37 protein-coding genes and 3 tRNA genes (1 of these 40 only partly in view) are annotated in these 43,122 nt (G+C 64.9%); 19 read left to right on the forward strand and 21 right to left on the reverse strand.

The window, feature by feature from the left end:
* The 6 genes from ACZ60G_RS05575 to ACZ60G_RS05600 all read right to left on the reverse strand — a co-directional run.
* A protein-coding gene (locus ACZ60G_RS05575) for an acyl-CoA thioesterase (RefSeq protein WP_465807554.1) crosses the window boundary here: on the reverse strand, window positions 1-202 show its beginning. It extends 266 nt beyond the left edge of the window; the window shows 202 of its 468 coding nt (coding positions 1-202); its start codon is at window positions 200-202; the stop codon falls past the left edge of the window.
* A complete protein-coding gene (locus ACZ60G_RS05580) occupies window positions 199-5,136 on the reverse strand; it encodes an NAD-glutamate dehydrogenase (RefSeq protein WP_465807556.1) in 4,938 nt (1,645 codons plus the stop codon). Before ACZ60G_RS05580 ends, ACZ60G_RS05575 begins: the two co-directional genes overlap by 4 nt.
* Window positions 5,137-5,744: 608 nt before the next feature.
* Window positions 5,745-7,421 (reverse strand): energy-dependent translational throttle protein EttA, encoded by a 1,677-nt coding sequence (gene ettA / locus ACZ60G_RS05585; RefSeq protein ID WP_465807558.1) that lies wholly within the window; start codon window positions 7,419-7,421, stop codon window positions 5,745-5,747.
* A gap of 77 nt (window positions 7,422-7,498) precedes the next feature.
* Window positions 7,499-8,026: a single-stranded DNA-binding protein gene (locus tag ACZ60G_RS05590; protein ID WP_465807560.1), complete on the reverse strand. Its 528-nt coding sequence runs from the start codon at window positions 8,024-8,026 to the stop codon at window positions 7,499-7,501.
* 157 nt (window positions 8,027-8,183) lie between these two features.
* A complete protein-coding gene (locus ACZ60G_RS05595; protein WP_465807562.1) occupies window positions 8,184-9,152 on the reverse strand; it encodes a threonine/serine dehydratase in 969 nt (322 codons plus the stop codon).
* 20 nt (window positions 9,153-9,172) lie between these two features.
* Window positions 9,173-11,212, reverse strand: coding sequence for a bifunctional copper resistance protein CopD/cytochrome c oxidase assembly protein (locus ACZ60G_RS05600; protein ID WP_465807564.1), 2,040 nt, complete (start codon window positions 11,210-11,212; stop codon window positions 9,173-9,175).
* Window positions 11,213-11,434: 222 nt separating this feature from the next.
* Between ACZ60G_RS05600 and ACZ60G_RS05605 the strand changes: the two genes are divergently transcribed.
* Window positions 11,435-11,508, forward strand: a tRNA-Arg gene (locus tag ACZ60G_RS05605).
* Between the two features lie 282 nt (window positions 11,509-11,790).
* On the opposite strand, the gene ACZ60G_RS05610 is transcribed toward ACZ60G_RS05605, so the two are convergent.
* Window positions 11,791-13,215, reverse strand: a complete 1,425-nt coding sequence (locus tag ACZ60G_RS05610) for an amino acid permease (protein WP_465807566.1) — start codon at window positions 13,213-13,215, stop codon at window positions 11,791-11,793.
* Between the two features lie 83 nt (window positions 13,216-13,298).
* Here ACZ60G_RS05610 and ACZ60G_RS05615 point away from each other — a divergent pair, with 83 nt between their 5' ends.
* Window positions 13,299-14,249 carry an FAD-dependent oxidoreductase gene (locus ACZ60G_RS05615; protein WP_465807568.1) on the forward strand — a complete coding sequence of 317 codons (951 nt, stop codon included), beginning with the start codon at window positions 13,299-13,301 and terminating at the stop codon, window positions 14,247-14,249.
* 88 nt (window positions 14,250-14,337) lie between these two features.
* The gene (locus tag ACZ60G_RS05620; RefSeq protein ID WP_465807569.1) at window positions 14,338-14,919 is read left to right on the forward strand and encodes a hypothetical protein; all 582 of its coding nucleotides are present in this window, start codon (window positions 14,338-14,340) and stop codon (window positions 14,917-14,919) included.
* Between the two features lie 12 nt (window positions 14,920-14,931).
* Here the strand turns inward: ACZ60G_RS05620 and ACZ60G_RS05625 are convergent, their stop codons facing one another.
* The 3 genes from ACZ60G_RS05625 to ACZ60G_RS05635 all read right to left on the reverse strand — a co-directional run bounded on the left by ACZ60G_RS05625 (window position 14,932) and on the right by ACZ60G_RS05635 (window position 16,698).
* Window positions 14,932-15,534, reverse strand: a complete 603-nt coding sequence (locus tag ACZ60G_RS05625) for an Rv1733c family protein (RefSeq protein WP_465807570.1) — start codon at window positions 15,532-15,534, stop codon at window positions 14,932-14,934.
* A 155-nt stretch (window positions 15,535-15,689) separates the two neighbouring features.
* On the reverse strand, window positions 15,690-16,169 hold the full coding sequence (locus ACZ60G_RS05630) for a DUF4383 domain-containing protein (protein ID WP_465807572.1): 480 nt from the start codon (window positions 16,167-16,169) through the stop codon (window positions 15,690-15,692).
* A gap of 154 nt (window positions 16,170-16,323) precedes the next feature.
* Entirely contained in the window at window positions 16,324-16,698 is a 375-nt protein-coding gene (locus tag ACZ60G_RS05635; protein ID WP_465807574.1) for a VOC family protein, read from the reverse strand.
* A gap of 118 nt (window positions 16,699-16,816) precedes the next feature.
* Here ACZ60G_RS05635 and ACZ60G_RS05640 point away from each other — a divergent pair, with 118 nt between their 5' ends.
* Complete coding sequence (locus tag ACZ60G_RS05640; protein WP_465807576.1) at window positions 16,817-17,476, forward strand: L,D-transpeptidase family protein; 660 nt, start codon at window positions 16,817-16,819, stop codon at window positions 17,474-17,476.
* Here the strand turns inward: ACZ60G_RS05640 and ectB are convergent, their stop codons facing one another.
* Window positions 17,477-18,769, reverse strand: a complete 1,293-nt coding sequence (gene ectB, locus ACZ60G_RS05645; RefSeq protein WP_465807578.1) for a diaminobutyrate--2-oxoglutarate transaminase — start codon at window positions 18,767-18,769, stop codon at window positions 17,477-17,479.
* Between the two features lie 151 nt (window positions 18,770-18,920).
* Between ectB and ACZ60G_RS05650 the strand changes: the two genes are divergently transcribed.
* The 3 genes from ACZ60G_RS05650 to ACZ60G_RS05660 all read left to right on the forward strand — a co-directional run bounded on the left by ACZ60G_RS05650 (window position 18,921) and on the right by ACZ60G_RS05660 (window position 21,593).
* Window positions 18,921-19,775 (forward strand): ABC transporter permease, encoded by an 855-nt coding sequence (locus tag ACZ60G_RS05650; RefSeq protein ID WP_465807580.1) that lies wholly within the window; start codon window positions 18,921-18,923, stop codon window positions 19,773-19,775.
* Window positions 19,768-20,601 (forward strand): ABC transporter permease, encoded by an 834-nt coding sequence (locus tag ACZ60G_RS05655; protein WP_465807582.1) that lies wholly within the window; start codon window positions 19,768-19,770, stop codon window positions 20,599-20,601. The genes ACZ60G_RS05650 and ACZ60G_RS05655 overlap by 8 nt, the downstream gene beginning before the upstream one ends.
* A 128-nt stretch (window positions 20,602-20,729) precedes the next feature.
* Window positions 20,730-21,593 (forward strand): ABC transporter ATP-binding protein, encoded by an 864-nt coding sequence (locus ACZ60G_RS05660; protein ID WP_465807637.1) that lies wholly within the window; start codon window positions 20,730-20,732, stop codon window positions 21,591-21,593.
* A 36-nt stretch (window positions 21,594-21,629) separates the two neighbouring features.
* Here the strand turns inward: ACZ60G_RS05660 and ACZ60G_RS05665 are convergent, their stop codons facing one another.
* Window positions 21,630-22,304 (reverse strand): DUF4389 domain-containing protein, encoded by a 675-nt coding sequence (locus ACZ60G_RS05665; protein ID WP_465807584.1) that lies wholly within the window; start codon window positions 22,302-22,304, stop codon window positions 21,630-21,632.
* A gap of 167 nt (window positions 22,305-22,471) precedes the next feature.
* The gene (locus tag ACZ60G_RS05670) at window positions 22,472-22,858 is read right to left on the reverse strand and encodes a hypothetical protein (protein WP_387291246.1); all 387 of its coding nucleotides are present in this window, start codon (window positions 22,856-22,858) and stop codon (window positions 22,472-22,474) included.
* 332 nt (window positions 22,859-23,190) lie between these two features.
* Here ACZ60G_RS05670 and ACZ60G_RS05675 point away from each other — a divergent pair, with 332 nt between their 5' ends.
* Complete coding sequence (locus ACZ60G_RS05675) at window positions 23,191-23,727, forward strand: DUF4254 domain-containing protein (protein WP_465807585.1); 537 nt, start codon at window positions 23,191-23,193, stop codon at window positions 23,725-23,727.
* Here the strand turns inward: ACZ60G_RS05675 and ACZ60G_RS05680 are convergent, their stop codons facing one another.
* From ACZ60G_RS05680 to ACZ60G_RS05690, 3 genes are read right to left on the reverse strand one after another with little or no spacing between them, the layout of a single operon-like run.
* Window positions 23,728-23,994, reverse strand: a complete 267-nt coding sequence (locus ACZ60G_RS05680) for a hypothetical protein (RefSeq protein WP_465807587.1) — start codon at window positions 23,992-23,994, stop codon at window positions 23,728-23,730.
* 42 nt (window positions 23,995-24,036) lie between these two features.
* Window positions 24,037-25,185: a fatty acid desaturase family protein gene (locus tag ACZ60G_RS05685; RefSeq protein ID WP_465807589.1), complete on the reverse strand. Its 1,149-nt coding sequence runs from the start codon at window positions 25,183-25,185 to the stop codon at window positions 24,037-24,039.
* Window positions 25,186-25,206: 21 nt separating this feature from the next.
* Window positions 25,207-26,265 (reverse strand): ferredoxin reductase, encoded by a 1,059-nt coding sequence (locus tag ACZ60G_RS05690; protein ID WP_465807591.1) that lies wholly within the window; start codon window positions 26,263-26,265, stop codon window positions 25,207-25,209.
* A gap of 183 nt (window positions 26,266-26,448) precedes the next feature.
* Here ACZ60G_RS05690 and ACZ60G_RS05695 point away from each other — a divergent pair, with 183 nt between their 5' ends.
* On the forward strand, window positions 26,449-27,069 hold the full coding sequence (locus ACZ60G_RS05695; RefSeq protein WP_465807593.1) for a TetR family transcriptional regulator: 621 nt from the start codon (window positions 26,449-26,451) through the stop codon (window positions 27,067-27,069).
* A gap of 15 nt (window positions 27,070-27,084) precedes the next feature.
* On the opposite strand, the gene ACZ60G_RS05700 is transcribed toward ACZ60G_RS05695, so the two are convergent.
* Window positions 27,085-28,476, reverse strand: a complete 1,392-nt coding sequence (locus tag ACZ60G_RS05700) for an MFS transporter (protein ID WP_465807594.1) — start codon at window positions 28,474-28,476, stop codon at window positions 27,085-27,087.
* A gap of 105 nt (window positions 28,477-28,581) precedes the next feature.
* On the opposite strand from ACZ60G_RS05700, the gene ACZ60G_RS05705 reads away from it, so the two are divergent.
* From ACZ60G_RS05705 to lysA, 4 genes are all read left to right on the forward strand, one after another.
* Complete coding sequence (locus tag ACZ60G_RS05705; protein WP_465807595.1) at window positions 28,582-29,163, forward strand: PadR family transcriptional regulator; 582 nt, start codon at window positions 28,582-28,584, stop codon at window positions 29,161-29,163.
* Entirely contained in the window at window positions 29,160-31,190 is a 2,031-nt protein-coding gene (locus ACZ60G_RS05710; protein ID WP_465807597.1) for an NADPH-dependent 2,4-dienoyl-CoA reductase, read from the forward strand. The genes ACZ60G_RS05705 and ACZ60G_RS05710 overlap by 4 nt, the downstream gene beginning before the upstream one ends.
* Window positions 31,191-31,339: 149 nt before the next feature.
* Window positions 31,340-32,143, forward strand: a complete 804-nt coding sequence (gene cmrA, locus ACZ60G_RS05715; protein WP_465807599.1) for a mycolate reductase — start codon at window positions 31,340-31,342, stop codon at window positions 32,141-32,143.
* A 195-nt stretch (window positions 32,144-32,338) separates the two neighbouring features.
* A complete protein-coding gene (lysA, locus tag ACZ60G_RS05720) occupies window positions 32,339-33,679 on the forward strand; it encodes a diaminopimelate decarboxylase (RefSeq protein ID WP_465807638.1) in 1,341 nt (446 codons plus the stop codon).
* Between the two features lie 10 nt (window positions 33,680-33,689).
* On the opposite strand, the gene ACZ60G_RS05725 is transcribed toward lysA, so the two are convergent.
* Window positions 33,690-34,133: a MarR family winged helix-turn-helix transcriptional regulator gene (locus ACZ60G_RS05725; RefSeq protein ID WP_465807600.1), complete on the reverse strand. Its 444-nt coding sequence runs from the start codon at window positions 34,131-34,133 to the stop codon at window positions 33,690-33,692.
* Window positions 34,134-34,184: 51 nt separating this feature from the next.
* Here ACZ60G_RS05725 and ACZ60G_RS05730 point away from each other — a divergent pair, with 51 nt between their 5' ends.
* On the forward strand, window positions 34,185-35,279 hold the full coding sequence (locus ACZ60G_RS05730; RefSeq protein ID WP_465807601.1) for an FAD-dependent oxidoreductase: 1,095 nt from the start codon (window positions 34,185-34,187) through the stop codon (window positions 35,277-35,279).
* A 13-nt stretch (window positions 35,280-35,292) separates the two neighbouring features.
* On the opposite strand, the gene ACZ60G_RS05735 is transcribed toward ACZ60G_RS05730, so the two are convergent.
* Window positions 35,293-37,092, reverse strand: a complete 1,800-nt coding sequence (locus ACZ60G_RS05735; RefSeq protein WP_465807603.1) for a helicase HerA-like domain-containing protein — start codon at window positions 37,090-37,092, stop codon at window positions 35,293-35,295.
* A gap of 325 nt (window positions 37,093-37,417) precedes the next feature.
* Between ACZ60G_RS05735 and orn the strand changes: the two genes are divergently transcribed.
* Window positions 37,418-38,059 carry an oligoribonuclease gene (gene orn / locus ACZ60G_RS05740; protein ID WP_465807605.1) on the forward strand — a complete coding sequence of 214 codons (642 nt, stop codon included), beginning with the start codon at window positions 37,418-37,420 and terminating at the stop codon, window positions 38,057-38,059.
* A 55-nt stretch (window positions 38,060-38,114) separates the two neighbouring features.
* Window positions 38,115-38,190: transfer RNA gene (locus ACZ60G_RS05745), tRNA-His, on the forward strand.
* Window positions 38,191-38,256: 66 nt separating this feature from the next.
* On the opposite strand, the gene menC is transcribed toward ACZ60G_RS05745, so the two are convergent.
* Window positions 38,257-39,363: an o-succinylbenzoate synthase gene (gene menC / locus ACZ60G_RS05750; RefSeq protein ID WP_465807606.1), complete on the reverse strand. Its 1,107-nt coding sequence runs from the start codon at window positions 39,361-39,363 to the stop codon at window positions 38,257-38,259.
* 151 nt (window positions 39,364-39,514) lie between these two features.
* Between menC and ACZ60G_RS05755 the strand changes: the two genes are divergently transcribed.
* Window positions 39,515-39,793, forward strand: a complete 279-nt coding sequence (locus tag ACZ60G_RS05755) for a hypothetical protein (protein ID WP_327096133.1) — start codon at window positions 39,515-39,517, stop codon at window positions 39,791-39,793.
* 8 nt (window positions 39,794-39,801) lie between these two features.
* Here ACZ60G_RS05755 and ACZ60G_RS05760 read toward each other — a convergent pair whose 3' ends face one another.
* The gene (locus ACZ60G_RS05760; protein ID WP_465807608.1) at window positions 39,802-41,016 is read right to left on the reverse strand and encodes a L,D-transpeptidase; all 1,215 of its coding nucleotides are present in this window, start codon (window positions 41,014-41,016) and stop codon (window positions 39,802-39,804) included.
* A gap of 315 nt (window positions 41,017-41,331) precedes the next feature.
* On the opposite strand from ACZ60G_RS05760, the gene ACZ60G_RS05765 reads away from it, so the two are divergent.
* Together ACZ60G_RS05765 and ACZ60G_RS05770 are read left to right on the forward strand one after the other, a co-directional pair.
* Window positions 41,332-41,404 (forward strand) — tRNA-Lys (locus ACZ60G_RS05765).
* Between the two features lie 534 nt (window positions 41,405-41,938).
* The gene (locus tag ACZ60G_RS05770; RefSeq protein ID WP_465807610.1) at window positions 41,939-42,958 is read left to right on the forward strand and encodes a zinc-dependent alcohol dehydrogenase family protein; all 1,020 of its coding nucleotides are present in this window, start codon (window positions 41,939-41,941) and stop codon (window positions 42,956-42,958) included.
* Window positions 42,959-43,122: the final 164 nt, after the last annotated feature.

A 43,122-nucleotide genomic window follows, 5' to 3' on the forward strand; every position in this document is an offset into this window, starting at 1 on the left:
CGCGCAACGGCGCGGTCGGGCGTCCGTCCTCGAACAGCCACGGAATCCGCGCCTCCTCCAGCAGGGTCACCATGCGGGCATGGTTGACGTGCTGGAACACGTCCATGTCCGACCACCTGACGTCTACCTTGGCGTGGAAGCGCTTGGGCAGCACCAGGCTGCCACCGAGCGCGCTCCCACTACCGTTTAACGAACTGGTCAACGCGGTACCTCCGATTGAGCGCCCACCCCGCTCACCATGCTTCGCACTTGCCGCGCTGCAACCGACAGCGTGGCGAGATCGTGGGTTCCGGACTCGAACAACTCCGACAGCGCGGCCCGAGCGCGCCCGAGCCGGGACTGGTTTTTCGACTCCCAGTATGCAATCTTCTCGTCCGCTGTCTCCTCCGGGTCGCCCCCGGAGAGCACGTCGAGAGTCAGTGAGCGCAGCGATCCGTACATATCGTCGCGCAGTGCGAGCCGGGCCAGCGCATGCCAGCGATCGCCGCGTTCCAGGTGGCTGACCGCCTGCAACAGCCAATCGATCTTGAGGTGATCGTTGAGCGCGTAGTACAGCGAGCCGACCTCCTCACCACTGCGATCGGTGATATCTGCGATATCCAACACATCGAGCAGCGGGAACAGATTCAGCAGCCCGAAGACCTCGGTGGCGAGGTCGGTCGGCGCGCCGCGGGCGATCACTTCGGCGGACTGATCGGTCAACGTCGAGACGTGATGTCCGCGCAGCCAGCCGGGCACCTTCGGCGCCAGTTCCCGCACGCCCCGGCTGTACCGGTTGATCTCCGCGCCGACCGCGATCGGCTGCGGACGGTTGCTGAGCAACCAGCGCGAGGCGCGGTCCAGCGTGCGCTTGGTCTCCAGTTCGAGTTCGTCGCGCACCGACACCGCGGCATCGGTGGCCCGGATCCGCGCCCACATATCGTGCAGATCGAAGATCTCGCTGGCCGCCGCGAATGCGCGCACGGCGTCGGACGAGCTCGCGCCGATCTCCTCGTTCAGCCGATGGGCATAGGAGATGCCGCCGTAGTCGACCATCTCGTTCACCACCATGGTGGTGGTGATCTCGCGACGCAGTCGGTGCCGCTTGATGGCGGTGCCGAAACGCTCGCGCAGCGGTGTCGGGAAGTACTCCGGCAGCCGGGTGGCGAAATACGCGATATCCGGCAGATCGGTTTCCAGCAGATCGGCCTTGAGCGAAAGCTTCACGTGCGCCATGAGATTGGACAATTCCGGCGACGCGAGACCAGTGCCCTCTTCGAGCCTGCGCTTGATCTCTACCTCCGAGGGCAGCGCCTCCAGCTCCCGATCCACCCCGCGACGCGCCTCCAGATCTTCGATGAGCCGCTGGTGCACATTCAGCATCCCGGCCGCCTCGGCCCGGGAGATGCCCATCAGGAAATTCTGAGAGACGTTGTCCTGCAACACCATCTGAGCGACCTCATCGGTCATCGAGGCGAGCAGCGGATTGCGTTCGGCCTCGGGCAGTACACCCGCGCTGACCACGCCGTCGAGCAGCACCTTGATATTGACCTCGTGGTCGGAGCAGTCGACACCGGCCGAGTTGTCCAGTGCGTCGGTGTTCATCTTGCCGCCGTTGCGGCAGAACTCGATCCGGCCGAGCGCGGTCGCACCGAGATTGCCGCCCTCGCCGATCACCTTGACCCGCAGCTTATTTCCATTGACGCGCACCGCGTCATTGGACTTGTCGCCGACCTCGGCATTGGTCTCGGTACTCGCCTTGATGTAGGTGCCGATGCCACCGTTCCACAGCAGCTGAACCGGCGCGAGCAGAATCGCCCGCACCAGTTCCGGCGGCGACAGCGCGACCACATCATCGGCCAGCCCCAACGCCTTGCGAGCCTGCGGGCTGATCGGCACCGACTTCACGGTGCGATCCCAGACGCCACCGCCGGTGCTGATCAGCGAGGTGTCGTAATCGGCCCAGGACGAGCGCGGCAGTGCGAACATCCGCTGCCGCTCCCGGAACGAGGTATCGGCAACGGGCTCCGGGTCCAGGAAGATGTGCCGGTGGTCGAAGGCCGCGACCAACCGGATGTGCTCGGACAACAGCATGCCGTTGCCGAAGACATCGCCGCTCATATCGCCGACCCCGACCACGGTGAAATCGGTTGTCTGCGTGTCGATATCCATCTCCTGGAAGTGGCGCTTCACACTCTCCCACGCACCCTTGGCAGTGATGCCCATCGCCTTGTGGTCGTAACCCGCCGAACCACCCGAGGCGAATGCGTCACCGAGCCAGAAGCCGTAGCGCTGGGCCACATCATTGGCGATATCGGAGAACGTCGCGGTCCCCTTATCGGCGGCCACCACCAGGTAGGTGTCATCGCCGTCGCGGCGGATGACCCGCTCGGGCGGCAGTACCGCACCGGTCGCACGGTCGACGTTATCGGTGACATCGAGCAGACCGGAGATGAAGGTCCGATAGCATTCGACGCCCTCCGCGCCGAGCGCCTGCCGATCCGCGGTCGGATCACCGGTGGCGGCGGGCGGCTGTTTCACCACGAATCCGCCCTTGGCACCCACCGGCACGATGACCGCGTTCTTCACCGCCTGCGCCTTCACCAGGCCCAGGATCTCGGTGCGGAAATCCTCCAGACGGTCCGACCAGCGCAACCCGCCACGCGCCACCGGACCGAACCGCAGATGCACACCCTCGACCCGAGGTGAGTACACGAAGATCTCGAATTGCGGTCGCGGCTTGGGCAATTCGGCGATCTCGCGCGGTTCCACCTTCACCGAGATGTATCCGCGCGAATTGCCCTGGGCATCGGTTACGTAGTAGTTCGTCCGCAGCGTCGCCTTGACCAGCGACAGGATCGCACGCAGGATCCGGTCGGCGTCCAAGCTGACAACCTCATCGATGCGGCCGCGGACCCGGGTCTCCAGTTCGGCGGCGTGCTCGGCCGATTCGATATCCGGATCGAACCGCGCCGCGAACAGATCGACGAACAGCCGCGCGATATCCGGGTAGGCGAGCAGCACCCTGGTGATATTCGCCTGGCTGTACGGGAAGTCCGCCTGCTGGAGGTACTTCGCGTACATCCGCAGGATCGATGCGGTCCGCCACGTCAGCCGGGCGCGCAACACGAGTTCATTGAGCCCGTCGGCTTCGCCACGTCCGAACCAGACCGCTTCGAAGGCCTCGGTGAACCGGTCGTGCAGCCCACGCTCCTCCGATTCCAGCGCTTCGGCTCTCGCCGAAGACTCCAACAGTTCCGCGTCCAGATCCCGGTCCAGTGAACTGCGCAGCAATTCCGGCCTGGCCAGCAAACCGAAGTCATAGATCCAGCGTTCCCCGCCGTCATCACCGAGTGCCGGATCCAAGAGAATCTGATACGGCCGCTCGTCGACCACCTCGACACCGAGGCTCTGCAGCACCGGCAGCACCTGACTCAGCGAGATGCCGCTGCCGCCGATATAGAGCGTGAACCGCCAGGAACCCGGCACCGAATCCGCACGGCGATACAGGTATTGGTCGATGGAACCCGACGCGAGGCCCTCCAGCCGGACCACATCGGCCAGTGCGCGCTCGGCGGCGAAATCCTGTTTGTACGCCTCCGGAAATGCCTCGGCGTAGCGCTGCACCACGCCGGGATCCAGCACGGTCGAGGTGCTCACCGCATCGTTGAGGCGGTCGTCCCAGGTGTGCGTCGCCTCGGCGAGCAGGTTCTGGATGCGCAGCCGATTGGCCTCGGACGTGTCGGCCTGGGCAACCGATTCGCGCGGCACCCCGAGCTCGGACTCCGGCATGCGCACCGTGAAATACACACTGGCCAGCTCGCTTTCGCTGACCCGCGCGGAGTAGTCGATGGAGACACCGCCAAGTTCGCGCACCAGGATTTCCTGCATCTCCAGCCGCACCCGCGTGGTGTAGCGATCCCGGGGCAGATAGACCAGGCACGCGACGAACCGGCCGTAGCCGTCCGAGCGCAGGAACAGCCGAACCTGCCGGCGCAGACCGACATTCAGCACCGCGGTCGCGGTGCGACGCATGGTCTCGACATCGGAGGAGAACAGCTCGGTGCGCGGGAACGACTGGATGACCTCGAGCATGGCCTGTCCGGAGAACGAATCCAGATCGAAGCCGCTCTCCTCGATCACCGAACGCACCCGGCGCGCGATCACCGGGATATCCATGACGTTCTCATGTACCGCGGTCACGGTGAAGACACCGATGAACAGGTGCTCGCCGACGATGGTGCCGGACTCGTCGAAGTCGGCGACGCCGATGAAGTACGGATACACCGAGCGGTGCACGGTGGCGGGCACTAAGCCTTGGGTCAGCATGAGCAGCTGGCGGTCGCCGGCGTTGATCGGCACATGGAAGTCGGTGCCGATATCCGGGCGCAGCACGCCGAGGCAGGTGCCGGGCAGCGGGTTCGAGATCGTCTGTTCCTGATCGGCGCTGAGCCGGTAGCGGGCATAGCCGAGCACGGTGAAATTGCCACTGGCCAACCAGCGCAACAGATTCGCGGTATCGACGAGATCGGTATCGGAGAACGGCGCGTGGCCGGATTTCGCCGCGACCTCCAGTTCATCGGCCAGATTGCTCTGCACCTGTTTGATGGCCTCGGTGTCACCGATGACCTGACGCACATCCGCGACGACGTCCGGTATCGACTGCTCGATCCGGCCCAACAGGGCCGCACTGGTCGACGGGTGCAGTTGCAGATGCATCCACGATTCGCGCAGGCCATCGGTGCCGTTGCTGTCGACCTCGTGTGGCGCGGCGCTGATCAGCCGTCCGTCCGGATCGCGCGTCACCTCGAAGATCGGGTGGATCACCTCGCTCACGCTGACGCCCATCCGGCTCAGCGAGGAGGTGATCGACTCCACTAGCAGCGACATATCGTCGGTGACCAATTGCACCGCGGCGCCGAGGCCGGAGCCGTCGTCGGGGTGGTAGACCCGCACCAGCGCCCGCCCGGCGGGGCGGGTCATCGCGAGTTCCATATGCCGCCGGAAGATCTGAGTGATCCCGGTGATCGCACAGTCCACATCGCCCGCGTCGACGTGGCGGAAATACGCCTCCTCGAGGGTTGCGAGTTCGCCACGCAGCGACTGCGGCAAACTCGCGGCCCACGCCGCACTGGACAATTCGGACGAGACCGTCATTTTTTCGCCAACTCCTCGGATTCGGTTCCGCAACAAAGTGACGCCGGTCCGAGAGTAGCTGTGCCGTGCTGACGCGTGGGTGAATTCCCTTCTAAATGCAGGGTGTTCACCGATACCGCAACGTTCGCCGCTTGATAGCCGAGGTCGATGGTCCCGGCACAGCTCCCGATCGGACCGGCAACGTCAGGTAGACGCAATCGCGGTGGTAGCGACCCAATGCCCGGACTGCGCCTGCGCATGCACGTTCCCCACCATAGTCAGATCTTTGGAAGGGCGTGTGTCGACTGTATTTCCTTCGATGAAGACACCGCGCGGTGCGTGTTCGCCGCAATTCCTTCGGCAGAACGACCGTTCGACATCGTCATGCACAGATTTGATCGCCTCGGCACTGGTCCGCAACCCAGTCCGGCGACTCGGCACCGAAGGGTGTTCGGCAATGGGGATCGCGGATTGCCCGGACTGCGCCTGCTATCTCCGCGACAGCATCCGAACCGGACGCGTCGGCCGAATCGATCCCGCTGAAACATGGTGTGGCGGCTCGACTGAGCCCCCGTTCGGCTCGCCCGGCGGGGCAGTGCACACGGCAACCGCCCCGCCGGACGCCGGACTCAGTCGCGGGTGAGCTTGCGGTGCGTCACCCGGTGCGGGCGGGCCGCCTCCGGGCCGAGGCGCTCGATCTTATTGGCCTCGTATGCCTCGAAGTTGCCCTCGAACCAGAACCACTTCGCCTCGTTGTCGGTGTCACCCTCCCACGCCAGGATGTGGGTGCAGGTGCGGTCGAGGAACCAGCGGTCGTGGGAGATGACCACAGCGCAGCCCGGGAACTGCTCGAGCGCGTTCTCCAGCGAACCCAGCGTTTCCACGTCGAGGTCGTTGGTCGGCTCGTCGAGCAGGATCAGGTTGCCGCCCTGCTTGAGGGTCAGCGCCAGGTTCAGGCGGTTGCGCTCACCACCGGAGAGCACCCCGGCCGGCTTCTGCTGATCCGGACCCTTGAAGCCGAACGCGCTGACGTAGGCGCGCGAGGGCATCTCCTGGTTGCCGACCTCGATGAAGTCCAGCCCGTCGGAAACGACCTGCCAGACATTCTTCTTCGGGTCGATGCCAGCGCGGTTCTGGTCGACGTAGCTCAGCTTGACGGTCTCGCCGACCTTCACCTCACCGCTGTCGGGCGACTCGAGCCCGACGATCGTCTTGAACAGCGTGGTCTTACCAACACCGTTCGGGCCGATGACACCGACAATGCCGTTGCGCGGCAAGGTGAACGACAGATCCTTGATGAGCTGACGATCGCCGAAGCCCTTGTCCAGATGCGCGACCTCGACGACCACACTGCCCAGGCGCGGACCCGCCGGGATCTGGATCTCCTCGAAGTCCAACTTCCTGTGCTTCTCGGCCTCGGCAGCCATCTCCTCGTACCGGCCGAGGCGGGCCTTGTTCTTGGCCTGGCGGGCCTTGGCGCCGGAACGCACCCAGGCCAGCTCCTCCTTGAGCCGCTTCTGCAGCTTCTGATCCTTCTTGCCCTGGACCTCGAGACGCTGGGCCTTCTTCTCCAGGTAGGTGGAGTAGTTGCCCTCGTAGGGGTAGGCGCGGCCGCGGTCGAGTTCGAGGATCCACTCGGCGACATTGTCGAGGAAGTACCGGTCGTGTGTGACGGCGAGGACGGCGCCCTGGTAGGAGGCCAGGTGCTGTTCGAGCCACAGCACGCTCTCGGCGTCGAGGTGGTTGGTCGGTTCGTCGAGCAGCAGCAGGTCGGGCTTGCTGAGCAGCAGCTTGCACAGTGCGACGCGGCGGCGCTCACCACCGGAGAGGTTGGTGACCGGCTCGTCCGGCGGCGGGCAGCGCAGCGCGTCCATGGCCTGCTCGAGCTGGGAGTCGACATCCCAGGCATCGGCGTGATCGAGGTACTCCTGCAGCTTGCCCATTTCGTCCATGAGCTCATCGGAGTAGTCGGTGGCCATGAGTTCGGCGATCTCGTTGAAGCGATCCAGCTTCACCTTGACCTCGCCGAGGCCCTCCTCGACATTGCCGCGAACCGTCTTCTCCTCGTTCAGCGGCGGCTCCTGCTGCAGGATGCCCACCGTGGCACCCGGCGAAATGAAGGCGTCTCCGTTGTTCGGCTGGTCCAGTCCGGCCATGATCTTCAGCACGCTGGATTTACCCGCGCCATTGGGGCCGACGACGCCGATCTTCGCGCCGGGAAGAAAGTTCAAGGTGACATCGTCGAGCACGACCTTGTCGCCGTGCGCCTTGCGAACCTTCTTCATTTGGTAGATGAACTCAGCCATACAGGGAAGCCTATCGGTGTGGGTATGGATGGAATGCAGCAGAGCCACCACTGTCGCCGGGGGTATCCGGCCTGCGGTCAAGCGTCGGCGGGCTCGGTATCCGCGAGCCGGGGCGGTGCGGAAGTCAGGGACGTCGCGTCCTCCCCCGGTCCCTCCCCATCGACGCGTGCACGGTCATCAGCGCTGGATCGGTCACAACTATTCCGTGCCAGGGTACTGGGTCCCGACGCCGCGCCCGAAACCGCGCGCCGAACCACCTGTGCGGTGCAGCGGGACAGGTCCGGCCCGATCGAGGTGGCGCGCATCTCGACATCGCGCCGCTCCACGCCATCCCTGGCCCGGTACTCGTGGGTGCGCAGCTGACCGTAGGCGATGACCGGATCGCCGCGCCGCAATGACGCGTCGACACCGACCACCAGACGACGCCAGCAGCTGACGGTGAGGTAGAGGGTCCCGCTGTCGACCCATTCACCCGTCTCCGGATTGAACCGCCGGGAATTACTCGCCATCCGGAAGCTCACCACCTGCTCGCCATTGGTCAGATCGCGCTTGACCGGATGGGTCACCACGGTCCCGATCACGGTAACCATCGATTCATACATCATTCCGCCCCTTTACATTTCGATCCGTCCGGCTCCCGGGTCCCTCACCGAGATGCCCTTTCAGCCTGACGGCTCCGCGCCCCCTCCGGCCGACCCGATTCCCGAATGTGGACAACCTCGCCACATGTGAACAGTCGACGCTTCAAAATCCCCGAGCGGACTAAAGCACCGCCAGATCGGTATTGGCGCCACACAGCACGACCACCGGTCGCTCCCCCTCGGCAGGCACATACGCACCGCTCTGCACGGCGGCCAACGCCGTTGCCCCGGCAAGCTCGACCACGACCCGGAACTCGCGCCACAGATATTCCCGAGCGGTCGAGATGGCGTCATCGGTCACCAGCAGCGACCGGACTTCATAGCGTCGCGCGACATCCAGCGCGATATCCCCGATTCGATTGGCACCCAAGGAATCCGCCGCGATGCCGCGGACATTCACATCCACCGGACGGTCCGCCTGCAGCGCGGCGTTCAGTGTCGGAATGCCCTCCGGTTCGACCCCGACCACCTGCTGGCGCCGCCCCAACGCCGCGGCGATCCCGGCGACCAACCCGCCGCCACCGACCGCGACCAGCACCGGCGGCCGCCCGCGCACCTGCTCCTCCAACTCCAGCCCGACGACACCCGCCCCGGCGACCACGGCAGGCAGGTCGTAGGCGTGCAGCTGCAACGCCCCCCGCTCTTCGGCGAGCTCGGTCGCGTACTTGTAGGCCTCCGCGTAAGTCGTTCCGTGCCACAGCACTTCGGCGCCGTATGACCACATCGCGGCTACCTTGGTATGCGGCGCCGACTCCGGAACCACCACCGTGCACGTCTTGCTGAGACGAGCCGCGGCCAGCGCGGCCGCGATCCCGGCGTTCCCACCGGAGGCGATGACCACGTGGTCGACCTGAGCGGACGACTCCAGCAGCGCGTTGAAGCTGCCGCGCACCTTGAATGTCCCACCGTGCTGCAGGTACTCGAGTTTCAGCGTGACCGGAACCGGCCCGTTCGGTCCGATGATCGAGGTATGGAATACCGGCGTCTTGCGCACCTGGCCGGCCAGCCGTCTGCGGGCCGCTCGCACATCGGATCGATATACCCGTCGGGCGTGCCTGTTCTCGACCACCGCGGTACTCCGCTCACTCACGCTGGCACCTCGATGGGAGCTCAATGACGTATTCCTCGATCACGCTTGGCCAGTTCGGCGAACATGGCATTGTGGGCGGCCAGCTCCGCGTCGTGGTCGCGATCGGCGGCCCGGTCGGTCCGTTTCGCGAGTTTCGCATCGCTGCGCGACCACTGGATGAGCAGCGCCAACATCACCACGACCAACGGCACCTCACCGCTGGCCCACGCCAGGCTACCGCCAGTGCGCTGATCACCGAGCAGGTCACTGTTCCAGCCGAGGGCAAGACTGCGGAAGAACCACCCGCCCATCACGGTGGTCATGCTCATCAACGCGATGCCGAAGAATGCGTGGAAGGGCAGGGACCCGAACACCATGCCCAGCTTGGTCAGCGGCTCCACCTGGCGCGGCTTGGGGTCGATGCCGATGACCACCCAATAGAACAGATAGCCGCTGAGCAGGAAATGCAGATTCATCATCAGATGCGCCGCATGGGAGTCGACGAACGAGTCGTAGATGCCACCCATGTACAGGGCGTAGAACCCGCCGACGAAGATCACCGACGCGACGATCGGATGGGTCAGAAAACGCGAGACCGGATTGTGCACCGCCGCCAGAATCCACTCCCGCGGCCCGGGAACGCCGCCGCGCCCCGCCGCGGGCAACGCCCGCAGCGCCAGGGTGACCGCACCGCCGAGCGCGAACAGAATCGGCGCAAGCATCGATAGCGCCATGTGCTGTCCCATGTGCACGCTGAAGACCGCGGGCGAGTACCGCCCGACCCCCGACGAGGTGGCGAAAAGCAGGATTGCGCAGGCCGACAACCAGGCGATGGTCCGCCCGACCGGCCAGGCATCGCCCCGCGCGCGCAACCGTCGCACCCCCAGCAGGTACAGCACGGCAAGCACGATGGCCAGCGTGCCGAAGATCAAATCGAAGCGCCAGTCGAACAGTATTCGCGAGGCCGTCGGCGGACCGTCGAGGGTGTAGCCGAGTTCCACCTCGGCCGGTGTCGGCACGCTGGTCGGCGGCGGTGGCGGCGTGCGCCCCAACCCGACGGCCAGACCCATCGTGGCCGCGAAGATCAGCACCTCCAGCCCACCGAATCGGATGAGCGCGGCGCGGTTACGCGGATTCGCCGCGAGCGCGGGGAGGCTGGCGCGGCGCTGCAGATATCCGAATACGCCGAGCACTGCTAGGGCGCAGGCCTTGGCGATCACGAGTCGGCCATAGGTGGTGGTGAACAGATCGCTCCACGGCACGCGCACCCAGGAATTGATCACACCGCTGACGCCGATCACAACGAAGGCGATGGTGGCGGTGAGCGAGAACCGCTTGGCCGCGACATCGGTGTGTTCGCCGCCGCGCAGCGCATGCGCGAGCACCGCGAACAATCCGCCGACCCATACCGCGGCCGAAACCAGGTGCAGGATCAGACTGTTCGTGGCTAAATCGTGCGCGCCGCCCGCGGAGGAATGCCCGGTCAGCGCCAGCGGCATCATGGTCAGGATCGCGCCGCCGAACAGCACCGGGGCCCATCCCCAACGCAGTGCGAGTCGGCAACCCACCGCGACCATCAGCGCCAACACCACCGTCGTGCGCCACGCCTGGGCCAGCTCCACTTGGTCGATCGCGTGCCACAGCTGTGCCGGCCGCCAGATCTGCCCGACCGGCTGCCCGGTGGTGTCCGACACCGTCAGCGGTATGAGCAGCGCCGCACAACACGCCCACGTCAACGCGAAGTTCGAGGCGCGCCGCACCGCCCGATATCCGCCGACATCGAGCAGCCCATCGGCCTGCGGCGGCACCAGGAATGCGGCGAGCAGCAGCGAGCCGACGGTCAGCGCCGCGGACAGATCGGCGAGTGCGCGCACGGCCGGCAGGCCATAGGTGGTCAGCGGTCCCGGATCCGGAATGCCGAGCAGACTCAGCGCCTGCGCCGCCGACAGTCCGACGATCATCGCGGCGACCACCGCGGCGATGGCACCGGCCAGCACCATCAATGTCGCGAAGGTCGCCCCGGAGCCCGGCTTACCCGTTTCGAGCTCGGGTGCGACGGACGGGTCCTGCGGTGACGACATGGCACTGAGCGTAGTCGGCCCTTAATGCGTGGCCCGGCGGGGTTTGGGCCGATATGGTGGCTAACGGATCGGAGGTGCGATGTCGATCATGCCGCGACTCGCTTGGCCCACACACGGCAGGTGGCTGAAATGTTGCTGACGCTAAGAACCTAGCCATCTGGACGGTCGCTATACTTGGCGCGCTGGACAGCACGGCCAATGTCGGCCATGGTGGAACCCACTGCCTCCGTAGCTCAGTTGGATAGAGCAAGGGCCTTCTAATCCCTAGGTCGCAGGTTCGATTCCTGCCGGGGGCGCCGCGCAGCCCGTCCGTTCGCGTTTCTGCGGGCAGACGGGTACCGCGCACGTCGTCTCACCCTCTGTCGACCGTCCGCGGATCCAAGTTCGAGGGCTCGTCCCCAAAGTCAACACCTAGGAACTCACCGATTCAGTTGTCACGTGTGTGACCGATTCCCCGTCCGAGTAGCCCGAAGTATGCAGAGGTCACGGCCTGCCGTGGGATAGATACCACCCCAGAGCACCCCTTAAACGGGGAAAATCAAAGTTCTTCAGCGACTCGCCGTGATCCGACAGCGTTTCTATTGAGACGATTCGGAGTCCGCCGCCGTCTGGACTGGCGCTCTCGTGGTTCGTCGCCTGAGAAACCAGCCACCGACCAGGACCGGAACCATGATCAGCGGTACGGCGATGATTGCGCTGCGCTGTTCGGCGCTTCCGCTGCTCGCCATCAGCGCTACTACACCGGCGAGGAAGACCAGGGTGGCGATGCCGGTGTAGGGCGTGCCGATCAGGCGGAATGTGGGGCGGGTCGCGCGGCCGTCGCGCCACCAGCGCCAGAGTTGTAATTGGCACAGGACGATCGCCGCCCAGGCGGTGATGACGCCGAGGGCCGACATGTTCAGCACGATCTCGTAAGCCTGCTCGGGGACTACCGCATTGAGTCCGACGCCGGTCAGGGCGATTGCACCGGTGGCCAGAATTCCAACGTACGGAACCCCGTTCGCCGACAGCTTGGCGGCGCGGGCGGGGGCGCTGCCGTTCATCGACATGGAGCGCAGGATTCGGCCCGTCGAGTACAGGCCCGCATTGAGGCTGGAGAATGCCGCTGTCAGTACGACCAGATTCATGACGGAATCCGCGCCGTCCACACCGATTTTGGCGAAGAACGTGACGAACGGGCTCTGCCCCGCACGGAAGGCGGTGTAGGGCAGCAGCAGGCTGAGCAACACCAGCGAACCGACATAGAACACGGCGATGCGTGCGATCACCGAGTTGATGGCGCGCGGCATGATCTTCTCGGGATTCTCCGCCTCTCCGGCGGCGGTGCCCACCAATTCCACTGCGGAGTAGGCGAATACGACACCGGTAGTGACGACGACCAACGGCAGCATCCCGGCCGGGAACAGGCCGCCGTGATCGCGCAGGACACCGGGCCCGGTGCTTTCGCCCGAGATCCGGAAGCGGCCGACGAGAAAGACCGTGCCGATCACCAGAAAGCTCACCAGCGCGATAACTTTGATCAGCGCGGCCCAGAATTCCAGCTCACCGAACCAGCGCACCGAGACCAGATTGATCGCCACCACCACGGCCAGCGCGATCAGCGCGATGACCCACTGCGGAATCGCGCCGAAGGCCGACCAGTAGTGGACATAGGTGGCGATGGCCGTGATGTCCACGATGCCGCTCATGCACCAGTGGAAGAAATACATCCAGCCGACCGCATACGCGAGTTTCTCGCCGTAGAACTCGCGGGCGTAGGAGACGAACGACCCCGACGACGGACGGCGCAATACCAGCTCGCCCAGCGCGCGGAGCACGAAGAAGACGAAAACTCCGCATACGGCGTAGACCAGAACCAGCCCGGGACCGGCGCTGGCCAACCGACCGCCCGCACCGAGGAACAGCCCGGTCCCGATGGCGCCGCCGATCGCGATCATCTGTAACTGACGCGGGCGGAGACTCTTCTGATACCCGACGTCCTCGTCATGCAATACGTCAGCCACAGTGCCTCCCGCGCTCCCGGATCGTATCGTTGAATAATGTATCGTCAAATAGCGGTACACTCAATGGTGGTAAAATATTCGCCGTGCGAGCGGTGGTAGTCGGATCCGGAATCGTCGGCCTGTCAACGGCATTCGAACTGCTGCGCGGCGGGCACCATGTCGTGGTGGTGAGCGCGGAGCCCATCGACTCGACGACATCGTTTCTGGCCGCCGCGGTGTGGTTCCCCACCGCGGTCGGGCCGACCGATCGTGTGACCGCTTGGAGCGTCGAGACGTTCACCCATCTGGAACGACTCGCGCGAGCCGATACCCCTGGCGCGCGCATGTGTGAATCGCTCGCCGTCTATCGCGACGAACCGGCGACACCGTCCTGGTCCGAGGCCGTCCGAGCGTTCCGGCGGGCGCGGGCGGACGAACTCCCGCCGCACTACCGATTCGGGTTCCGGTTCGCCGTTCCATTGCTCGAGATGCCGATCTTCCTGCCGTGGTTGGCATCTCAGGTTCGCGAAGCGGGCGCGTACTGGATTCGGCGGACGATCCGGAGTCTGGACGAGCTCGACGATCTGGCGCCCGATGTCATCGTGAACTGTGCGGGTCTGCGTGCCGGTCCGCTGGCCGACGACGCCGAGGTCTATCCGATCCGAGGCCAGATCGTGCGCATCACCAATCCTGGCATCTCGGTGTCGGTACGTGACGAAGCACACCCCCTTGGACGCGCGTATGTCCACCCCCGCACCCATGACTGCATTCTCGGTGGCTCACTGGAGACGGGCGCATGGGATCGCACCCCCGATCCGCAACTGACACAGTCGATCCTGCGTCGATGCCGAGATCTCGTACCGCAGCTGACCGGCGCGGAGGTTATCGAAACAGTCGTCGGACTGCGGCCGGGTCGCGCCGAAGTCCGACTGGAGATCGCCCAGGCCGACGCGTCATCGGTTCCCGTGGTCCACAACTACGGCCACGGCGGCTCCGGCATCACCATCGCCCACGGTTGCGCCCGCGAGGTGTCGGCGCTCATCGATACGCTGTGAGCGGTTGAACCAATAGTCGCGTTGGCTCGTAGTACGGGGGACGAGTTGCGATCCGCGCATCGTCGAATTGCGACGAAGGGTTCGAAAGATGAATTCAGCCAGACGTTTTCAGCAAGTCACCGTGCCGATCGCGGCCGCCGCTATCGTTCTCGCGGGTCTGCTGAGCGCCTGTGGTGGCGAGAAAGGTGCCGAGGCGGTGGCACAGACGACCGCGGCCACCGTCGTGGGACAGGCACCGGCGGTAGCGAAAACGCAAGGCTGGCTGAAGATCTACGACGGCACCGCGCCGGCCGGTACCGCGAATGCGGTACAGCTCCGCGTGACCAGCAATCCTACTGTGGGACAGTATGTTTCGGACGGATCCGGCCGGTCGCTGTACCGGTTCGACAAGGACACGGCGACACCGTCGGTATCCAACTGCTCCGGACAGTGCGCAGTGACCTGGCCGCCGCTGACCGTGACCCGCGACCAGGTGCTCTATGCCGCGGGAATCGATCCTCAACCCGTCGGATTCATCGAACGTGCCGACGGCGCATGCCAAATCACCATCGGCGGCTGGCCGGTGTACTACTTCTCTAAAGACACCAAGCCGGGTGATCTGCTCGGGCAAGGTGTCGGCGGAACCTGGTTCGCAGTGGCTCCGAACGGCGGCAAGGCCCTGAGCAAGTGATCACACAGGCCCTCATTGGCTGCCCTGACCGGTGGGGTGGCTGAATTGACGCCACTCCCGGTCCAAGCGGATGTGGCGGCGATGGTTCAGCGCCCACGTAGTGGACCAGACGACTGCGGCTGCGCCGCACCAGATTTCGAGTAGAACGGCGATACCGACACCGACGCCGTGCACGGCGGCGGCACTGGACGGTTCGGGAGGGGCAGTCGGTGTTCCGTCCGGGCCCAGCCAGACGGGGGCGGGCCGGCCGGGTTCGGCGGCATCGGGGACACCGACGGTCGCGGTGCCGGACTTGCCGTCGTGAGTCCAGAACACCTGCGCCTCGAAGTGATCGCGCACCGTTCCGTTGCGGTCCGCGATAGGTGCGGCGACCCGGGCCGGGGTACCGACAATGGTCCCTGTCACAACGATTTTCGTGGCGTTTTCGGTGTGGATCCGTTCGGATGCCGAGCTATAGGCCGCGGTACCGGCCGCCGCGGCGGTCGGTACCGCGATCAGCAGTACCAGGACGGCCAGAATGCGGACGAACCCCTCCACCCGATCGGAGACCCGCATCAGCGGACTGGGATTCCAGGGCTGCATCCGCCAGCTCCGCACCGGCCACGTCGGCGACACCGACACCTCCATCACCTCCTACGACGGAGCCCGCGAGCAACCGCGACTCCTATCCCGGGCATTCCCCCGACTCGCCAATTGATGCACCGGCGGAAGCCCGGAACATGGTCGAACCCCGCTCGGCGCACGTCCGAGCGGGCTTCATCGGCTCATACCTACTGAATCGACGGACGCGGTGACCCGGTTACGCTTCTGCTGCCCGACCACCCGAGCGCCGCCCCGACGGCGACCATGCCGACGCCGAGGGCGAAGTGCAGCCAGTTGTCGGCGGTGTCCACCGGGACGAAGTTCGCATCGCTGTGCTGGTCGATGACCAGCCCGTACAACCACAGCACCAGGTAGATGATGCCGCCGCCGAGCAGGAACGCCCGGGATGCGAGCGCTGTGCGTGATGCCAGCAAGCCGGCTACGCCGAACACCAGGTGGACGATGTTGTGCAGGATCGAGACGTTGAACAACCCGAGGAGCTGGGCGTCGGAGCTGTGTCCGGCCCATTCCATGCTGTCGTAATTCGTGGTGATGCCCGGTATGAAGCCGAGCACGCCGACCACCAGGAACACCGCGCCGACCGCCGCCGCCGCGATGCGCAGCGGCGTCCAATGCGCGGCTGAGGTTTGCGCGTGATGCGCGGCCATGGTGACTGCCTCTCCCGAACCAGGCGTCCGAACAGGCACCCGTTTCGTGCGACTGATTTCGATGACTGCCGGTTTTGTGGCAGTCACCTGCGTCATACCCGTGCGCGGTGTAGACAAACGAATAAACCCGCAGGTCCAGCGCGCAGACCGGCCCCTACAGCCAAATGAGGCAGAAGGGGTGTCCGACGGGATCGGCATAGACACGGAACTGCTTGTCGTCATTGGCCTGCACCAAGCGCGCGCCGAGTGCGAGCGCTTTCGGCTCGGCCGCTTCGATCTCGTCCACCAGCACATCGAAATGCACCTGCTGGGACGCTTCCGGATCCGGGAAACGCGGTGGTCGATACTGCGGCGCGTATTGGAACGCCAAGCGCCTGCCGCCGGGTTCTTCGATGACGACCCAAGTGTCATCCGGCGCATCGGTCGGCTCGGCGCCGAGCAGCCGGGCATAGAACTCGGCCAGCTCAGGCGGATCCGGGCAATCCAGCACGACAGTGCGCAGACTTCCGACGCTGCCGTCGGCCATCATTCGACCTCCTGTATGTCGCGGAAATGCTCATCGCGTACCCGCGCGCGGACACTCGAATCCGCATGCAGTGGTATGGGCGGAATCTGCATTAGGGTCGACGCCCGTCGGGAGGTTTCATTTGTCGAAACGCATAACGCTGCTCATCGCGCTGCTGGCCGGCGTAGCCGCGTGCACCAGCACACCCAGGTCCGATCTGCCCCTGCCGTACCACGGCGATGCCGACCAAGTCGTCACCGTCGTCGCCGAGCACGCCGCCGATAGCACCGCGACACTGACTGCGTGGCAACGCATTTCAGGTGGCTGGCACGCCGCTATCGGTCCGCTGCGGGCCTATGTCGGGCGCGACGGCATCGGCCGAGCCAGCGAGGACTCGGCGCATACTCCCGCCGGTGTGTGGACGCTGAGCGAGGCGTTCGGGATCGCACCGAACGACGGCACCCGACTCCCCTATCGCCAGGTCGGTGTACAGGACTGGTGGGTCTCCGATACCGGCTCGCCGAGCTACAATCATTACGCGCAATGCGCCACCGGCACTTGCGAATTCGATGAGCATGCCAGCGAGAACCTGGGCCAGGCCGGTCCGGCGTACGAACATGCCGTGGTGATCGATTACAACCGTCAGCCCGTCGTCGCGGGCGCGGGTTCGGCCTTCTTCCTCCATGTCGAGACCGGACGCCCGACCGCTGGGTGTGTATCGATCCCGGCTGCCGACCTCGAAGCCGTTATGCGATGGCTGGATCCGAGCGCGCACCCGGTGATCAATATCGGCAGCAAGTGACTATCCGCAGATCTCCTCCACCGCACCGGCGAGCAGCGACAACCCGCGATCCAATTCGTCCTCGCTGATTGTCAACGGCGGCAACAGCTTTACCACCTCGTCAGCCGAACCGGAGGTCTCCACGAGCAGCCCGCGCTCGAAGGCGAGTTGGGACACCTTGCCGGCGCGCGACGCTTCCGCGAACACGATGCCGTGCACCAGCCCGCGCCCGCGCGTCGAGACACCAGGGAACGCCGCCGCGATTTCGGCGAGCGCGCGCGCCGTGCGCTCCCCTTTGGCCACCGTCGAAATCTCCAGCGCGCTATCGGACCAGTAGTGCTCGAGCGCAACCCGCGCGGTGACGAATGCCGCATTGTTGCCGCGGAATGTGCCGTTGTGCTCACCGGGGGCCCACTGATCGAGTTCGGGCTTGAAAAGCACCAGCGCCATCGGCAACCCGTACCCGCCGATGGATTTCGACAGCGTCACGATGTCGGGAGTGATGCCCGCGAACTCGAATGAGAAAAACCCACCGGTCCGTCCGCAACCCATCTGCACATCGTCGACGATCAACAGAATTCCGCGCGCTCGGCACAATTCGGCCAGCTGCCGCAGCCATTGCGAGCGTGCGACATTCACCCCGCCCTCACCCTGTACCGTCTCCACGATCACCGCGGCGGGTTTGTCCAACCCCGAGGACGAGTCGTCCAGGGCCCGCCGCATCCAGCGCAGGTCGTCGGCCGCATCGAGGAAGCCGTCGTAGGGCATGGGCATCGCATGCGGCAGTGGCACACCGGCAGCCGCGCGTTTGGCGGCATTGCCGGTCACCGATAACGCGCCGAGCGACATCCCGTGGAAGGCGTTGGTGAAGTTGACAACGGTCTGGCGTCCGGTGACCTTGCGCGCCAGCTTCAACGCGGCCTCGACCGCATTCGCGCCGGTCGGACCGGGAAACTGCACCTTGTAGTCCAGACTGCGTGGCTCGAAGATCGTGTCGCGCAAGGCCTCGAGCAGCCGTCGCTTGGCGACGGTCGACATGTCGAGGCTGTGCGTGATCCCGTCGCCGACGATGTAGTCCAGCAGTGCCCGCTTCAGCACGGGATTGTTGTGGCCGTAGTTGAGCGCGCCCGCGCCCGCGAAGAAGTCAAGGTAGTCCTTGCCGTTCTCATCGCGCAGCCAGGCGCCGCTGCCGGTATCGAACACCGTCGGCCAAGCCCGGCAGTACCCGCGCACATTCGACTCGAGCGTCTCGAAAACGGTCATCTCAGTGTTGTTTCGAGCGACCTGCGAGCAGTCGCTAGCGGCGACAGTCATCGACATTCCTTCCTGTCGTGCGCGAGCGCCCACGGGGCAAATCTGAAGTGACTGTGTTTCTAACATTGGTGCAGCGGGTTTGTCGCACTTTTCCAAAAATCGCGCGCTTAACTACCGCGCGTCCCCCGACGCACCGTAGAGTTAACCGTTTGTGCGCGGCAGTGTGGAGGGCAACAGATCGCAGCTAGCCGCACTGCACGCACTCCGGACCGCCCGGCTGTACCTCTACCTCGCCAGAGCCGGTTTCCGGCGCCAATCCCAGTACAAACTGGCGATGTTCGCCGGTCTGTTCACCAACTGCGTCTTCGGATTCGTGCGCGCGGCGGTGATGATGGCCGCGGTGCGCGCATCCGGCGGCTTCAGTGGTTACGACGCGGGATCGATCGGCGCCTACGTCTGGCTGTCCCAGGCCCTGCTCGGCGCGACCCAATTCATGGGACCACCACTGGAATTGGTGGATCGGGTCAAAAACGGCGATATCGCGATCGACTTCTTGCGTCCGGTCGATGTTCAATTCAGTTATCTCGCCATCGATCTCGGCCGCGCGTCGTGCACGATCCTGCCGCGCGGCGTGCCGAGCGTACTGGTCGGCATGCTCACCTTCGGGCTCGTCATGCCCGGCGCACCGGGGCCCTACGTGCTCGGGCTGGTCAGCGTGGTGTTAGCCGTAGCGTTGTCATTCCTATGCCTTTTCGCCGTCGGATTGATCGGATTCTGGGTGGTGGAAACCCGCGGGCTCCGAGTGCTATACCAGATTTGCGGCACGTTTCTGGCCGGGCTGTTCGTGCCGGTCCACATGTTCCCGGCATGGCTGCGCACCGTCGCGCATGCCACCCCGTTCCCGTCGATCCTGCAGTCACCGATCGACATCCTGTCGGGTCGGGTCACCGGGATGGATGCCGTGACGGTCGTTGCCGCACAGGTGTTCTGGGTACTCGCGGTCGGTGCGGTGGGCCGGGCGCTGCTGGTGGCCGGGCGCCGCAGGCTGGAGGTGCAGGGTGGCTGAGCCCCCGTATACGCCCGTACCGGCCGGTACCTGGTTCACCCCCTACGCGGCGGTGCTGCGGTCGCGAATGCGAGCCCAGCGCGCATACCGATTGTCCTTCGCCAGTGAAGTATTCAGCGCCTTCCTGATCGGCATCGTCGAATTCGCCGAGGTGTGGGTCATCTACCACAATGTCCGGGTGCTCGGCGGGCTCGATCTGGACGGGGCACTACTGCTGTTCGGCCTGAGCAATTCCGGATTCGCACTGGCCCAAGTGCTGTTCGGGCACCTGGATTCACTGCCGACACTCATCCGGCTCGGCGTGCTCGACGCCTATCATCTACGACCCCAGCCACTCCTGTTGCAGCTCATCACCAGTGACATCTCGCTGCGCCGATTCGCCCGCGCCTCGGTGGCGATCATCGTGCTCGGACTCGGCCTCGTTCGCAACGATCTCGCTTGGGGTCCGCAAACTCTCGCACTGCTGGTCATGACCCTGCTCAGCGGCATCGCCCTGTTCGGCGGCGTGTTCGTCTGCGCCGCCGGCGCGCAGTTCTACCTGATCGACGGTGCGGAACTGACCAACAGCTTCACCTACGGCGGCTCCTTCGCCGCCATGCAACCGGCTTCGGTATTTCCGACATCGCTGAAGCTGGTATTCGGCTTCGCCATTCCGGTCGCCTTCACGGCGTATCTACCGACCATCGCACTGCTGCACCTACCCGGCCCACCGCTGCTGCCGCCCTGGCTGGCCTGGTGCGCACCGTTGGCGGCGCTGTGGGTGTGGCTGCTCGCGTTGGGTTTGTGGCGACTAGGCACTCGGCACTATCAGGGAGGCGGCGGATAAGCGTGGCGGACAGTGAGCTATCGGACTCGATCATCGAGATCGAGAACCTGACAAGGCAATTCATTCTGTATCGGAATAACGGGCAGCGCTGGCGACGCAGCCGTGAAACGCTCACCGCGGTGGACCGGATGACGTTTCGCATCGAACGGGGTTCGGCGGTGGGCTATATCGGCGCGAACGGGGCGGGCAAGTCGACCACCATCAAAATGCTGACCGGCATCCTGGTCCCCACCTCGGGCACCGTGCGCACCTGCGGCCTGGATCCGGTGCGGCAGCGGCGCGAACTCGCCGCCCGGATCGGGGTGGTCTTCGGGCAGCGCTCCCAGCTGTGGTGGGATCTGCCACTGCGCGAATCGTTTTCGATTCTGGCCGCGATCCACCGGCTGGAATCCGATGTCGCGCATAAACGTACCTACGAGTTGGTCGAACAACTGGAGATGGCCGAGACGCTGGACACTCCGGTGCGGCAGCTCTCGCTCGGCCAGCGCATGCGGGCCGAGGTCGCCGCGGCGCTGCTGCACTCCCCCGAATTGGTCATTCTCGACGAACCGACCATCGGCCTCGACGTGCTGTCGAAACAGCGGCTACGGGAGTTCCTGCGCGCCGAACGCACCGAGCGCGGCACCACGCTGTTGCTGACCACGCACGATATGGGCGATATCGAGCGGCTGTGTGACCGGGTGCTCGTCGTCGACCGCGGCAGTCTGGTGTACGACGGTTCACTGACCGGTCTGGCGGTGCGGGTGGGCGCGCGGCGGGTGCTGGTCGTCGATCTGGCCGAACCGACCCGCAATCTCGACGATCTGCCGAGAGCCGAACTGTTGACCAGCGAGGGCGGGGGCATGCGTCAGCGACTGGCCTTCGATGCCGAATCAACCACCGCCGCACAGGTTCTCGCCGCGGTGTCCGATCGAGCCGAGGTGCGCGACCTGTCCATAGAGGAGCCGGACATCGAGGACGTGGTCCGGCGGATCTATGAATCCGCCTGGTGACCGACGCCGCTGTCCGGCTCCCGATTTGGTTGATATTCAGTTGTTTTCGGGTTCGCGAGCGCCCTGGTCGAGTCGGAACGGCGGGTATTCGTCACGCATCAGCGAGGCGTAGGCGCCCACCCGGATCGACCACCGGTGCAGGCCGAGCAGGAAATCGAACACGGCCTTGGGATATACCGCCGTGAACAGCAATGCCATCACTGCGACCAGCACCAGCACATTGGCCAGCGTGAACCCGCCCCAGCCGTACTTGCCGCCCATACCCGCACTGAATATCGCACCGACGATCAGGTAGTGCGGAATGGCCAGCAGCCACCATTTCACCAGCACCAGACCGCGACTCAGCTGCTCGGGATAGTCGATTTCCAGATCCGCCGGATAATCCGGATCCGACTGCAGACTGAACGGCGGATACCTATCGGTGCCGAGCACCGAGTAGGCATAGAAGCCGACCCGCCATCCCCATCGCATGACGCCGACATTGAAGTCGAACAGTGCGCGCGGATAGTTACCGGTGATCAGAATCGCGAAGAATGCGACCACCGAGACGATCACGTACGCGATGTACAGGAATACCAGAATAATGGCGTGTGGGATGGCCAGGATCCATTTGACCAGCCACATCCAGCGCGATAGCGCGGGATCGAGATCTCCTCGGACTCGAACCGGATTGGCCGCGGCAGCGACGGCGACGGTGTTCTCGGGCTCCATGATCGATGCTCCTTCCAGGTGCTTCGATGCCTCGACAACGAGTGGAATGTCCCGATTGTCCCGTATCGGACATGCGGTCGGACCACGTTCCGATACCGACTCGCCAACGAAAAGGTGGCCGCCGTCGTGGCGAATCGCGCAGTGCCGCAACGGCCCTGCCGCACGCCTCAGCTCGGCGCCTGCCCCTGGGCCGAGTACAGACTGACCTCGCCCTCCTCACCGAGGAAGGCGTTCACCAGCATGATCTGACCGGCCTCCAGCTCGTCCGGGTCGGGGGCGCTGGTGGTGATCGAGATCTGCGGAATCACCGCCCAGTTCACGACATAGCGTTCGGGCGGTCCGTCGTCGTCGGACAGGCGCGCGAGCCGAAACACCGACACCGTCTTGCGGAGGATGAGCGTGCGCACGACCTCGGCGATTCGCTCCGGATCTTCCAGCGCGAACATGAACCCGAACGTCAACTCGGGCGAAGACACATAGGCGGGCACGAACACCGAGGCTAGTCGATCGAACGGCGTCGTGCGCGCGCCTCGCCGGAAGTGGTTGCTGCCCATGCGCTCAGCGATTTCACGAAGGTAGGAAAGTCGGCAGTTATGTGACCGATCCGTAACGGATCATAACGATTTCCCGGCAGCTCATCTGTTTCTACACCATTCTATTGCGCCGATTCGACTATCGCGCTTTCCTGAAAAGGTCCCGATTTTCTCGGGCCGTCTTCCTCATCGCATCGTCGCGGATTTCCCGGTTTCTTTGCCGTGCTGGTGGACTGTGTGGAGGGCGATCCGGCTGCGGGGCTGCGCCGGAGCCGAGGGGTGCCCCTCCCCGAAATCCTCCTCGGCCCTGGCGCATCCAAAACACACCCATCGCCACCGCAGGGGCGTGCACCATGCCTACCGAATATGCAGCAGGTCGTATCGAAGCCGACGAGCTGCCATCACCATCGGCGCTACTGCGTGCATTTCGCGAACCCGACGATCCGAATCGACACCGTCACCGTGTCCTGGCCGCGGGACGCGCACTGGTCGAATGTCATGAACGCAGGCGCAATGCCCTGCAGGCCGCACATGCGCCGGACGCGCCGAGCGGCCGCGTAGCACAGTGCCTGCAACTCGTCGACGACCTCGACGCACACCGAACCGAACTGGTCGGCCAAATCGACAATTGGGTCGCCGGCAATGTGGAGCACCGCGCCGGCGCCTCGCTGCACACCGAGACGCTGGGCGCGGTCATCGATCGAATGGCGGCGAAATGGGTTGCGGCACAACATGCATTGGGTATGTCGGCACCGGCCGGGCCGCCGCATCCACTGCAGCTGGACGATGACGCCCAGCTGCAGTGGAGCCGATTAGCCGAACTGGCCGACGGCTACAAGGACCTGATCACCGATGTGACCGAGCACCGGCGCAGGCTGCCGGTGTGGTGATCATCGGGGGTTTTCCGCCTCCGGCTCGACCACCTCTGCCTCGACGAACGACGCGCTCGGCTCGACCTCCGCGTCATAGGACACGTCGGCCTCGTCGACGAGATCATTCCCCTGCTGCGCCGCGGCATCGTTGCGCGCGGCGGCCGCGGCCTCGTTCATCTCGATGGCGTCGGTGATCCACTCACCGATCTCCCGGGTGACTTCCGCGACGGTGCCGGTGATGATATTCGCAATATTTCCGACATGTCTTGCACCAGAGGAAGTCAATTCTTGAATTAGATCCTTGTTACTTTCGAATTTCCCGATCATTCACACGCCCACTTCGGTTGTGTTCCGCTGTCGCATCACGATAACACCGGGCGTGGACTCCTTCCCGACCAAGAACGGCGGCAGTGCCAGCTTGAAAATCTTCAGCCAGACCGATCCGACTTGCTTACCGAGCGAACCGGTGTTGTACGGCAATCCATACTTCTCGCACAGTTCCCGAACCTCCGGCGCGATCTGCGGATAGCGATTCGCGGGCAGATCCGGGAAGAGGTGGTGCTCGATCTGATGCGACAAATTCCCGGACATGATGTGGAACAGCTTGCTGCCGGTGATATTGGCCGAGCCGAGCATCTGCCGGACGTACCACTCACCGCGAGTCTCCTCGGCGGTCTCCTCCTCGGTGAACGTCTGTACGCCCGTGGGGAAGTGGCCGCAGAAGATGATGGAGAAGGCCCAGAGGTTGCGCACCAGATTGGCGGTGGCATTTCCGGCGAGTGTGCTGACGAACAGCGGACCGGTCAGTGCCGGGAAGACGAGGTAGTCCTTGAGCACCTGCCGACCGGCCTTGCGCCACTGGCCCTTCAGCAATCGCTTGACGTCCGACCAGCTCTTTTTGCCCCGGATGATGTTCTCCACCTCCAGGTCATGGCCCATCACGCCCCATTCGAACAGCACCATCAGCGCGAAAGCGTAGAGCGGCTGGCCGAGTCGCAGCGGATTCCACTGCTGAGCCTCGTCCATGCGCAGGATGCCGTAGCCGATGTCGCGGTCCATGCCGTGGATATTGGTGAAGGTGTGGTGCATGTAGTTGTGCGAATGCTTCCACTGGTCCGCCGGGCAGACCGTGTCCCATTCGAACTCACGGGAATTCAGGCCGCGCTCGCGCATCCAGTCGTACTGGCCGTGCATGACATTGTGGCCGATCTCCATATTGTCCAGGATCTTCGACACACTCAGCGCGCCCACCGCGGCCAGCCAGAACGGCGGCAGGAAGCCGAGATACATCAGGCCGCGCCCGGCGATCTCGAAACCACGCTGCGCCTTGATGATCGAGTAGATGTATTCGCGGTCGGCATCGCCGAGATCGGCGACGACGCGGGCGCGCAGGTCGTCGAGGGCCCGGCCGAGTTCCTCGACCTGGTCCGGGCTCAGTACCAGCGGGCCGTCTTTCGTTTCGGTCAGAATCGTCATTGCTTTGGTCCCCTTGCTTTGTCAGATATCGATGTCGACGTCGCCGACGGGCGCGTTGATGCAGAGCTGGATGGGCTGATCCGGATCGCTGTCGGTCTCGCCGGTGCGCACATTGCGGGTGCAGCCGCTGCGCCGAACCGCGGTGCAGGAGAAGCAGATACCCATCCGGCAGCCGTACTCCGGTGTCAATCCGGCGGCCTCGGCCTGCTCCAGCAGGACGGCACCGTTGTTCTCCGCGCTGCGTCCGCTGGCCGAGAAGCTGACCGTGCCGAAGGCCTCGTCGGCGTCGACGGGGGTGCTGGACAGGGTGAATTCCTCGGTGTGCAGCCGCGCGTCCAACTGCTCTGCCTCGAAGATCTTGCGCACCGCGTCCATCAGGCCCTGGGGCCCGCAGACGTAGGTCTCGCCGTCGGCGAACCATGGTGCGACGGATTCGAGTTGGTCGTAGTCGAAATGGCCGGAGCCGTCGCCGGGATAGCGCAGTTCGATGCGGAAGTTCTTGTGCGCCTGTGCAATCGCCTCCAGCTCCGCCCGATGCGGCACCGTCTCCGGCGATTTCGCATAGTGCAGGAAGGCGAGTTCACCCGGATAGCCCTCATCCGCCAGCGTGCGCAGCATGGACAGCACCGGGGTGATGCCGCTGCCGCCGCTGATCAGCAATACCCGCTCGGGGCGCGGTTCGGGCAGTTGGAAGACACCGGCGGCCGGTTCCAAGCTGACCACCATGCCGGGTACGGCGTTGCGGTAGAGATATTGCGATACCAGGCCGCCCGGATGCGCCTTGACCGTCAGTTGCAGGTGCCGATCGCGCCGCCCCGCCGGATTGACCGGTGAATAGCACCTGGTATGCCGGATGCCGTCGATGACGACGCCGATCTGCACATATTGCCCCGCGACGTGGCCGCGCCACTGCCGGGTGGGGCGCAGGGTCAGCGTCACCGACCCTGGCACCGAGCGGCGGACGTGGGTGATCTCCGCCCGCAACTCCCGAACCGTCAGCGTGGGGCGGACGAGTTCCAGGTAGCGGTCGAGCGGGTGCGGTGTAGTCAGGGTTTGCACCAGGTCGATGAGTCCCACCATGCGGTTGCCTCTGCTTTCGGGCCGCGGCGTACTCCTGAACCCTCATCGGCGAAGATTTCAGTGCACGCCTGTACACTCAACTAGTGTGACCGATGGACCGGGGCCAGTGTCAACCAGGAACTGATGTGACCCGAACTACATCCTAGGAATAGACGAATGGTGAACGGCTGTATGCTCACTGCGATGACCGAGACCGCAGCTACCCGGGGCGAGCGCAAGGAGCGCACCAGACAGGCCCTGCTCGACGGCACGCTCGCGCTGGCCGCCGAACGTGGCTTCGGTGCGCTGAGCCTGCGCGAGATCGCCCGCTCCGCGGGCATCGTCCCGACCGCGTTCTACCGGCATTTCGCCTCACTCGACGATCTCGGCGCGGCCCTGGTCGACGAGGGCATCCGGGCGCTGCGCCTGGCTCTGCGGCAATTGCGCCGCACGCCCGATGCCCGACTCTCGGAGACCGTGCGGTTCGTTTTTGGTCAGGTCGCCACCAAACGCGAACTCTTCGGCTTCATCACCCGCGAACGCCGCGGCGGCTCGGCCGCCCTGCAACACGCCATCGCACTCGAACTGCAATTGATCGTCCGCGAACTGGTCGTCGACCTATCGCGCATTCCGGACCTGGACTCCTGGTCCCCCGACGACCTCGAATTGGCCGCCGACCTGATCGTCTCCACGGTCGCCGACTGCATTGCCGACTACGTCGCCGCCACCCCGCGCGACCAACCCGCGATCATCGACCGCACCATCCGCCAGGTCCGTCTCATCGCACTCGGCATGGCCGCCTGGCTGCCCGCCAAGGAGCGCTAGCGAATCGATCTCGCCCTACCCGACGGGCTCAACCGCGCGATCCGGCTTACGAACCGGCAGCAACGCCGCCAAACCGATGGCGAGGACTACCAGAATGCCGACAATGCCCGCGCGGTCGGCGTCGAAGGCCCAGACGAAGAAGCCGAAAAGTGCTGGGGCGAGAAAGGATACGGCGCGACCGGTGGTGGTGTAGAGCCCGAACATCTGGCCCTCGCGGCCGGGTGGGGCCAGGCGGGTGAGGAACGAGCGGGCGGCGGATTGGGCGGGGCCGACGAATATGGTGAGCAGTAGGCCGAAGACCCAGAACATGGCCGGTCCGGACACGATCAACAGCGCGATGCCACAGATCACCATGGCGATCAACGAGACCACGATCACGATCTTCGGGCCGACGCGGTCGTCGAAACGACCGGCGGTGACCGCGCCGAGTGCCGCAACCACATTCGCGGCAATGCCGAACAGCAGCACGTCGGAGTCGGCGATGCCGTAGACCCGCACGGCCAGGATCGCACCGAAGGTGAATACCCCGGCCAGACCGTCGCGGAAGATCGCGCTGGCGATCAGGAAGCCGACGGTGCGTCGATCCACCGCCCACAGCTCGCGCAGATCGCGCCACAGCACCCGGTACGAGCCGAAGAATCCGGCCTTCGCCGCACCGGGATCGGCATTGATGGGTGGTAATTCGGGTACGGCGAACAGCACCGGCAGCGCGAAGGCGGCGAACCAGACCGCGGCCAGCATCGCGACCAATCGGATATTCGTACCGTCATCGATGGGCACACCGAGTAGGCCGCGGTTGTCACCGTGGCCGGAGATGAAGCCGAAGTAGCTGATCAGCAGTATGAAGATACCGCCGAAATAGCCCATGGCCCAACCGAATCCGGACACCCGACCGACATCGGCGGGGGTGGAGACCTGGCGCAACATGGCGTTGTAGGGCACGCCTGCCAATTCGAAGAATGCGGAACCGAAGCCGAGCAGGACCAGGCCGAACCAGAAGTCGTGGTAGTCGTCGTGGACGAAGAACATCAGCGCCATCGTCAGGATGGTCAGCGCGGTCAATACGCCGAGTGAGCGTTTACGTTTCGCACTCGCATCGAAGCGCTGGCCGCTGATCGGCGCGGTGAGTGCGACCACGAAACCCGCGAGGCCCAGGGCCCAGCCGAGCCATGCGCTCGGTTCCACCCCGCCCGGCAGATCGTCGCCGACCTTATCGGTGAGGTACACCGAGAATACGAAGGTCAGGATCACGGCATTGAATGCCGAGGACCCCCAGTCCCACAACCCCCACGCCACCACTTGCCCGCGCCCGGCTGCCTGCCCGACAGTCGCCCGCGCGTCAACCTCCGGCTCATCCGTCACCCGGCCACCACCCTCATCGAATCCGCTGCGCGATGCGGCGCTCATGGGCGCAGCCTAGTGCGGATTTCGCCGTCGGGCGGGCCAACACTCGATACCGTCGGGGCTATGCACTCAGTTGCATAGTACCGGGTGTAACGATAACCTGGCGTCATGGCACTCGAACATGCGCTGCTGGTATCGCTGACCGAGCGCGCCGGTTCGGGTTATGAGCTGGCGCGCCGCTTCGACAAGTCCATCGGCTTCTTCTGGCGCGCCACCCATCAGCAGATCTATCGCGTACTCAAGCGCATGGAGGAATCCGGCTGGCTCACCAGCGAAGCGGTGACCCAGGAGGGCAGGCCGGACAAGAAGGTCTACTCGGTGAACGAGGCTGGCCGGGCAGAGCTGGCGCGCTGGATCGCCGCACCGAGCGATACCTCGATACCGCGCAATGAACTCGGCGTGAAGATTCGCGCCGCCGCGCACGGCGATATCGGCGCGCTCTGCGATGAGGTCGTCCGCCATCGCGAGCAGCACAATCAGCGCCTCGAACTGTTCCTGCTCATCGAGAAACGCGACTTCCCTGCTCCAGAACAGCTCTCCGGGACCCCGCTGCACCAGTACCTCGTGCTGCGCGCGGGCATCCGCGTTGAATCCGGCTTCGTCGAATGGTGCGACGAAGTACTGCAAGCCCTGCAACCGCGTGCAACAGCCCCACACTCGGACCCGAAGAAAGGTGAGACTCAGCGATGAGTTCGTTCCCCCATCTTTTCGAGCCCCTCGATCTCGGCTACACCACGCTGCGTAATCGCGTGATCATGGGGTCGATGCATACCGGCCTGGAGGATCGCGCCTGGGACATCAACCGGCTCGCCGCCTATTTCGCCGAGCGCGCCCGCGGCGGTGTCGGTCTCATCATCACCGGCGGTTACGCCCCGAACCGCACCGGCTGGCTGCTGCCGTTCGGCGCCAAACTCACCAATAAGTCCGAGGCCTACCGGCACCGGGTGATCACCAAGGCCGTGCACGAAGCGGGCGGCAAGATCGCCATCCAGATCCTGCACGCGGGCCGCTATTCCTATATGCCGGGCAGTGTTTCGGCATCCTCGATCAAGGCTCCGATCAATCCGTTCCGGCCGCGCAAGCTCTCCGCGCGCGGGGTCGAGCGGACCATCGACGACTACGCCCGCTGTGCCGAGCTGGCCCAGTTCGCGGGCTACGACGGTTGCGAAATCATGGGCGGTGAAGGCTATTTCATCAACCAGTTCCTCGCGCCGCGCACGAACAAGCGCACCGACAAGTGGGGCGGCTCGCCGGAGAACCGGCGCAGGCTGGCGGTGGAGATCGTGCGCCGCACCCGCGCGGCGGTCGGGCCCGACTTCATCATCGTATTCCGTTTGTCCATGGCCGATTTGGTCGAGAACGGGCAGACTTTCGACGAAATCGTCGCGCTGGCAAAGGAACTCGAAGCGGCGGGCGCAAGCATTCTGAATACCGATATCGGCTGGCACGAGGCGCGCGTGCCGACTATCGTCACCTCGGTGCCGCGGGCGGCCTTCGTCGAATTCACCGCGAAGATCACCGAGCAGGTCAACATTCCGGTCTGCGCGTCCAACCGGATCAATATGCCCGAGATCGCCGAGGAGATCCTCACTCGCGGTGACGCGCAACTGGTTTCGCTGGCCCGGCCGTTCCTCACCGATCCGGAATGGGTGAACAAGGCCGCCGCCAACCGGGTCGACGAAATCAACACCTGCATCGCCTGCAACCAGGCCTGCCTGGACCACGCGTTCCAGCACAAGACCGTGTCCTGCCTGCTGAACCCGCGGGCGGGTCACGAGACCGAGCTGAAGTTGCTCCCGACGCGGCGCACCAAGCGCGTCGCGGTCGTCGGCGCAGGCCCGGCCGGACTGTCGGCGGCGGTCAATCTCGCCGAACGCGGGCACCGGGTGGACCTTTTCGAGGCCGATGACAAGATCGGCGGGCAGTTCGATATCGCCCGCCGCATTCCGGGCAAGGAAGAGTTCAACGAGTCGATCCGCTACTACACCAGGATGCTGGAGGTCACCGGCGTGACTGTGCACCTGAACAAGCGGGTCACCGCGGCGGAGCTGCTCGAGGCTCGCTACGACGAGATCGTGCTGGCCACCGGTGTACGCCCGCGCATTCCGAATATCCCCGGCATCGACCACCCGATGGTGCTGTCCTATGCCGAACTGGTCCGAGAGGAGCGGCCCGTCGGCAAGCGCGTCGCCGTCATCGGTGCGGGCGGAATCGGCTACGACGTGAGCGAATTCCTCACCGTCGAAGGACATCCCACTCTCAAACTCGATGAGTGGAAGGAAGAGTGGGGCGTCGACTCCGCCGACGAACAAGCCCGCGGCCAGCTCACCGCACCCAAACCCGCACCGGCCGCTCGCGAAGTTGTTCTGCTGCAACGCAAGTCGACCCCGTTCGGTAACGATCTCGGCAAGACCTCCGGCTGGGTGCACCGCGCGGCGCTGAAGGCGAAAGGCGTCGAGCACGTCGGCGGCGTCAACTACGAACGCATCGACGACAATGGCCTGCACATCAGCTTCGGCGAGAAACGCCAACGCCCCCAACTGATCCCGGTCGACAACGTCATCATCTGCGCAGGCCAGGAATCCGTCCGCGAACTCGAAGAGCCCTTGCGCGCCGCCGGCGCCGAAATCCACCTCATCGGCGGCGCCGACCTGGCCGCCGAACTCGACGCCAAACGCGCCATCGACCAGGGCACCCGCCTCGCGGCCCGCCTGTAGCGACTCCACTCACCACGAGGATGCCGCCGCGATCGAAAACCCAGCGGGCCTTAGTATCGTCGCCCGTCGCACCTGCTGAAGGGCACTGCCCGCCGCACCCGGAATGGGTGCTGGGGCCACTTCCCACCCGTATCGCCTAGGCTCCTCTCGTGAGTTTGCCCTCTGCCACCTCTGAGAATCGTGCGGTCGTTACAGGTGCCTCTTCGGGTATCGGTACGGCGCTTGCTGCTGAGCTTGCTGCTCGCGGGTATTCGTTGATCCTGGTTGCGCGGCGCGGGGAGGTGTTGACCGAGCTTGCGCAGCGGTTGACGTTGGCGCACGGGATTACCGCGGAGGTGCGGGCGGTCGATCTGGCCGATCGGACCGCGCGGGGGGCGCTGGTCGAGGAGTTGGCGGCTCGCGATATTTCGATCCTGTGCAATAACGCGGGCATCGCAACCTTCGGTGCGGTCGCCGAATTGGATCCGGCGTATGAGCGGGACCAGATGGAGCTCAATGCCGTCGCGGTGCACGATCTCACCTTGGCCGTGCTGCCCGGCATGATCGCCAGGGGTAGCGGTGGCATCCTGATCAGCGGGTCGGCGGCGGGCAATATGCCGATTCCGAACAATGCCACCTATGCTGCGAGCAAGGCCTTCGCCAATACCTTCTCCGAATCGCTGCGCGGCGAATTGAAGGGCTCCGGCGTGCACGTCACCCTGCTCGCTCCGGGCCCGGTCCGCACCGAAACCCCCGATCCGGCGGAGGCCTCCATCGTGGACCGAATGGTGCCCGACTTCATGTGGGTCACCTCCGAATACACGGCCAAGATCTCCATCGACGCCCTGGCCCGCAACAAGATGCGCGTGGTGCCCGGCCTGATCAGCAAGGGCATGAGCGTCGCAGGCCAATACGGCCCCCGCGCCCTCACCGCCCCGGTCGCCGGTGCGTTCTACAAGAAGCTCGGTGGCTGAGCAGTAGCAGTCCGCCGTCATCGGCCCAGTTCAGCGCGAGCGCGGCCCGTATCGTAGTGCCGATCAGCAACCCGTCAGGAAATGTTTCAGGTGCGTCAAGGATCCGTCAGCATCGCCCCTGACCAGTACGAACCGGCGTAGTCCTGATATCGGCCCCGCATGCCGAGAAAGCGGGGGCACACCCAGGAGAAGCACGTGACGCTGCTCGAGATCTTCCCGTCGCTGCGGTCGGGAATGCCTTCGCGCCTCGACTCCGCGGTCTGGCCGCAAGACACCCACTACGACGACGGCCTAATCACCCTCGGCGGGGTCGCCCTCGCCGATATCGCCGACCAGTACGGCACCGCCACCTATGTGCTCGACGAGCATGAGGTCCGCACCCGCTGCCGCGCCTACAAGAAGACCTTCCCGGAGGCCGAGATCATCTATGCGGGCAAGGCGCTGATGATCCGCGCGGTCGCGGAATGGGTTACCCAGGAAGGACTTTCAGTCGACATATGCTCGGCGGGCGAACTTGCCATCGCCATCGCGGCCGGCGTCGACCCGAAGCGAATCGTGTTGCACGGCAATGGCAAATCCTTCGACGAACTCGAAGCCGCCGTGCACAGCGGTGTCGGCCGGATCGTGATCGATTCGATGACCGAGATCACCCTGCTCTCCGCACTCGCCACCCGACCCCAACAGGTCCTGCTCCGGCTGTCGCCCGGCGTCGATGTGCACGGGCATCCGGCCGTGAAAACCGGTGTGCTGGACCAGAAATTCGGTTTTCCGCTCGGCAGCGATATGGCCGCCGAGGCGGTCGAACGCATTATGCGCCAGCCGAACCTCGAGCTGACCGGCTTCCACTGCCACCTCGGTTCGCAGATCTACGATCCGGACCACTACGGTGAGGCCGTGCGCCGGATGATCGCCGAAATGGCAAGGGTCCGTACGGATCACGGCCGTATACTCACCGATCTCGACCTCGGCGGCGGACATGCGGTCGCCTACCGCAGCGGGGACGCCGAGATGAATCTGGCCGAACTCGCCGACATCATCGACGACGCCTTGGACGCGGCCTGCGCGCGGAACCGCTTCCCGCGCCCGAATATCGCCTTGGAGCCGGGCCGCGCCATCGTCGCGCGCGCAGGTGTGACGCTGTATCGCGTGCTGTCGGTCAAGCATATCGATGGCGGACGGACCTACGTCACCGTCGACGGCGGCATAGGCGACAACGCCCGCGTCGCGCTGTACGGCGCGAATTACGAAGTGGTCATTGCCAATCGCCATCCCTGCGGCCCACAGATGACCGCGACGGTGGCGGGTCGCTACTGCGAAGCGGGCGATTTGCTGGCCACCGATATCCGGCTCCCGGCCGACCTGCGCCCCGGCGAGGTGCTCGCGGTGCCGTGCACCGGCGCCTACCACCACAGCCTCGCCTCGTCCTACAACAGCATCGGTCGCCCACCGGTCATCGCGGTACGCGACGGACGCGCCCGCCAGCTGATCCGCCGGGAAACCACCGAGGATCTACTCGCCCGCGATATCGGCAACTGACGGGCCGATCTCAGTCCTGTCCGGCGGCGTGCTCGTTGAACCGGCCGAGCAGTTCATGCAGCCGTCGGCGTTCGGCCTCCGAGAACGGCGCGAGCAATTCGACCACCGCCGCATCGGCGGTCCGATTTGCGGCGTCGAGCCGCTCCTGCCCGCTCGGCGTGATGTGCACGGCATAGCTGCGACGATCCCGCTCGTCCTTGCGCCGCTCTGCCAGCCCTTGCCGCTCCAGCTCATCGATGATGTAGACCATCGATGACTTGTCCAGTTGCAGCCGGTCGACCAACGCGCGCTGACTGAGCGGCCCCACCTCGGCCAGACAGCCGAGCACCCCGAGGTGACGCAGTTCGAGCCGCTGTTCCCGCAGTGCACGATTGGCCGCCGCACGCGCATAGCGGTGCGCCAGATAGAGCTGACCACCGATCTGGGCGCCGAGCTGCTCCGAAGTATCCGCCACGGGCAAACTATATCCGATGACAGATCGTCTGAATTCAGATAGTTTTGAACCATGAAGATTATCATCGTGGGAGCCGGCCTGGCCGGTCCCTTGCTCGCACAGGGCCTGCACCGAGCCGGAATCACCGTCGAGCTCTACGAACGCGAAGCCGCGGACCAGCACAGCCAGGGCTATCGCATCTCCATCGGTCCGGAGGGCGACCTCGCATTGCGCAGCTGTCTGCCGTTGGACCGCTACGAACGAATCCTCGGCACCGCAGGCAAGCGCGGTACGGGGGTGCGGTTCCTCGACCCGCAACTGCACGTCGTCCGAGAGATGCTGGTGCCGCCGAGGACCGATGAGGACGTGCACGGACGGCATCTGACCGTCGACCGGCTCACACTGCGCAAGATCCTGCTCACCGGCATCGACGTCCACCACGGCGCATCCTTCCAACGCTTCGAACTGCTCGACGACGGCCGGGTCCGGACCTACTTCGACGACGGCACGGTCACCGATGCGGATCTGCTGGTCGCCGCCGACGGCACCCATTCCCGCATCCGCGCCCAATGGCTGCCGGACGCCGAGGTAATCGATACCGGCCAAGCGGAGATCTACGGCAAGACAGCGCTGACGGACGAGATCCGCGCGCTGACACCCGACGCCGCACTGGACGGATTCAGCGTGATCGCCGGTACCGACGGCCGATTCATGTCGCTGGCCGCCCACGAATTCGCCTCCGGCGACGGCGATGACTACGTGATGTGGGTGGTCGCCGCACCGACCGCAACGATTCCGGCCGACCTGTCCACAATAGACAAGCAGCAACTACAGAAGATCGCCTCCGAACTGATCGCCGACTGGCCCGAGAATCTCGCCGCACTCGTGCGCCACGCCGATCCGGAGTCCGTCCACAACACCACGATCCGGACGGCAAAACCGTTGCCGCGCTGGGAAACCGGGGCGGTCACGCTGATCGGCGACGCCATCCACACCATGATTCCCGCCGGGAGCAGCGCGGCGACAGCCCTGCGCGACGCCGCCCTGCTCTGCCGCCGCATTACCGAACGGACCGGTTCACTGTGCGACGCGGTCCACGCCTACGAAACCGAAATGCTCGCCTACGGTTTCGCGATGGTAGAGCGCTCGCTGCGCAGCGCTACCTGATCCGTGCTCGCGCTCAGCGCTTGCGGGTGCCGAAAATGCTGCGGCTGATCTCGCGGCCCGCGGCGGTCGCGGCCGAACGCAGGAAGCTCTTCACCGCCGGATTCTTCATGATGCGCTCGGCGGCGGATTCCTCCTCGGGGGCGGCCTTCGAATGCCCCGGCGCCGGAGCCGCCTCCGGTTCCTGTTGTGCCGCAGCGGCTTTCGCGGCCATGATCTCGTAGGCCGACTCACGATCGATGGTCTGGCCGTATTTGGCGGCCAGCGCGCTGGACAGTGCCCGCGACTTGATCTGATCCTCCCCGATGGTATCCATCAGCGAGCGCGGCGGCTGAATCCTGGTCCACGCCACGGGAGTCGGCGCGCCCTTCTCGGAGAGCACCGTCACGATCGCCTCCCCGGTGCCCAGCGAGGTGAGCGCCTGCTCCAGGTCGTAGACGCCGGTCTTCGGGTAGGTGCGCACCGTCTTGGACAGCGCCTTCTGATCGTCGGGCGTGAAGGCACGCAGCGCGTGCTGAATGCGCGCACCCAGTTGGGAGAGCACCGGATTCGGGATATCGGTGGGTAGCTGGGTGCAGAAGAAAACGCCGACACCCTTGGACCGGATCAGCTTGACCGTCTGCTCCACCTGTTCCAGGAAAGCCTTCGACGCATCCGCGAACAACAGGTGCGCCTCATCGAAAATAAAGACCAGCTTGGGCTTTTCGACATCACCGACCTCGGGCAGCGTCTGGAACAGATCGGCGAGCACCCACATCAGGAAGGTCGAGAACATCACCGGTCGCGCCGCCTGCGCACCGAGTTCGAACAGCGTGATCACGCCCTGACCGCCCGCGGTGCGCAGCAGATCGGCCGGATCCAGTTCGGGCTCACCGAAGAAGGTGTCGCCGCCATCGGCCTCGAGGTTCACCAGCGCGCGCAGGATCACCCCCGCGGTGGCCGCCGAAACCCCGCCGATGCCCTTGAGATCCTGCTTGCCCTCCGGACTCGTGAGATGGGTGATAACCGCGCGCAGATCCTTCAGATCCAGCAGACCGAGACCCGCCTTATCCGCCCAGTGGAAAATCAGTCCGAGCGTCGACTCCTGAGTTTCGTTGAGCTCCAACACTTTACTGAGCAGCACCGGCCCGAATGCGGTGATGGTCGCGCGGATCGGCACCCCGGCACCGCCGGTGCCGAGCGAGACGAATTCGGTCGGATAACCGGCCGGCGCCCAGTCCGGCGCACCCGTCTCAGCGGCCCTGGCGCTGAGCTTTTCATCGGCCTGCCCCTGCTGCGCGAGCCCCGAAAGGTCGCCCTTGATATCGGCGAGCACCACCGGGACCCCGGCCCGCGAAAGCTGTTCGGCGATGCCCTGCAGCGTTTTCGTCTTACCGGTGCCGGTCGCACCGGCGACCAGCCCGTGCCGATTCATGGTGCGCATCGGAATCCGCACGCGCGCAGTCGAATCCACGGCGCCATCCACGACAACTGTGCCCAATTCCAGCGCTGCTCCGTCGAACGCGTAACCGGCAGCGATCTGCTGCGCCACCGGCTGTTCCGCGGCCTGCGCGGTCTTGGTCGCCGCCAACTGCGCGGATTCCGCCGCGGCAGCGCTGGCAACCGCGGTCTCCGCCGTCGCGGCGGCCTTGGATTGCGCGGCCTCGGCCTGCGCCACCGCATGCGCCGCATTCGGATCCGCGCTCGCGGCCGCCGCCTCCTGCTCGGCCAACTCGCGTTCGGCGGCTTCGGCCGCGGCGGCGGCTTCCGCGGCCACGCGCGCCGCCTCCTCGGCCGCCTTCCGTGCCGCGGCCGCCTTCTCCTGAGGGGTTGTCATCGCGCGTCCTCCGTCTGGTCCGCAGTGTTAGCTGTCGTGCCGAAAACGCATACGCCGATCTCCCGCAAACTCTATCGCCGCTGCTCCCCCTGAGACGGCTCAACCCAGTGGTGACATGCACTCCTGAGCAACCAGCACTCGCACAACCTCCGGTTTCGAGCGAAGCGAGAGCGAGCATGCGCCGTTCGCGGCCCGTCTCGCATCCGAGTGGCCGAAGCGCATGCGACGCAGTCGCGAGTCTCGGCCGCTCGGATGCGAGACATCCGGGGGCCGCGAACACGCGATGCCGAAGGCATCGCCAATAAATACAGCTAATGTTGCCGGGGTGTCCGACAAATACGTGGTGTGGATGGATTGCGAGATGACCGGCCTGCGTCTCGACAGCGACAAGCTGATCGAGGTGGCCGCGCTCGTGACCGACAGCGACCTCAATATTCTCGGTGACGGTGTGGATATCGTCATCCACGCCGACGACGCGGCCCTGGCCGCCATGCCGCAGGTGGTCGCCGACATGCACGCACGTTCGGGCCTGACCGAGGAAGTACGCCGCTCCACGGTCACCCTCGCCGATGCCGAAAAGCAGGTACTCGACTACATCCGCGAATACGCCCCGGTCGCGGGCACGGTCCCACTGGCTGGCAATTCCATCGCAACCGACCGTGGCTTCATCGCCCGCGATATGCCCGCACTCGATGCGCATCTGCACTACCGGATGATCGATGTGAGTTCCATCAAGGAGCTGTGCCGCCGCTGGTACCCGCGCATCTACTTCGGCCAGCCGGAGAAGGGCCTGACGCACCGCGCCCTGGCCGATATCAAGGAATCCATCCGCGAACTCGAGTATTACCGGCGCACAGCCTTCGTCGCCGCCCCCGGCCCGTCGACCACAGAGATCGCCGCCGTTGCGAACGAACTGAGCGGTAGCGACAAGACGGCCGAGCAAAGCGCGACGTCAGAAACCGATTAGGGACTCGAGGGGTTGACACGCTAATATCGACCGCGCTGGTAATTCACCGGCGATGGTGGCTGTAGTTCAGTTGGTAGAGCACCAGGTTGTGATCCTGGCTGTCGCGGGTTCGAGTCCCGTCAGCCACCCCAAGCGGGCCAGGTCGGAGCGTATCAGTTCCGACCTGGCCTATTGTCTGCTCGACAGTGTTGCTCGGTTCATATCGGCGACAACCACTCCTTGCTCGTCGTTGCCGCCTCCAGCGCATCCGGTAACGGGTCTACACCGAGGCCGGGCCCGTCAGGCACGGTGATGTATCCGGCTTCCAGCCGCAGCGGTTCGATGATGTCTCGTTCGTAGTAGCGATCCGAGGCCACGATGTCCGCGGGCAACGTACAACCGGGTAGCGCCGCTACCGCCAGATTCGCTGCCTGACCGAGCCCGGTTTCCAGCATTCCACCGCAAAATGCCGGTACACCGTGCGCCGCACAGACATCGTGCGTCGAGCGGGCCTCGAGATAGCCGCCGACACGTCCGGCTTTGATATTCACCACCGAGCACGCCCCTAGCTCGATCGCGTCGGCGGCGCCCTGGGCCGAGAGAATCGATTCGTCCAGGCAGATCGGCGTGCGCAGGCGACGGGCGAGCATGATGTGATCGCGGCGGCAGTCCTCGGCAAGAGGCTGTTCCAGCATTTCGAGTCCGAACTCGTCGAGACCGGCGAGGTGGTCCGCATCGGCCGAGGAATAGGCCCCGTTCGCGTCGACCTGTAGCTCGAGAGCGTCGCCGAAGCGCTCCCGGACCGCCCGCACCGGCGCGATATCCCATCCCGGCTCGATCTTGAGCTTGATCCGCTGGTAGCCCTGTTCCAAATATTCCACGACGGTATCCAGCAGTTCGGGTATCTCGTCCATGATCCCGATCGAGACACCCGCGGCCACCGATGTGCGAGTCGCGCCGAGATATCCGGCGTAAGACCGTCGTCGGGACCGCAGCCAGGCGTCGAGGATCGCCATCTCCAACGCAGCCTTGGCCATTCGATGACCACGAAACCGCGCGAGCGTAGGCGCTACATCTTCCGGGTCGAGATCGCGCCCGGCCAACGCAGGCAACAGAAACCGGCGGATGACATCGGCGGCACCATCGATGTACTCGGAGGAAAAACTCGGAGACGGCAGGGCTACGCACTCGCCCCAGCCCTCGGCGTCCGAGGCGACCACCCGCAGCAGGAGAATGTCGCGCCACAATTCGACCCCGAACGAGGTCCGAAATGGGCTGCGTAGCGGAAGGCCCAGCCGACGCAGCTCAACGCCCTCGAGCCTCACCCTCACAGCTTGGCATATCAGCCCCTTGCCGATAGCCGCTTACTATCACCGATCATCTGACAGATCACTGTTTCACTCCGTAGACTGCGGGCATCAGGGGCGGTGTCACCGGGACGCCACCCCGGCTGATCAGAAAGACACCAACTTCGTGATGCGTTCCGCGGTAATCGCAGCTTTCGTCGGCACAACCCTGCTCGCCGGCGCCACCGGTACCGCAACCGCGGATATCGCGATCGAACCGGGCACCGGATCCAGCACGGGTTCGAGCTCGGTCACCACCGGATCGGCCGGCGGTGTCACCACCACCGGCTCCTCGGGCACCGGCTCGGCCGGTGCCGCGATGTCCGGCTTCGAGAATCTGCTGTTCGGCGGGCCGCTGCTGTGCGCCGCGCTCGGGAGCGCCGTCGGCGCGACGCTCAGTTGCGCGTAGGCGATTGCCTAGCGATTGTCGGCGTTGCCCGCCTTCCACTCCGCCCACGGAATGTTCCAGTCACCGAGTCCGTCGACGCCCGAAAGCGTGCCGCCCATAGTGTTCTTGACGATGGTGATGTCGCCGCGCTTGGCGTTCTGCAAAACCCACAGCGCGTTCGCGGGGCTCAGGTTCAGGCAGCCGTGGCTGGTATTCGAGTAGCCTTGCGCACCGACCGACCACGGCGCGGAGTGAAAGAAGATGCCGGAGTAGGAAAGTCGGGTCGCGTAGTCGACCGGCGTCTTGTAGCCGCTCGGCGAACTCACCGCGACACCGTAGGTCGAGGAGTCCATGATGATGCGGTCGAAGCGGTCGCCGACGATGTAGATGCCGTTATCGGTGGGGGTGCTGTCCTTACCCATCGAGGTGGGCATGGTCCGCACCACCTGACCGTTCATCTCCACCGTCACCTGCTTGGTGTTGTCGTCCGCGGTGAAGATCGTCGGATCGCCGACGGTGAAGAACGAGTGGATATTGTCCTGGCCGAACAGCCCGCTGCCGAGATCACGACCGTAGACGTTCACATCGATGGTGACCTTGGTGCCCGGCGCCCAGAAATGCTCCGGCCGCCACCTGACTTCGCGCCTGTTCACCCAGTAGAAGGCCCCCTCGACCGGCGGCTCGGTAGTGATCTTGATCGCCTTCTGCGCCGCCATGCGGTCCGGGATGTTCTCGTCGAACTGCACGGCCACCGGCTGGCCGATGCCGACCACTTCGCCCTCGCCCGGCAGCAGATAGGGCTTGGTCTGACTGTCCGGGGAACTGGTGGTGAAGCTCAATATCGTGGAGTTCGCGCCACCAAGACCGATCGCGTCGGCCTTCAGCTTGTAGGTCTTGCCGTAGCCGAGTACCTCGGTGTTCTCCCAGGTCCGGCCGTCCGCGGCCAGCTTGCCAGCGACCGGAACACCCTGCGGGCTGGTCAATGTCACGGTGGTGAACTTGCCATCATCGACCTTGAAGGTCAGCGGCACGCCCGGCGAAACTCCCATGTCACCGTCCTTGACCGGCGACAACAGCTTGGGCTTCATCAGTTCTGTGATCGGATTACGGTCGATGGCCACTGTCGCGGCGTCGGTGGCGTTGGACGACGAACACGCCGTCAAGGCCAGCGCCAACACCGCGCATACGACTACCGGTCCCGTGATCTTTCTCATCGACCGATGTCGACCCTGACCAACGTTCATTACCAACCCCGTTTCAAGTCCCGATGCAGCCAGGGCACCGACGGCTTCGGATCCAACCCGACCACGCTCCTCCCGCAACGCCGACGGAGTTCGGTCTGGACCGCGCTCCAGACAATTCTGTCAGCTCAACGGGTCCGGTCCAATGTGAATCACTCCGCCACAGGCGAGTTCCACCGGTTAGATCATCCGCACCCCGCCGCGTGTTAACACCCATCGCGAAGTCCGCAACGCCCCCGGTCAGAAACCGATTTCACTTCTGGGTACTTGGCCTGTTAATGTTTGTCCCGCACCGGAACACGGAGCACAGCAAGACACGCGCCATTAGCTCAATTGGCAGAGCAGCTGACTCTTAATCAGCGGGTTCGGGGTTCGAGTCCCTGATGGCGCACATAAATTAGCAGGTCAGGCCCGATATCACGATCGGGCTTGTTCCGCTCTGCTGAACCGTCACCAAAAGAACACCAAAAAGTCACCACCAACGGTGGATTCCTCAGCTGGCGGTGCCCAATCCCTGCTCCAGCACGGCCGATGAGTTCGGTGCCTGCTCCGGCGAGACGAAGTAATGCCGCTCCGTGATGCCCTCACAAGAATGCTCCAACGGCTCCCAACCGCTTCAACATGCGGGTCGTGAACTCTGGAACGGCTTCGTGATCTGCGATTCGGTTGTGCCGCAATCCTCGAGGTGCCGGTGTTCGGATCGGCGACGATCGAGCGGACGCGCACCACTGATCTCGCGCGGACCATCGCGCCCGAACCCAGCCGAGTGTCCAGACCCCGACAGCCCCGCCGTGGTGGCAGCATTAGAGCTGGTAGGGCTGGAATTGGGCCGCTGATCCGACTCCTCGCCGTCGAAGGGCGGGGCCGACGCTATGCACGCCGAACCGCTGTGGGATCTGGATCCGACCGAAGGGGCGTCAGGAAGATGAGAACGATGCGGTCGGTCGTCGCCGACACGCTAGGTGAACCGTCCGAGGTTCTGCACCTGCAGACCCGCCCGGTTCCGGAGCCCGGTCCCGGCCAGGTCCGGATCCGGGTGGCCGCCGCACCTGTCCATGCCAGCGATCTACATACCATCCGCGGCAGATATGGATTCACCCCGGAGTTCCCCACCGTACCCGGAATCGAATCCGTCGGCGTGATCGACGAACTCGGCAGCGGCACAGACGATCTGACCGTCGGGCAACGCGTCATCACGGTCGGAGTCAGGGCCACGTGGCAGGAGTATGTCGTTGCCGATGCCGAGCGGGTCTTGCCTGTTCCCGTTGGCATGAGCAATTCCACGGCTGCCCAGATTCTCAGCAATCCGCTCACCGCCGTGATCTTGACCGGTGATGAGCTCGATGTTCGACCGGGTGAATGGCTCTTGCAGACGGCGGCCGGTTCAACCGTTGGCCAGTCGGTCATCCAACTCGGGGCCCACGTCGGCTTCAAGACCCTCAACGTGGTCCGCCGTCGATCCGCTGTCGAGGACATCCTCGCGTTGGGGGGCACCGCGGTGATCTGCACGGAGGATGAGGACCTGCGCGAACGGGTGGCCGACATAACAGGCCACGACGGCGTGTCCAAGGCGATCGATTGTGTCAGCGGTCAGGTGGGTGCGGACGTGTCGCGTGCACTCGAACCGCACGGTGAGCTGGTCGTCTACGGTGCGCTGTCTACACACCGCCAAACCGATCCCGACAAACTCACCATCCCCATCTTCGCGCGCTCACTGATCTACGAAACCAAGACCGTTCGGGGGTTCTGGCTGTTCCGCTGGTTCATCGAGACCCCGAAGGATCGGATGGCCGCAGCGATCGACCGGACACTTCAGCTCGCCGACAGCGGCGCGCTGCGCGTGCCAGAGGGCCAGCCGATTCTCGTCGAAAAGTTCAGCGAGGCAGTCTATTTGGCCGAAGCTCCCGCACACGGAGGCAAACCGCTGCTGGTTTTCGAACCGTAGAAGGCACCAGATATGCATGGCCCCTGGGCGCACTCCACCATTTGCCACTCACACCGGACGAACGCATGCGACTGGTCGGCCTCAAATTGTGGTGACGAAGCCGCCGTCGATCCTCAGATCGGATCCGGTGATGTTGGCGGACCGGTCGCTGGCCAGGAACACGA

The organism is Nocardia sp. NPDC102475 (assembly GCF_055584605.1).

Coding starts and splice junctions, on each gene's coding strand:
- ACZ60G_RS05580 (WP_465807556.1), bottom strand. CDS start 5,136: ATGACGGTCTCGTCCGAATTGTCCAGTGCGGCGTGGGCCGCGAGTTTG.
- ettA (WP_465807558.1), bottom strand. CDS start 7,421: ATGGCTGAGTTCATCTACCAAATGAAGAAGGTTCGCAAGGCGCACGGC.
- ACZ60G_RS05590 (WP_465807560.1), bottom strand. CDS start 8,026: ATGATGTATGAATCGATGGTTACCGTGATCGGGACCGTGGTGACCCAT.
- ACZ60G_RS05600 (WP_465807564.1), bottom strand. CDS start 11,212: ATGTCGTCACCGCAGGACCCGTCCGTCGCACCCGAGCTCGAAACGGGT.
- ACZ60G_RS05620 (WP_465807569.1), top strand. CDS start 14,338: ATGAATTCAGCCAGACGTTTTCAGCAAGTCACCGTGCCGATCGCGGCC.
- ACZ60G_RS05630 (WP_465807572.1), bottom strand. CDS start 16,169: ATGGCCGCGCATCACGCGCAAACCTCAGCCGCGCATTGGACGCCGCTG.
- ACZ60G_RS05635 (WP_465807574.1), bottom strand. CDS start 16,698: ATGATGGCCGACGGCAGCGTCGGAAGTCTGCGCACTGTCGTGCTGGAT.
- ectB (WP_465807578.1), bottom strand. CDS start 18,769: ATGACTGTCGCCGCTAGCGACTGCTCGCAGGTCGCTCGAAACAACACT.
- ACZ60G_RS05660 (WP_465807637.1), top strand. CDS start 20,730: ATGACGTTTCGCATCGAACGGGGTTCGGCGGTGGGCTATATCGGCGCG.
- ACZ60G_RS05665 (WP_465807584.1), bottom strand. CDS start 22,304: ATGGAGCCCGAGAACACCGTCGCCGTCGCTGCCGCGGCCAATCCGGTT.
- ACZ60G_RS05670 (WP_387291246.1), bottom strand. CDS start 22,858: ATGGGCAGCAACCACTTCCGGCGAGGCGCGCGCACGACGCCGTTCGAT.
- ACZ60G_RS05675 (WP_465807585.1), top strand. CDS start 23,191: ATGCCTACCGAATATGCAGCAGGTCGTATCGAAGCCGACGAGCTGCCA.
- ACZ60G_RS05685 (WP_465807589.1), bottom strand. CDS start 25,185: ATGACGATTCTGACCGAAACGAAAGACGGCCCGCTGGTACTGAGCCCG.
- ACZ60G_RS05690 (WP_465807591.1), bottom strand. CDS start 26,265: ATGGTGGGACTCATCGACCTGGTGCAAACCCTGACTACACCGCACCCG.
- ACZ60G_RS05695 (WP_465807593.1), top strand. CDS start 26,449: ATGACCGAGACCGCAGCTACCCGGGGCGAGCGCAAGGAGCGCACCAGA.
- ACZ60G_RS05700 (WP_465807594.1), bottom strand. CDS start 28,476: ATGAGCGCCGCATCGCGCAGCGGATTCGATGAGGGTGGTGGCCGGGTG.
- ACZ60G_RS05705 (WP_465807595.1), top strand. CDS start 28,582: ATGGCACTCGAACATGCGCTGCTGGTATCGCTGACCGAGCGCGCCGGT.
- ACZ60G_RS05710 (WP_465807597.1), top strand. CDS start 29,160: ATGAGTTCGTTCCCCCATCTTTTCGAGCCCCTCGATCTCGGCTACACC.
- ACZ60G_RS05730 (WP_465807601.1), top strand. CDS start 34,185: ATGAAGATTATCATCGTGGGAGCCGGCCTGGCCGGTCCCTTGCTCGCA.
- ACZ60G_RS05735 (WP_465807603.1), bottom strand. CDS start 37,092: ATGACAACCCCTCAGGAGAAGGCGGCCGCGGCACGGAAGGCGGCCGAG.
- ACZ60G_RS05755 (WP_327096133.1), top strand. CDS start 39,515: ATGCGTTCCGCGGTAATCGCAGCTTTCGTCGGCACAACCCTGCTCGCC.
- ACZ60G_RS05760 (WP_465807608.1), bottom strand. CDS start 41,016: ATGAACGTTGGTCAGGGTCGACATCGGTCGATGAGAAAGATCACGGGA.
- ACZ60G_RS05770 (WP_465807610.1), top strand. CDS start 41,939: ATGAGAACGATGCGGTCGGTCGTCGCCGACACGCTAGGTGAACCGTCC.